Origin of the sequence: Planctomyces sp. SH-PL14 (assembly GCF_001610835.1) — a bacterium.
Classification (GTDB): Bacteria; Planctomycetota; Planctomycetia; order Planctomycetales; family Planctomycetaceae; genus Planctomyces_A.
On the sequence record NZ_CP011270.1, the window covers coordinates 4,875,904 to 4,933,574 of the forward strand.

The following is a 57,671-nucleotide window of genomic DNA, read 5'->3' on the forward strand; positions in this document are numbered from 1 at the left end:
CGACTTCGAACAGCGGCAGGTCATGAAGGACCGTCCCGTTCGTCTTGTCGAGGCAGACAGCGGACAGCTTTTTGCCGTCTTCGGTCGCGTTCGTGAGCCAGATCTGGTTTCCCCAGATGACGGGGCTGGACCAGGCGCGTCCCGGGAGGGCGGTCTTCCAGGCGATGTTCTCCTTGTCGCTCCAGCGGGTCGGATAGCCGGTTCCGTCAGCGTGCCCGTTCTGATGCGGACCACGGAACTCCGGCCAGTTGGACTCGGCCTGAACGGCGAGGGGGATCGAAAAGGCAACGAGAGCCAGGGCAAGCAGACCGGACGAACGCATGCGATTCGGGCGGGTTGAAGAGGTAGGGAGGAAGGCCGGAGATGGGGCACTCCGGGCGAGGCTGTCATTCTATCGCCGTCGACTGATGCGTTGCGAGGCTGAGGGAGCGTCGGCTTAATCTGCTGTCTCGAATCACGTTCTTGCCGCCGGAGGCACTCCTGTGAGGAACCGTGGTACACAACGGATGTCCGCTTTGTGGAACCGGCGTTGAGAACTCAAAGCTCGCCCCGGGATCCCAGCGGGTTGATGAGGGGCATACGGCACGTCGTCCGCGCTTGGACACGCCCTCCTTCAGACATCTCTCGACGAGAGGGCCTCCGGCGGGCAAAGGGGCGTTGCCCCTCTGCACTCCCCACCAGGGTGCCCCTGGACCCGGTGGGATTGCGCCGTCATGGGGCGTGCGAGGCGAGGACCTCGGCGAGGGCAGCCGGCAGCGTCGGATATTTGAACTCAAACCCCTCCTCTACGAGCCGCTTCGGAACAACATACCGCCCATAGAGCGCAAGCTCCGGATCCGTCCGCAGCAGCCACCGGGCTCCCAGACGCACCATCCACGCGAACGCCGGCAGCCCGATCGGCATCCCGATCGCCCGCCGAAGTTCGCGCATGAACTCAACCTGCGGCACAGGATGCGGCGCGGAAGCGATGTAGCTCCCGGACATCGACTCCGTCGTCAGCGCCGCGACGATCAGCCGGTTCATATCGAGCTCATGAATCCAGCTCATCCCCTGCCGACCCGAACCCACCCGGCCACCCAGCCCCAGCCTCGCCACAAGGCCGAGCCGCCCCATCGCCCCGTTCCCGGCACCGCGATCCCGGCCGATGACAAGACTCGTCCGCAACACGACCTTCCGCTGCGACGGCAGGGCACTCTCATGAAACGCCGACTCCCAGGCCTGGCCCACCGTCGGCGCAAGGCCCACCCCGAACGCCGATTCTTCCGTGCAGATCGCCGTCGGTGGATCGCCATAGATATGGGCGGTGCTCATCTGCGCCCACACCGGCGGCGGCCGGTCGATCGACCGCATCGCCGCCCCAAGGACGCGAGTCGACTCCACGCGGGACCGAAGGATCTCATCCTGATGATCCGGCGTCTTGATGCAGTCGACAGACCGCCCCGCCAGATTGACGAGGCCCGCGGCGCCATCGAGCACCCGCCGCCACTCCCCAAGCGTCCGGCCGTCCCACGGTTCATGCGTCCAAGGCCCGGACACATTGGGACGGGACCGGGAGAGGAGAACGACGGGAACGCCCAGGTCATGGAGATGGGCCGCCAGAGAGATCCCCAGGAACCCCGCCCCTCCAGCAATCACCACGGGGCCGTCGAGCGAAAGCGGGTTTTCGAGCATGGGAGATGCCAATCCAGTGAGGGACACTTGTCTCAAACCGGAGGACTCTCAGCCCTTTAACCGCCGACCGTGCACGGGAAGCATCCCGGCTGGTCAAACGACCGGGACCGCGATGGCGAAGTCCAACATCGGCTGATCGCCGGGTGTCCGAATGACGTCGGCCACGAGGAAGCACGTTTCGCGGATGTCGATATAGGTGACGCTCCTCTCCGGGCGGAGCAGCTTGATCTCGAAGAACGCTTCATCGGGAAGCGCCAGCGCGAAGTAACAGTCCCGGCGGATCTGGTCCACGCGATCCCGGGTCGAGAGGGGGACTGGAATACAGAGGCGGATGTAGACCTTCCAGGTCTCGTCCATCGGCGTCAGATGGAGATCGATCCAGCCGATCTCCCTGGCCGCATCCTCCGGCCGGGAGAGGGTGAAGCTCAGACTGTTATCGGTGCTGAACGCGCACGTCCCGGTCAGATCGGCCAGCGCGATCCGCTCGCCCCCCTTGAACAGCATTTCGGCCATCGGACGACCTCCTGAGCCGCAGCGTCAGAAGCGGTCCCCGGGACGAAATCCCCGAGGACCCGAGTTCCGAAACGAGCCGCGGCGCGGCTACTTATCCCGCCGGACGCGCTCGATCACGCCGTCAAGGTGTGCCTGGCAGGCTTTGCGGGCTTCGGCCAGCCCCTTGGCGTTCGGGCTGCCGCTCTTGCAGTAGTCGAGGACGTACTGTTCGGCCTTCATGATCTCGCGGCAGGCGTCCGGGATCTCGCTGGCGATCTCGATCGGAACCGTCGTCACGCCGTTGAGGTCGCCGTGGAGCAGCGCCCCCGGCTCGATCCAGATCCCGCCGACCGTGACCGGAATGTTCGTCTGCAGCATGTGGCAGTAGCCGTGGGCGCAGATCGTACCGCTGGTGAAGGCGGGGAACTTGAGGGCCTCGACCTGATCAAGATCGCGGCCGGTCCCCGAGGTGATGATTCCCTGGGCGCCGAACGACTTGTAGATCGTGCACATGACTTCGCCGAACGTCGCCGAGACGCACGGCTGGTCGAGGTCCTGAAAGACCATGACCGGCGGGCCGGGGATCTTGTCGTAGCCGGCGACCTGATCGGCGAGGCCGGTGTAGGCGTCCCCCTTGGGCGGGGAGGCCATGCTGCGGAACGTCGTCGTAAAGGCAAACCCGACCATCGGCGGGAACTTGGGGAAGCAGGCCTTGATCGTGTCGTTCATGAACCCCGTGTTGCGGGGGCGAACGAAGAACAGCTCGATCGCATTGCAGATCGTCGGCGTATCGAATTTGGCCAGGTCAGCGAGCGTGGCAGCGGAGAGCGACATGGTGTGTTCCGGCAAAGAATGCGAAAGACGTTCAGGGAATGGTACTGTGGGCCTCGGGGCGTGTCTTCGAGGTGGGGATCAGGAGTTAAACACCAAGGCACCAAGGTGGCACCAAGGACACAAAGAAGGAGAAGGAAAGGACCAGCATCTTCTTGGTGTCCTTTGTGCCTTCTTTGTGTCTTCGTGTTTAACTCTTCCACTCAGCGTTGAACCCGGCCGCTGCCGGAGCCGTTCATGAGGGCTTCGATCTCGGCGCGGCTGACGTCGTTGAAGTCTCCCCAGACCGTGTGCTTGAGGCAGCTCGCCGCGACGGCGTACCGCAGGGCGGCTTCGGGCTTCGACAGCTCCGGGGTCCGGAGGGCGAAGATCAGGGCCCCGGCGAATGAGTCCCCCGCGCCGACGCGGTCGACGATGTTCCGCATCTCGTAGGGCTCGTACGCCCCGTCGTCGTTCAGCGGCGCGAAGTGGGCGGTGTCGGTGGCGACGTCGAGGAGCATCGCTCCCCAGTTGTTGTGGTCGGCCGAGTAGCTCTCACGGAGCGTGATCGCGACCTTCTTGACGTTCGGGTACTGCGAGACGATCTGCCGGGCGACCGACTCGTAGCCTTCGAGGTTGATCTGGCCGTGTTCGACGCTCGTCCCTTCGGAATGGATGCCGAGGGTCAGTTCCGCGTCCTCTTCGTTGGCGATCACGACGTCGAGCGAGGCGACGAGCTGCTGCATCGTCTCGCGGGCGAGGTCGGCGGGCTTGGTGCCGCTCTTCCACTTCCAGAGCTTCTTGCGGAAGTTGAGGTCGCACGACGTCGTGAGGCCGCGCTTCTTGGCTTCCTGGACGGCGGCGAGGGCGGAGGCGGCGGCGGGGGCGCTGAGGGCGGGGGTGATGCCGGTGATGTGGAACCAGTCGGCGCCGGCGAAAGCCGTGTTCCAGTCGTACTTGTCGGGACCGCGGAGGGCGATGCAGGCCTGGTCGCGGTCGTAGGTGACGGTGCCGCCGCGCTGGTTGGCGCCGGTCTCGACGAAGTAGATCCCGAAGCGGCCGGTTTTGTCGCGTTGGATGAGGTCGGCGTCGACGTTCCAGCGGCGGAGTTCGGCGACGAGGGAGTCGGTGACAACGTTGTCCGGGACGGCGGTGAGGAAGGCGGACTGGCCTCCCTGGCGGGCGATGGAGACGGCGACGTTGAGTTCGCCGCCGCCGAAGGTGGCCTGGAGTTCGCCGGGGATGACCTGGGAGAGCCGGTATTTGCCGGCCGGGGCCAGCCGGAGCATTACTTCGCCGAAGGTCACCACGCGCATCGCAGACTCCAGATGAGAATTGGGATTGGCAATTCAGCAGGTCGGGTGAGTCTGGTCAACCCAGGGCATTGCAGGCGTGCGGGCTATCGAGGACTGATAGAACCATTGGTCTCACCGGGGTCCAGGGGCACCCTGGTGGGGAGTGCAGAGGGGCAACGCCCCTTTGCCCGCCGGAGGCTGACCGTCGAGAGATGTCTGAAGGAGAGCGTGTCCAAGCGCGGGCAACGTGCCGTATGCTCCCCTCACCAACCCGCGGGGATTGCAAAGCGAGCGGTGTATTTTGGTGGAGTCCTCAACGCGGGTCCCACAAAGGGGACATCCGTTGTGTACCACGGTTCCTCACAGGAGTGCCTCCGGCGGCAAGGGGTCGCCCCCTTGACCCCGGTTGCCGTGGCACGTTGGGTTTGACGTAGCGACGTCGTGCCGGCAAGGACGCTGTTCGAGCCATCCCGTCCCTCGCCTCGCCGGAAAGTGCGTCTAGGCAGTTTACGCAAGGACCGGCTAAACTCCCGGGCCGGTCCAGTGGACGGACCGTGAAACGGATTTCGATCAAGCGTCTGAGGGAGCGGACGGCAATGAATGCGGTGGCGTTTGTCTTTGCTCGCGGCGGGTCAAAAGGGTGTCCCGGGAAAAACGTGCGGCCGCTCGGCGGCGTCCCGCTGATCGGTCGGGCGATCCGGACCGCCCAGGCGACAGGCCGGTTCCGCGAAGTCATCGTCTCGACCGACGATGCCGAAATCGCCCGCGTCGCCCGCACCTTCGGCGCCCTGACGCCGTTCGTCCGGCCGGCTGACCTGGCGGGCGACACCTCTCCCGAGTGGCTGGCGTGGCGGCACGCCGTCCAGTTCTACAACGATCACTCGACCGTCGGGCCGATGGATCTCTTCGTGAGCGTCCCGGCAGTCGCCCCGCTGCGGGAGCCGCAGGACATCACCGGCTGCCTCGATCTGTTTGCCCAGCACCGTCATGAGACCGATGTCGTCCTGACGGTCACGACGCCGAGTTCGAACCCGTACTTCAGCATGCTCCGGACCGACGCCGAGGGGCTCGCCCATCTGGCCGCGGTTCCGCCGGGAGGCTCGGTCGCCCGGCGGCAGGACGCCCCGCCGGTCTGGGCGATCACGCCGGTCACCTACGCGGTGCGGCCGGACCACATCCTGCACGGCGAGCGGATGCTGGCGGGCCGGACCAGGACCGTCTTCGTCCCCCCGGAGCGGGCGGTCGACATCGACACGGAGCTGGACTTCGCCTTCGCGGAGTTCCTGATGGCCCGGACCTCCGGCACCACTCTCCGGGCCGCGGCCTGATCCGAGGAGCATGCGGAATGAGTTCGTCGTTTGCGATCGGAGAACGGGTTGTCGGTGCGGGGGCGCCGTGCTTCGTCATCGCCGAGGCGGGAGTCAACCACAACGGCTCGGTCGACCTCGCGGTGCAGCTGGTCGACGTCGCGGCGGACTGCGGGGCCGATGCGATCAAGTTCCAGACGTTCCGCGCCGAGAAACTCGTCACGGCGGAGGCGAAGCAGGCGGAGTACCAGTCGCGGAACATGGGCCAGACCGAGTCGCAGCTCACGATGCTGCGGCGGCTGGAGCTGAGCCAGGACGACCATCTCAAGGTGATGGCCCACTGCCGGCAGCGGGGGATCGGGTTCCTCTCGACCCCCTTCGATGAAGAGAGCGCGGACTTCCTCGATCGCGAGGGAATGCCGGCGATCAAGATCCCGTCCGGGGAAGTGACCAACCTGCCCCTTATTGAACACCTCGCGGCCAAGGGCCGGCCGGTCCTCCTCTCGACCGGCATGTGCCGGCTCAGCGAAGTCGAAGCGTGCGTGATGACGCTCGAAGGGTGCGGCGTGCGGGACCTGGCGATCCTGCACTGCGTCAGCAACTACCCGGCGGCCCCGGCCGATACGAACCTGCGGGCGATGCGGACGATGGCCGAGGCGTTCGGCCATCCGGTCGGTTACTCGGACCACACTCTGGGAAATGAAGTCTCGTTCGCCGCGGTCGCCCTCGGGGCGTGCGTCATCGAAAAGCACTTCACGCTCGACCGGTCGCTTCCCGGACCGGACCACAAGGCCTCGGCGGAACCGGCTCAGCTCCGGCAGCTTGTCGAAGGAATCCGGACGATCGAATCCGCAATGGGGACTGGCCGCAAGTGGCCCGCGGCGGCGGAGCTCAACACGGCCAGTGTCGCCCGGCGGAGCGTCGTGGCGGCCCGGACGATCCCGTTCGGCCAGATCATCCGGCGGGAAGACCTCATCACGCGGCGGCCCGGCCACGGCCTCGCTCCCGCCATGATTCCGCAGATCGTCGGCATGACCGCCCGCGAGGAGATCCCGGAGGGGACGCTCCTTTCGCTGAGGATGGTGTCATGAGTGCGGCGTCTCAGCAGCCGGTGCAGGCGAGGACGATCACCGCTGTCACCGGCGCCCGCTCGGACTACGGGATCCTCCGTCCGATCCTGCGGCGGATCGCCGAGGAGCCGACGCTCGGTCTCGACCTGATGGTGACGGGGATGCATCTCTCCCCCGCCTTCGGTCTCACGGTCCGGGGGATCGAAGCGGACGGGTATCCGATCCGCGACCGGATCGACTGCCTCCTCGCCGCCGACACGCCGCAGGCGATCGCCCATGCGATGGGACTGACGGTCCTCGGGTTCTCGCAGGCGTTCGCCCGCCAGATGCCCGACGTGCTGCTGCTCCTCGGCGACCGCACCGAAACCCTCGCTGCCGCCGTGGCGGCCCTCCCGTTCCGGATTCCGATTGTCCACGTCCACGGCGGTGAAGTGACCGAAGGGGCAATCGACGACGCCGCCCGGCACTGCATCACGAAGCTGGCCCACCTCCATTGTGTCTCGACAGGCGAGTTCGGCGACCGCGTGATCCGGATGGGGGAACTTCCCGAGCGGGTCCACGTCACCGGCGCTCCGGGGCTCGACGCGATCCACGAGACTCCGCTCTTCACGCCGGCCGAGTTCGAGCGGGAGTTCGGCGTCCCTCTCGACGAGCCGCCGATCGTCGTCACCTTCCACCCCGTGACCCGCGAGTTTGAAAAGACCGAGCGGTACATCACGAGCCTGCTCGACGTCCTCGCGACCATTCCGCAGCCGATCGTCTTCACTTATCCCAACGCCGACACGAACGGCCGGGTGATCATCGAGGCGATCGACCGTTTCGTCCGCGTCACGCCGCGGGCCCGGGCGGTCGTGAGTCTCGGCAGCCGGGGCTACTTCACGCTCATGCGGCACGCCGCCGCGATGGTCGGCAACTCGTCTTCCGGTTTGATCGAGGCGGCGGCGTTCGAGCTGCCGGTCGTCAACATCGGGACCCGGCAGGCGGGCCGGCCGCAGCCGCGGAACGTGATTCAGTCCGGGTACGACACCGTGTCGATACAGGAGAGCCTGCATCGGGCTCTCGATATCGTGTTTCGAGCATCGCTAGCGGGCCTGGTCAATCCCTATGGGGACGGACAGGCCGCCTGGCGGATCGTTGAGATCCTGCGGCAGGTCGATCTCGAACGCATCATTCGCAAACCGTTTTACGACGGTCCGTTTTCTCAGGAGAGTCGCCATGCCGCCTGAACCGCACACCAATGGCCGGATGCCGGTCCTGGGCCTCGGCGCGGGGGGACATGCCGGGGTGGTGATCGAGTGCCTGACGCTGGCGGACCGATATGCCGTCGTGGGGCTGCTCGACGGGGCCGCCTCGGAGCTGGGGCCGAACCGTCATGGCGTTCCGCTGCTCGGTGGTGACGAGGAACTGCCGCGGCTTCGCGCGACGGGGATCGTTCATGCCTTTATCGGCGTCGGGACTCCGCGGAACACGGATCCCCGAATCCTGCTGTGGGGGCGGCTGAAGGAGCTTGGCTTCGAGGTCGTCAGCGCGGTTCATCCCACGGCGATCGTTTCGTCGCTGGCCACTTACGGTGAAGGGGTGACGATCCTGGCCCGGGCGGTCGTGAACCCGCAGGCACGGCTGGGGCAGAATGTTCTGATCAATACCGGTGCGATCGTCGAGCATGATTGCCAGATCGGGGACCACGCGCACATCGCCTCCGGGGCGGTGCTGGCCGGCGGCGTTCAAGTCGAGCGGGGAGCTTTCGTTGGGGCCGGGGCCTGTATCCGTCCGGGGATTGTGATCGGTGCGGGTGCGGTCGTCGGGACGGGCGCGGTGGTCGTCAAGAATGTGGCGGCCGGGAGTGTTGTTGTGGGCAACCCGGCCCGTCCGATGGCGAAGCAGAAGCCGCTGCTCTCGATGCGCGCGGCGTCCTGAAGAAACATCGTCCCTGCCGGGACGGCTATGCCACGTCAAACCCAACGTGCCACGGCAGCATGGGGTCAAGGGGCCAAAAAACAACACAGGCCCCCTTGCCGCCGGAGGCACTTCCATGAGGAACCGTGGGACACAACGGATGTCCCCTTTGTCTCACCGGCGCTGAAGACTCAACGCTCGCACTGGAATCCCGACGGGTTGGTGAGGGGGCATACGGCACGGTCTCCGCGCTTGGACACGCGCTCCTTCAGACATCTCCCGACGAGACGGCCTCCGGCGGGCAGGGGGCGTTACCCCCTTGCATCCCCCACCAGGGTGCCCCTGGACCCGGTTCAATTGAACCAGACTGCGAAGCCGAAGAACTGGCCCTGGAACACTCGTGTCAGCCGGTTCCAAGCCTCCTCACCCGAGACCTCTCCCTCCTCCAGATACGGCTGCGCACCCGTCCCGCTCACCCACATCACCACATCAAACCGGTTCGGCTCCAGAAACACCTTCTTCAGGTTCACTCCCAACCCCCGACCCGTCCGACGCGTCGCCTCAATATCCCCCCGCCAGAACGGAACCAGCTTCTTCCCGTTCAGCAGCGCCTCAATCTCATCCAGAACATCGTGCCACCCCGTCACGATCTCCCGCGTCACCCGCATCCCGGTCACAGTCGCGGTCTGCTTCGGGTTCGGAATCCACTCCGCGTCATCATCCGTCTCGGCTTCGTACAGCTTCCACGACTCCCGGCTCAGCTCGATCATCTGCAGCAGATGCCGATGCGCCGTGAACATCCGGTCCTTGTCGATCACCTCGAAGTTCATGAGGTGAATGAACGCAACCACGTCCGCAAGGTTGTTGAAGTGGAAGTCGCTCGAAGCTCGCGGCTCCGTCTTGATCCACGCATGCGGAGACTCGACGTCGGCATACAGCAGATGCCCGCACCGCTCGAACAGTTCCCGCTCATCATGCGCCAGAAGGAAGTCATTGAAGGCCATCAGAAAGTGGCAGTAACCGCGAAGCCACAGGACATCCCCCCCGTCGGCCTGAATGACGAAGCTCTCCGCCTTCTGCAGGTTCATCGCCGGATTGGCCGCCGCGAAGATCTTCCAGAACGACTCCTCCTCGCTCGCCACGCCATCACCGTTGATGTCGAGCGCTACAAGGCCCGGACGGAACTCCAGCTTCACCCCCTTGGCGGCGTCGACCTTCGCCAGTGTCGCCTCCGCTTCCGCCAGCGACTTCGAGAACTTGACGAGCATCTCCCGCACGTCCTGATAGCGGACCTTGTGCGGCTTCGGGTTCTCGAGGACTTCGTGGAAGAGCGGAGCATTGATCCGCTGCCGCAGGCCGCTTCCCAGTCCGTAGTGATACTGCGTGGCGGCCAGCTCCTGGACCGCCTGAAGGAACCGCACGATCCCGGCGGCGAACTTGGACTCTTGGTCGGACGGGTCATCCTTCGCCCGTTCGGCAAAGAGGATCGCTGCCTCCTTGAGCTTCCCTTCCGAGGTCATCTGCCGCAGGACGATCGCGGCCGAATCCGCCCGGACGGGCGCCGCGCCGCCAAGCACAAAGACGGTGGCAACCGCCGCAACGGTCAGAAGTTTCGAACACATGGGAGTCTCTCACGATGGGACGGTCCGCTGCAGGGGACCGGAACGGCACCTTGTTGACGGAAGCGTAATCCCGGCCCCGGGGTGGCGTCACGTCATGCAGGAGTTACCCGTGGACCGGCTGGCTCGTTTCAATCGTGACGATGCGGGCCTGGAACTCATGGCTGGATTTTTCTGGAGGACGACATCGCCGTGGGCGACAATCGGCTTTCGACCGCGAAAATCGGCCAGCACGGGGTGAAGGGCTTTGTCGTCTTGGGGGCGGGCTCGGACCGATGTCTCGCGGATTGGGAGAGGCGGGGGGGGAGCAATGGCCACGGAATCGGTGGATCGGACAACCGTCGGGAGAACAATTTCACGAAGGCGGCTGCTGGCGGTGCTGTCGGTCGTCGGGCTCGTTGCCGTGGTGCTGGGTCTGCCGGTCGTCTGGGAACGGTTCCTCCGGCCGCTCGGCGTCGCCGAGCAGAAACTGGTCGGTCGGTGGGTGTTCGCCCACTCGCGTCGGTTGGATGCTCTGGTCTTCGAAGCCGATCGAACGTGGCGCTACGAAGAGGACCGCACTCCCACTCGGGAGATCTCATGCCATATCGGGCCGACGGCGGGCCGGTGGCGGATTTCCGGCGAGCGTCTGATTTGCGACGATCCTCAGTGGAACGAGGAGATCGTCACGTTCGTCACCGACAACGAAATCCACCTGGGGCAATGGCCCTACCGCCGTGTTCCGTAACGGCCGCCGTCGTGAGGCAAGCCCTTCGGCCAACGGCGACAGACCCCGTCGAGCGACCTGCCGAATCGTCAGCTGGCCCCGGTCACAGTGGTGGCTCCCCGTCTCAGAACGGCGAATCCCGCCGTCCAGCCCGGCAGGCTTCGCCGAAAACCCCTGAATTTCCTGAACCGCCGCCGCAAGGAATGGCAGTTGCGTTCTTCGACGAGGCCCTGCCACCGTGGCGGACGTCAGGCGAATGCCGGTTTTCCGCTGCGAGTCACGGAGGAGGAACGCCCTCGCCCGCACCGCCGCGGCTCCGGCAAGGACATTGACCCCCTTTTGGCATCGAAATAGACTTCGGTGCTAAACGGACTTACGGAAATTTCTGCCTGTCGGACGACCGGCGGAGGGTCGAAGGCTCCGCGCTCGACGGGATCTGGTCTCCGGACCAGGGCTCCCGAGCCCGTGGCTCTCGACCCGGATTCACTCCGGACGCCTCGGCGTTCGTGGCACCCCTGTTCCTGCAGCCCCTGCGGATACGCCTTTGCCTGGTGCGGCGGCGTCGACGGAGCGTCTGCCTGCCCCATGCCCGCTCCCCGCGGGCCGCAGCCTACGACAACGGACCTGTCCTCATGGATGTCTTTGACAAGATTGGCGACTTCTTCAACGGCGCCACTTCGCTCGTCGATTCCACCATCCGCAACCTCTTCGGCTCCTCGAACGAGCGGCAGGTCAAAGGGATCGGCTTCGTCCGGACCAAGGACGGCAAGTCCTCGATCCTGCCGGGCTCGATCCTCGACCGGATCAACCAGCTCGAGCCGGAGCTCGAAAAGCTCTCGAACGAAGACCTCAAGCTGACCGCCGTGAAGCTGCGGGCCAAGCTGGCGACCGGCAGCACCCTCGACGACATCCTCCCCGAGGCGTTCGCCGCTGTCCGCGAGTCGGGCAAACGCTACCTCCGGATGCGGCACTACGACGTCCAGATGGTCGGCGGCGTCGTCCTGCACCAGGGGAAGATCGCTGAGATGATGACCGGGGAAGGGAAGACCCTCGTCGCCACCCTCGCCACGTTCCTCAACGGCCTCGCCGGACACGTCCACGTCGTTACCGTCAACGACTACCTCGCCAAACGCGATATGGAGTGGATGGGACCGATCCATATCGGTCTCGGTCTCACGGTCGGCGCCATCCAGGCCCACATGGACCCCTCGCAGCGGCAGCGGGAATACGCCTGCGACATCACCTACGGCACGAACAACGAGTTCGGCTTCGACTATCTCCGCGACAACATGAAGCCGCGGAAAGAGCTCCAGGTCCAGGGGCCGCTCGACTACGCGATCGTCGACGAAGTCGACAACATCCTCATCGACGAAGCCCGGACCCCGCTCATCATCAGCGGTCCGGCCGATGACGACATCACGAAGTACCCCAAGGCGGACCGCATCGTCCGCCAGCTCGTGAAGGGCGAGGACTTCGAGGTCAAGGAGAAGGAGCACTCCTGCCACCTGACCGACGCCGGGGTCCGCCACGCGGAAGAGCTCGTCGGCGTCGACAGCTTCTATACCGCCGGCAACATGGAGTGGCCGCACCTGCTGGACAACGCCCTCAAGGCGCACCACCTCTACAAGCGGGACGTCAACTACGTCGTCGAGAACAATGAGATCGTCATCGTCGACGAGCACACCGGCCGCAAGATGCAGGGCCGCCAGTGGAGCGACGGGCTGCACCAGGCCGTGGAAGCCAAGGAAGGGGTCCGGGTCAAGGAAGTCAGCCAGACCCTCGCCACGATCACCCTCCAGAACTACTTCAAGCTCTACAAGAAGCTCGGCGGCATGACCGGGACCGCCATGACCGAGGCGGGCGAGTTCTACAAGATCTACGGCCTCGACGTCGTCGCCATCCCGACGAACCGCCCCTCGAAGCGGATCAACGTGGCGGACGTCATCTACCGCTCGGAGCGGGAGAAGTGGAATGCTGTCGTCCAGGAGATTGCCGACGTCCACAAGTCCGGCCGGCCGATCCTCGTCGGAACGGTCTCGATCGAGAAGAGCGAGCTCCTCGCGAAGCTCCTCGGCCGCGTCGGGGTGAAGCACAACGTCCTCAACGCCAAGCAGCACGAACGCGAGGCGGAAATCGTCGCCCAGGCGGGCCGCTGGGGCGCGGTCACGATCGCCACCAACATGGCCGGCCGCGGGACCGACATCATCCTCGGCGGCAACCCGGAGCACGCCGCCTGGGAGCAGCTCAAGCAGAAGTACGTCTCGCGCCTGGAAGTTCCCAAGCAGGAGTGGGATGACGTCTCCAAGGCAATCTCCGACCGCGAAGGGATGAAGGAAGAAGGCCGCAAGGTGGCCGAAGTCGGCGGACTGCACGTCGTCGGAACCGAGCGGCACGACGCCCGCCGGATCGACCTTCAGCTCCGCGGCCGCGCCGGCCGCCAGGGGGACCCGGGCTCCAGCCGGTTCTTCCTCTCGCTGGAAGACGACCTGATGCGGATCTTCGCCGGCGACACCGTCCGCAATCTCCTGGGCATGCTCGGCATGCAGGAAGGCGAAGCGATCGAGAGCGGCATGGTGACGCGGCAGATCGAGAAGGCCCAGAAGCGGGTCGAGGAGCGGCACTTCGAAAGCCGTAAGAACCTCCTCGAATACGACGAAGTCATGGACTTCCAGCGGCGGTCGGTCTACAGCTACCGCCAGCGGGTCCTCGACGGGGCCAGCTGCCGTGAGCTGATCCTGGAGATGATCGGCCGGCTCGTGAAGGACATCGCCACCCGGCCGCCGGTGCCGCGGATCATGACCCTCATCGAGCAGGGACGGGCCGACCGCCTGCGGCACTTCCTCGATCCGTGGTACCGCTGGGACCTCATCACCGCCTGGGCCACGCTCACGCTGGGAATCCAGATCGAGCCGGGCCAGGTCAAGGGGATGGAGAAGGAACAGCTCGTCGACTTCCTGGCCGGCGAGATGGAACGTCAGTGGGAGACCCGCATCACCGAGCAGGTGATGGAGTCGATCCCCGAGGAAGCGGATGAGCGGGACTGGAACTGGGTCTCGCTCGCCAAGTGGACCAACCACAGCTTCGGGACCAACCTGACGGACAAGGACCTCAAGAAGGTCGCCAAGCCGGACGGGATGGAGGAGTGGGACCGCGGTCTCCTCGAGAACTTCCTGAACGAGAAGGCCCGCGAGGCGATCGCCAAGACCGACTTCGCGATCGTCGACGCCTTCCTGGCGGAAGACTTCCAGGCGAACCAGCTCGTCGGCTGGCTACGGCAGCAGTTCACGCTCCAGGTCAATCCGGAAGACTTCAAGGGCCTGGAAGCGCCGGCCGCGATCGCGCTCGTGATGGAGAAGGTTCGCGACCGCTACAAGGAGCAGGAGGCGTGGTTCCCGGTCATCTGCGGCGTGGCGCGGTTCTCCGGAGCGGGCGGCGGCGCGGCGGACAAGGCGGGCCTCGTCCAGTGGGCGAACTCCCGGTTCGACGCGGAACTGACCCCGGACGACGTCGGCGAGAAGTCGCTGCAGAAGGTCGTGGATGAGCTCGTCGTCCACGCCAAGTCGCACCTCCCGCCGGAAGACGTCATCAGCAAGGTCGATGGCCTTCTGGCGAGCGCCTACAACGGCAACCCGAACCGTCCGACGAACCCGCAGGCGCTGCGGGAACTGGTGAACTACGCCAACGGCGACTTCGAAGCGGCCCTGCCGATGACGGAGCTCGAGCGGGCCTCCAAGGAGACCGCCCGCAACCGGCTGCTCCAGTCGTACGACCGCTACTACCGCCCCGAGCTCGGGACCGCCGAACGGGCGATCATGCTCGACGTCCTCGACACGGCGTGGAAAGAGCACCTGTACTTCATGGACTACCTCCGCTCGGGGATCGGCCTCGTGGGGTACGCCCAGAAGGACCCGAAGGTCGAGTACAAGCGGGAGGGGATGAAGGCCTTCGAAGGGATGTGGGACCGGATTGCCGAGCAGGTGACCGGCGCCATCTTCCGCATCGAGCGCGAGAGCTCGGCCGACTACCTGAGCCACGTCTTCAACGAGACCTCCGCCTCGCACGTCGAAGTGAAGCGGGCCGCGGACGAGTTCCGCGAGTCGGCCGCCGCCCAGCAGAACGGCACCACCGAATCGCACGGCGGCCAGACCGTCGAAGGGGGCGGCGGCGAAGCCGCGATCGCTCCGATCCGCAACCGGATGGACAAGGTCGGTCGGAACGACCCCTGCCCGTGCGGCAGCGGCAAGAAGTACAAGAAGTGCCACGGAGCGTGAGCCGGCCCCCGGGCTGAGAATCGCTCCTGCCTATCGACGCGCCGGACGGACAGTCGGACCCACCGACTGTCCGAGCCGGCGTTGTCTCGTTCAGGAGGAACGATCTCATGCGGGCATTGCTGTGCTGGCTGATGCTTGGTGCTGTCGCTTTCGCAGGAGGCGAGCCCGCCACCGGCGAGAAACCGGACGACGACTTCTTCTTCACTTGGCGGCTCGCCACGTCGGATCGCATGAGGCTCTCGATCAACAAGTCCCGTCGGGGAACTGTGGTCGACATCCGGCCTGACTTTCCCTGCTGTTTCGGGGGCTGCGAACTCTCGTTGACGCCGGAGCAGGCAGCGGCGGTCGGTAAGGCCCTGGCCCGAACCGACGCGGTCTATGAGCGGCTCCAGCGGACCCGCGAGGCCAGCGAGGCGATCGTCGCGGGAAAGGACTACCGCGTCGTCTTTCGAACGGACAAGACCGGCCGGTTCGAGGCAGCAGTTTTCCGCGAAGGGGACCTGATTCCGGTCACGCTCGCCCGTGACGCAGCCAACACGTTTGCTCCTCCGCTCCAGAAGGCGGTGGAACTGGCGAAGCGAGTGGACAAGAAGGTCCGCTTCTGAATCACGGGAGGGCGAAGGTCCTGCTGAGCCGAACCGCGCGAGATCATCGCCGTTGTGTCGTTCGCGGCTCCGCAGGAGCGTCGCCCTCCCGGCGGTTAGGCGTTCAGAGCGGCGGACGCGGCGGGAAGGAGCTGACAGGTCGCCCGTCCCCTTCCATCACGACAAGGTTGACGATGTTCCCCTTCTTCCGGACCGAGGCCCGGAGGGGCGTCGTCTGGGGGTTGGCGTATTCGCCGCGGAGGCGGTCGTGCTGCGCGGGGTCGGGGCACTCGCACTCGTCGATCCCGGCGAGATCCTTCGGCCAGATGACTGTCACGGCGTACTCCCCTTCCGGCGCCCCGTCGTCGGGCCGGAGCGTCGTCAGGTGGAACGACCCATCGGGCTCGCTCACGCCAACCGGACAGTAACCGGCCGCTCCCGGCACAGCCGCGGCGCCCCGTCGCGGGAGCCGGTGGAACGCGACCGAGGCGTTCCCGGCGAGCTGGTCGCCGACAATGAGGTGTCCCTCAACAGGGTAGGTCGACGGCCCCTGGCCGCACCCGCCCGCCGCAACGGCCACGACCGCCAGCCCCACGATTCCCAGGATGCTCGTCCTCATCGGCTGCGACAACCCTCGAAAGTCGGACGTGGCTTACTAGATGTCGAACGGCGGGAGGACATTCTCCCCGCTCTGAAGCGTCACCTTGAACTGGCTCTTCGCGGGGTCGCTGTACTTCCCCTTCAGGTCGTCGACCTCGATTTCCAGCCCGCCGGCATCGCTGGAGGCCCGGGGCTTCTCGATGGTGACGATGTAGTCCCCCACCGGCGCGCCGTTCCCGATCTGGCCGGTGTTCAGGGTGAACGTCCCCTCCGCCCCAGTCTCTCCGTAGGGGATGAGCTTCACCGCGCCGATGTCGAACTGCGGGTGAAACTTGACCCGCATGCCGGGGGCCGGTTTTCCCTTGGAGGTCACGGAGCCCTTCACCGGGACGGTGCGGGGGATCGGCATCCCTCCGCTGCATCCGGCGAAGGCGGCCAGACAGAGGAGAGACAGGAGTCCCGTTCGAAAATCGGAGGGCATCAAGGAGTCTCGGGCAGAGGAGGAGAGACAGGGAGCACGGGCGAAGGCTTCGCCGGCGGCTATGCCGATCAACGCTCCCCGATGATCTCCTTTTTGTTGCGGCTCCCTAGCGCCCGGTAGACCGACATGTCGATGTTCTCGCTCATGAACGTGACCGAACCGTCGCAGAGCAGGAAGTTCACGCCCCCCGGATGCATGCTGCGGAACGAGAAGAGCGGGCTGTTGTAGGCGACATCCCGGAGGCCCATGGGGTCGGTGATGCTCCGGCTGTAGTAGGGGCCCTGGCGGAGGTTCATGCGGACGTTCGTCGTCCCTTCGCAGTAGTAGTCGCCGCCGTTGGCTCCCCAGGCGGTCGGGCCGGAGGACGCGACCGGAATCGTTCCGACCGAAGCGCCGTTGATCGTCGTGCTCGTGTAGCCCTCCATCATGCCGTGGTGCAGTTCTCCGGCAGCCATCGTGTTGGACAGGCCGTCCGCGATGTCCGACCAGTGCTGCTTGTTCCGAGCGGGGTCGTTCCACCACTCGGTGTTCGCCGCGTGCTGGGCGACCAGGGAGTCGGCCTCGGGCCAGGTGAGGCCGCCGTCCCAGGCGGTGACGAACACGCCGTCGCTCTGCGACCAGCCGTACGTGGGGGAAACCTTCTTCGCGAGATCGCCCGCCTGGGCGGGGACGTGCACGTCATAGCCCCCCCGGCTCCAGCCGTAGCTTGAGTAGCCGGGATACACGGGACTGACCGGCGCCGGCATGGAGGGGCAGAGGTACATGGCCAGCGGGTTCTTGCAGATCGTGGCGTTCGTGGGACCGCCGGGCCGTCCCGGAGTCACGTTGTCGGTCCCTCCCAGCTTGAGGTTCCAGTCGTTGTAGGCCGCCGCCTGATCGGTGTAGGGGAGCAGGAACACGGACGGCGGCGTATGCCGGAACGCGAACCAGATGTTCTGCATGCCGGGGTTCAGGTCTTCGACCCCGGACCCGCACAGCGCCAGGCCCGGCAGATACCCCTGCGCCTCGTGGAAGTTGTGGAGGGCGACGCCGATCTGCTTGAGGTTGTTCTTGCACTGCGCCTGGCGGGCCGCCTCGCGGGACTGCTGCACGGCCGGCAGGAGGAGCGAGACCAGGACCGCGATGATGGCAATCGAGACGAGGAGCTCGATCAGGGTGAATCCGCGGCGGGGCGCGGGGGATAGCGGCGAGCGGCTTCGGGATTTCATGAGGCGGTTCCGGACCTGGGGGATCGGACTTCGAGCGGGCGAATGCGAGCGAAGGGGGACGATCGGGCCTTGGGGGACGAGGGAACGGGGCGGGACGTGAGCGGTCTTGGACGGGACAACAGTGGGTGGCTGCGCGCAGCGGCACCTTCCGTCCCGATCGGCCCGGCACCCCGGTGGCTCGGGTCTGCCGCGTACAAAAGTTATGCCGTCTTCCGGGGCGGTCCCCGGGCTGCGGTTGGGGGCCGCAGGGATCTGCGCGGGCTGCGGGACGACGTCGTGGCTACGGCATCGGTGGCGCCGCTGTGCAATTGCCTGAGGTTCGGGTTGAGGCCCAATGAAGAAGACCGGCGCGGCCCGCGCGATTCGCGTTGACACGGCGACGCGACTCTTACGAAAACGTCACGTCGTCGAGGGTCGCGGCGGTCGAGGACAGAAGTGTGGAGACGGCGTCTCCCGGCAGAAAACCGCCGGGACTCGACGACGAGGAGCAAATTTCCGCCGGGTGTCCCACCCATTCCGAGTTGGCCGGGACTGCGTCTCGGCAGTGGACCTTTCCATTCGGAACGGGACTCGTTGAAGTACGGTGGACCGAGGGATCGGAGGAGAAGGAGTCAGGCGTGTCTCAGCGGATGCGGGACGAGATGAGTGATCTGGAGGACCGGCTGCGGATCGTCGAGGAGCGGCTGCAGCGGCAGGGGCGGGTGATTGTTTTCTGCCTGGCGGCGATTGTGCTGCTGATGGTTCTGGTCCTGATTCCGGGTCTGGCGGGGTTGTTGCGGCTCGTTGTTCTGAGCATTGCGGCGTTGTTTGCGGTGGTCGTGCTGGTCTCCGGAACGATCGTGGGGCTGGAGTGGCTGAACTCGAACGATACCCGACGGAAGCGGTCGGATTCGTAGTCGCTCGCGTGCTTGCCGGCGCGGCTTCCCTAGCTCAATCCCAACGTGCCACGGCACGTCTGGGGTCAAGGGGCCAAAAAACAATACAGGCCCCCTTGCCGCCGGAGGCACTTCCATGAGGAACCGTGGTACACAACGGATTTCCGTTCTGTGGTACCGGCGTTGAGAACTCACCGCTCGCTGTGGACTCCCTGCGGGTTGATGTGGGGGCATACGGCACGTTGTCCGCGCTTGGACACGTGCTCCTTCAGACATCTCTCGACGAGACGGCCTCCGGCGGGCAAGAGGGCGTCGCCCCCTTGCATCCCCCACCAGGGGTGCCCCCTGGACCCCGGTGCGTCAGTTCCTCCTTTTTAGTTTTTTTTGCCAACACTGTGATCGATTTCTCCGTACACGGCGTTGGAGGGAGTGCGCTCGACGTTTCGTCCCTCCGACTCGCAACCGCCGGATTCTTTCACCTGGGGGAAGGCTTCAATCATGCGGCAGACAGAAGGCTCGTCCACGCTGGAACTTGAGGCCACTCCCCGGAAGACGTCCCGCCCCGCTCCCGCCCACCCCCGACCGGAACCGATCGCGCCCGCCGCCCCGGACTCCGGCTGGGAAGACGCCTCCCCCTTCGGCCTCCAGGCCCTCCGGCGAGACGAACTCCAACTCCTCAAAGAAGATGCCATCAGCTGGCTCGCCATGGCCCTCTCGGTGCGCGGCACGCGGGCCCAGATCCGCGACCCGCAGTTCGTCGCCAAGATCCTCTCCTGGTATCGCGACTGGGTCGACGACTACCAGGTCGTCCACCTCATCGAACGCTCGCTCTGGATCAACGGCCACAGCGACCTGGTGATGACCCTCACCAAGAACCCGAGTCAGATCGCCGACAACCCGCCCAAGGCGATCATGGAAACCCTCGCCCGGGCCCACGTCATCCATCCCCAGGCGACGATCTACTACGGCGTCCCCCTCTTCGGCGACGAAAAGACCGCCGACGGTCTGCCGATCCCGCTCACCGCCGCCGAGGTCCGGGCCGAGCACGCCCGCCGGATCAAGGCTGCCCAGACGCACGCCCTTCGCTGGGGCTGGTTCTACCGGGCTCTCCTCCGCGGCGTCCGGTTTCCCGCCGCGTGCGGCCGCTTTGCCGGGCGTGTGTGGCAGGGGGGGCGGAACGTCGTGCAGGGTGTCGTCGACTACTGGAAGCAGATGCGTCTCGACTCCCGCCGCCGCTGCCGGGCGATGACCCGCGCCCAGATGGAGTACAACCGCTTCGGCCGGAGCTGGACCCGGATTCCAGAGCACACGACGACGCTCGGCTATCTCGCCGCCGGGACGGTCGAGCTGGCCCAGATTGCCCAGCATCAGATCGAGCAGCTCATCCTGCCGGCGACGGTGGCGGGGATGGCGGGCGGGGGCTTTTCGATTGCGAGTCTGATTCCGACGTTGATCGTCCCGCTGACGGTGATTCCCTGCGACCCGTTCCTGTTCATCGAGTTGCCCGACGAGCCGTCGAAGCTGCGGTTCTTGGGTCACTGGTACTGGCAGGGCCAGGTGTTGGGGAAGCAGAAGCTGCATTTGCATGTGTGACGAAGACATGGCTCGAACACCGTCCATGCCGGCACAGCATCCATAGCTCAAACCCAACGTGCGACGGCAGCCGGGGTCAAGGGGGCAACCCCTTGCCGCCGGAGGCGCTTCCATGAGGAACCGTGGTAAGTAACGGGCGTCCGTTTTGGGCAGCCGGCGTTGAGGACTCACCGCTCGCTTTGCAATTCCCGCGGGTTGGTGAGGGGGCATACGGCACGTTGTCCGCGTTTGGACACAAACTCCTTCAGACATCTCTCGACGGCCAGGCCTCCGGCGGGCAAAGGGGCGTTGCCCCTCTGCACTCCCCACCAGGGTGCCCCTGGACCCGGTTGGGCCAGCGATGTTGGGGCCGCTTTCGCCAGATGCCGGCTACTCCCCCTCCGGCCGCGATCGCCGCACCTCCAGCTCATCCACCCACAACGTCTGCTCCTGCGGCAACAACCCCGGACCAAAATACGGCGTGAGCAGGAACTGGTTGAACTTCATCCCGGGAAAATCGACCGACCGCAGAACCACATCGCTCCGGTCCACCACCAGCCGTCCATCAAACCAGCCCCTCACCACGCCATCCGCCCGCGGACGCATCGCGCCCTTGTCTAACGTGTTCAACCGAAACTCCGCCTCGATGCAGTGCCATCGGTCGTCCGCCAGCAGCTTCTCTTTGCTGTCGAACATGGTCCCGTTGTAGCCCCCGCGGAGCGGCCCCTGCGTCAGCCCGTTCGGCTGGTCCTTGTTCTGAATATCCTGCGCCGCCAGCCGCAGATGCCCGTTCCACGGCTCGATGTAAACGGTCAGATGACTCGCCGCCGGACCGGCGTAGGGCGCGTTCTCCGTCGTCATGAAGTGCATCAGGTGCGGATGATAGTCCCGTCCCGTCCACCGGAAGTCTTTCGACAACCGCCAGTGACACTTCAGGTAAACCGACTCGGACGGCTCGAACCGATGCCGCAGACCCGAGGAACTGTCCGGGACCGTCCCGCGAGGCGCCCAGTGGTATTCGATCGCTCCCGCGCCGGACTGCGTGTCGACCGACGCAATCCGGAACTTGTCCCCGTCATACCATCCCCGCTTGAGCAGCTCGCCGTCGTCGAACGCCTCACGGAACAGGACGCCCGCCCCCGGCGGCGCGGGGACCTGGTCCTGGGCGGACGAGACACGGTTCATCGCGGCGAGCGCGGCCAGGACCACCGGGATCTGCAGCAGGAGGGGACGCAGCATCGAAGCCTCTCGGATCCGCGACCATCGTCGACGGAGAAAACAGGCATCGCGACCGTCGCGCGCGAAAGACGACGCCGAGTTCAGCTGGAGACCGCCGGATCGTAACACAGGCGGAGATCGATCTCCCGCTCGACATAGGCCCATTCGGGCGTCGCTCGAAGCTCGGCGACCAGATCCTCGAACAGGCCCGCATTCTCCGGGGCGTAGTCGAATAGCGTGATGAAGTCGAACTCCGCCGGCTCTCCCAGGTCACGACAGTGATGCAGCCTCCGGGCCACGGCCGGCAGCGACTGGAGGCCGATCCGGATGTGCCGCGACTGCTCCTCAAAGATCTCCCGCCGCTCCTCCTGCGTCAGGCTCCACCACGCGGCGGTTTTGCGGATCGGAATGATCGCGGTCCGCGTCGCCGACTCCCGTCCGAGCGCCGCCTGCTTCCCGATCAGCTCCGCCTTCTCTCTCCGCGTGACGTACCGCTCATGGCTGGTCACCCCCTTCAGAACCCACGCCGCACCGGGAAACAACGCCCGCTCGCCACCCGCTACGACCTCGACCCGCTCGACCAGCGGAAGCGGCGCGCCACAGACCGTCGACATCAACTCCACGACGAAGCGTCCGGCGGGACCGCCGGCGAAGTGGAACAACCGGCTCGACATCGGCATCTCTCGATGTAAGGCGGAGAGGCTCAGCTGGCAGCACAGCACGAGACCAGCGGTTCCCCCGCGACCGGGACCGGTTCGCTGCGGAACACGGCCGCCGGCGCCGCGGGCTCGACGTCGGTGGTTTTCTTCGGCGGCCCGTGGGCCTGTCCTTCGAGGAAGCCGACCAGTCGCTCCCGCAGGACGTAGTACTCCGGCGCCTCCATCACCTCCTGCCGCCGGCGGGGCCGGGCGAAGGGGACGTCGAGGATATCCCCCACGCGGGCGTGCGGACCGTTCGTCATCATCACGACCCGGTCCGAGAGGTAGAGCGCCTCATCGACATCGTGCGTCACCATCACGGCGGTCCGGCCGTCGGCATTGAGCAGATCGGTCAAGACGTCCTGCAGCTCATACCGGGTGAGCGAATCGAGCATCCCGAACGGCTCGTCGAGGAGCAGGATCTTGGGATGGAGCGCAAACGCCCGCGCCAGTCCCACCCGCTGCCGCATCCCCTGCGACATCTCGTCCGGGTACTTGTCGATCGAGTCCGCGAGGCCAACGCGGCCCAGCATTTCCGCCGCCGCCTCGCGACGGAGCCGGGCGGGTGTTCGCGGCTGCACCTGCTCGATGCCGAGCACCACGTTCTCGAGCGCCGTCATCCACGGGAGCAGCGAGGGAGCCTGAAAGACGACTCCGCGGTCCGGCCCCGCGCCGTCGATCTGCCGGCCGTCGAGGATCACGCCCCCGGTGGTCTCTTCCAGCAATCCGGCCACGATCGACAGGATCGTTGACTTCCCGCACCCCGAGTGGCCGATCAGGCTCACGAACTCCCCGCGGGCCACGTTCAGGGAGAAATTCTCGACGACCCGGACGTTTCCGGTCGGTCCGTGAAAGTCCTTGGCGACGTTCCACAGTTCCAGGTAGCGATCGTTGGGCTCGGTCACCGGAGGGCTCCTGCCAGAGTCGAGGTCGGTTCGTGAGAGATCGGCGGGCTGGCCAGAGGCGGCCGCCGGCGGCCCGTGGTGAGCAGCCAGTCGGTCACTTCCTTGCGGATCCGCTTGAAGGCGGGATCGTGGTTCAGCGCCTTACGGTCCCGCGGCCGGTCGATGTCGACGGGGAACGACGGCCCGAGCGTCGCACCCGGACCGATCGTGAGCGGGATGATCCGGTCCGCCAGCAAGATCCCCTCGTCGACGTCGTTCGTGATCAGGATGATCGTCTTCCGTTCCTGCTGGTGCAGCCGGGCGATTTCGTCCTGGAGGTTCCCTCGCGTCAGGGCGTCGAGAGCGCTCAGCGGCTCGTCCAGGAGGAGGATCTGCGGATCGATCGCCAGGGCCCGGGCGACCGCCACCCGCTGCCGCATCCCGCCGGAGAGCTGCCGCGGCAGCTTGTCTCGGGCGGGAGTCAGGTTCACGAGGGCCACGAAGCGGTCGATGTACGCCGTCCGCTCCGCCCGGCTCCACTTCGGAAAGACCTGGTCCACCGCCAGGCCGATGTTCTCGGCCACCGTGAGCCACGGCAGGAGGGAGTAGTTCTGGAACACCACCCCCCGCTCGGGCCCCGGGCCGGTGATCGGCCGCCCGTCGAGGGCGATCACGCCGCGGTCCGCCTGGAGCAGACCCGCGATGAGCGAGATGAGCGTCGTTTTCCCCGACCCCGAGAATCCGACGATGGCGACGAACTCCCCGGGCTCGACCGTCAGGTCGATCTCCCGCAGGACCTCCACGCGCCCCGTCCGGGTTTGGAACCCCTTGCCGACGTGCTTCAGCGTAAGCATGTTCTGACTCCCGGAGACTGGCGGACGCAACACCAGGTCTTCTGTGACGGAAAGCGGACGACTGAGGACTAAGAACTCTTCAGGCCGTGCGGAACCGCTGCTCCACCAGGCTCATCAGCCGGTCGAGGACGAACCCGATCAGGCCGATCGTGAGGATGCAGAGGAGGATGTGTTCGTAGATCAGGCTGTTGTATTCCTGCCACAGGAAGCCCCCAACGCCGGGGCTGCCGGTCAGCATCTCGGCCGCCACGATCACCAGCCACGCGATCCCCAGGCTCAAGCGGTAGCCGGTGAACATGTAGGGGAGGGTTGCGGGGATCATGATCTTCCACAGCATCTTGGTCCGAGAGAGCTTCAGGACCTTCGCCACGTTGAGGTAGTCCTGCGGGATCGCCCGGACGCCGACCGCGGTGTTGAGGACCGTGGGCCACATCGAGCAGACGGCGATCGTGAAGACCGCCGCCGGCTCGGACTTGGAGAACAGGACCAGCCCCAGCGGCAGCCACGCCAGGGGTGAGACCGGCCGCAGGATCTGGATCAGCGGGTCGAGCATCCGCGAGGCGGTGGCCGACATCCCGAGCAGGAACCCCAGCGGCGTCCCGATCAGGATCGCCAGGAAGTACCCCTTGGAGACGAGGATGAGCGAGTACCAGGCGAACCGCAGGATCCCCTGGTCGAGCTCGCCCCGCTTGGCGAACGGTTCGAGGACGTAGGTCTTGCTCGCCACCCAGGTCTGCCAGGGAGAGGGGAGCGTCGGGGCCCAGGTTGCGGAGGTCACGCTCCACAGACACAGAACGATCGCGCAGCCGATCAGGGGGAGGATGAGCCAGTCGAGAGGAAACCGCCGGAGGTTCGGCATGGTGAACGTTCCGATGTGCAGGAGGCCGAGAGGAAGCGGAGCGCGGATCGGGGAACAACGTCGTGAAAGTCGCCCGGCCGTCGATCCGGCCGGGGCATCGAAGGATCGCTCAACTTTCCTTGCGGCTGTGGACGGCGAACGACATCGCGTAGTCCTCCGGTTTGGCCGGGTCGAAGGTGATCCCGTCGAAGAGCGTTTCCGGAGCGTTGTCGGCCCCGCCGTGGGTGTACGACAGCTCCTTCATCGCTTCCTCGTAGAGGTCGGCCCGGAGGACTTTTTTCGCCACCGCGTCGTAGTCCGGCGCGGCGTCGAGCATTCCCCACCGCCGGAACTGCGTCAGCCACCAGACGGCGTACTTGGCCTGCGGGTAGTTGCAGTTCCGCTGGCTGAAGATCATGTAGTTCGGGTCCTGCTTCGTCCGGCCGTCCCCGTAGTCGTACTGGCCCAGCAGCCGCCCCAGGATCACGTCGGAGGGGCAGTTGATGTAGGTCGGGGCGGCGACGATCCGGCACAGCTCCTCGCGGTTCCCGAGGTCGTCGAGCCACTGGCTGGCGAGGTGCAGCGCCTTGAGCACCGCCTTGACGGTCTTGGGGTTCTTCTCCGCGAACTCCTCGGTGAAGGCGCACACCTTCTCCGGGTGGTCCTTCCAGATCTCCTGCGTCGTGATCGAGGTGAAGCCGATCTCGGACTTCACGCTCAGGGCGTTCCACGGCTCGCCGACGCAGAACCCGTCCATTTTTCCGATCTTCATGTTCTGAACCATCTGCGGCGGCGGGACGGTCGCCAGCGCCACGTCGCGGTCGGGATTGATCCCCCCGGCGGCGAGGTAGTACCGCATCCACATCGCGTGCGTCCCGGGGGGGAACGTCATCGCAAAGGTCATCGGCGTGCCGGCCGCCTTGGCCTCCTCGACGAGCGGCTTGAGTGCCTTGGGATCGGCCTGGACCTTCCCCTTGAGGTCCGCCTTGAGCGTGATCGCCTGCCCGTTGCGGTTGAGGAGCCAGGGGATGACCATCGGCTTCTTGGGAGCCCCCAGCAGGCCGATCGTCGAGGCGATCGGCATTCCGATCAGCATGTGCGTGGCGTGGATGTCGCCGTTCGAGAGGGAGTCGCGGATCGCGGCCCAGCTCGCCCCCTTGGTGATCGTGGCATTGATCCCGAACTGCTTGAAGAACCCCTTCTCGTGGGCGATGACGATCGGCGAGCAGTCGGTCAGGGCGATCATCCCGAACTTGAGGTCCGAGATCTCGGGTGCGTCGCTGGCGGCCGGCCCGGCGACCGGCGCGGGCCCGGCCTCGCCACTCTTCGCCGAAGGAGTCGCCGAAGTCGCACCGCCGCAACCCGAGGTCACGGCCGCCGCCCCGAGAGCCCCCGCCGAGAGGGCGAGAAAACTGCGTCGCGAGAGCGGGGCCGGGGGTTGGGATGCGCTCCCTGGGGAGGTGGCTTCGGAACGTCGGGGACGAAGGGGCGAGGCAGGGCGGTTCATGATGTCCAGACGAAGGAGAAGGTTGTTCGAGACGCGCCGCGGCGCAGGCTCGAAACGCAGTGATGTTGTTCATCGCCCACGGATCCGCCGTTGTGCGCGGCGGGCCGCGGTCGTGGAGAAAGGCTGGAACGATCGAGTTCCCAGTGGATCCGGACGAACGCCACCGGACCGGATTCGGGTCGACACACTTCTCGCCAGAATGCGTGTCCCCGTGAGAACCGCACGACCTCGGCGCGCACCCCATGCGCACTTCGGCAACACGCCTCTCGAAACAGATCGGGTCAGACGGGATTCGTCGCGTTCAACCTGCCGCGACATGGAGAAAGCCCGTGTTCCGCCTCAACGGGCGGACCGCGCGGTTCCCTCTGCCGGCAGGGTGGCGACACTCGTCAGCCACCGAGGAAAGGAGGCCATCAGCAGACAATCGGCAATGCGATTCAGCCCCGGAGCGTAGGGGCAGGCATGATCCCTCGCTCTGCACAGAGGGTGCCTCGTTGCGGGACGGGCTGGAATCTTTTCGGGTAACCGAACGCCCCGCGGCGGTGTGACCACTTGGGGCGGAACCGGTCTGTCGAGAAACGTCACACGAATGCCGACAAACCGCGCAGCATCCTGCGGGATCTCTTCATCACTCAGCCGGTGGCTCGCCTTGGCTTCTCTGTGTTTCCCCATGCGCCCGCGCAATTCGAGCGAGATGTGGTCCCGCTTGGCATGGTTCTTCCTGCGCCGCTTGATCGCAGAGACCCGAACAGGTTCTCTGTCATTGTGCGATCGGATGCCCTGGCCATTCTTCTCGCCTGCCAGGAGCGAACCTCCGAACGCCTCGGGCTGACCCCGCCCGACCCGGGCTCCAGAAGCCCGGTTCTCCGAAAGACGCCGAAGTCGTCCGCGGGATCCTGCGCGACACGAGTCCGTTCGTGCCTGTCCTGACCCCGCCGACGCAGACCGCATCTCGCCCGAGCTCCTCGGCGGTCTGCACCCGTTTCCGGACGGGACCTTCGCCGCACGCAGTCACCCCACTGGTCCGGTTCCCGGAGCGGCATCCGATGTCGTTGGACACCGGCGGCTCCGCGGCTCCCGGTGTCGGCCCAACCCGCCTCGATCCCCCGATTCATCGGCTCCTTGCGAGCTCGCATCATGGTCATGTCCACAACCCCCTCCTGGTCCCCCACCATCTATTGCTCCCTCGCGGATGAGACGCTGCGGCGGGCGCTCGTTCCGCGGTTGGCGGAGTTCGGCTGTCCTGTCGAGGAGGTGGGGCCGAGTCTCGCCCCGTCGCGGATTCCGGCGGAGCGGATCGGCTGTCTGCTGGTCGACGCCCGGCGGGACGAGGGCGTGGCGCTCGACCTCTATGCCGATCTCCTGCGGCAGGATCGATGGCTCAGCGCCGTCTTCCTGGTCGACCGACCGGAGTTGCCCTCGACGAGCCATCCCTTGCGGACGCCGGCGGTCCCGTCAGGGTGGAGGCCGCCGGGGCGGGGGTGGAGCGGCGCGGTCGGGGTTGTGGAGACGATGGAATGGAACGCGTTCCAGTTCCAGATTCTTCACGCTCTGGAAGCGGGGCGGCGATGGGACTGGCTGTTGCAGAACGACCTGTGTCTCGACGCCCGGATCCGCCGCCTGAGTGCGACTGATCAGGAGACGCTCGACATGGTGCTGGAGGGGGTTCCGAACAAGGTGATGGCGTCGCGGCTGTTCATCACGCTGCGAGGGGTCGAGCTTCGCCGGCAGCGGATGCTCCGTCGTCTCGACCTTCGTGATGCGGCCGAATTGATTGACCGGACGGTGCAGCGGCGGATTCTGTCGGAGGTGGCTGTGCTTCGTAGCGCTGTCGGGAGGGAGCAGCCGCCGGGAGTCTGCTCGGGGACATAGCCGGCTCAAACCGCGTCCTTGCCGGCACGACTCCGGTAGCTCAAACCCAACGTGCCACGGCAGCCTGGGGTCAAGGGGCCAAAAAACAACACAGGCCCCCTTGCCGCCGGAGGCACTTCTACGAGGGACCGTGGGACACAACGGATGTCCCCCTTTGCGGGACCAGCGTTGAGGACTCATTGCTCGCTTTGCAAGCCCCCCGTGTTGGTGAAGGGGCATCCGGCACGTCGCCCGCGCTTGGACACGGACTCCTTCAGACATCACCCGACGGCCAGGCCTCCGGCGGGCAAAGGGGCGTTGCCCCTCTGCACTCCCCACCAGGGTGCCCCTGGACCCTGATAGGGCAGCGACGTTGCGTGCGCCTACGCCCGCCGTAAGATGGCGAGACGCTCAAGTTGTGTCGCCACACCCATCATTCCTCTACCGGACCTCCGCCCCCTCTCCGCGGCGGCCCGGCCTCCCGGTCGGCGGATTCTCATGAGCAGCGCGGCGCCCCCCTCCGCACCGTCGTTCACCAGCGACTCCCCCGCCTCGCCGGGACTGCTCCGGGTCCTCGGACCCGGAATGGCCATCGCCGTCGTCGTCGGCAACACCATCGGCTCCGGCATCTTCGCCAAGCCTGGAATCATCGCCGCCGAAGGGGGCTCCTTCCCCCTCATCATCTCCGTCTGGCTGGTCGGGACCGTCCTCTGCGTCCTCGGAACCCTCTGCCTCGCGGAACTCGCCGTCATGCTCCCCCGGGCCGGCGGCCTCTACGTCTACCTCCGCGAAGCCTACGGCGGCACCACCGCCTTCCTCTTCGGCTGGCAGAACCTCCTCTTCAACCGCCCCGCCTCAACCGGAGCCCTCGCGGTCATCTGCGTCGGCGCCCTCGGCCATGCCCTCGGCAAACCGTTCCCGGTGCCGGTCGCGGTCCTCATGGCCAGCAGCCTCGTCCTGGGCCTCTCCGCCATCAACATCGCCGGAGCTCTCTGGGGAGGCTGGGCCCAGGCGGTCACGACCATCATCAAAGGGGGTTTCGTTGCCTTCGTGGCCCTGTTGCCATTGGCCATGGAAGCCCTCGGCTACTCCGTCCTCGACGCCGCCCGGTTCTCCGAACGGGTCACCCCTCTTCAGCCCAGCATGGCGGCGCAGGCCGCGGCGGTCCTGCTCGCGGTCCTGTGGGCCTACAACGGCTGGGAAGGGGTCGCGCCGGTCGCCGAGGAGATCCGCAACCCCACCCGCAACATCCCGATCGCCCTCTTCGGCGGCATCGGGATCCTGGCTCTCCTCTACCTGGGGGCGACGGTCGCCTACCACTCCGTCATCCCGATGGAAGAGATGATTGTCCCCGAGAACCGCCAGCACGTCGCCGAGCTGATGGTGAAGCGGCTCCTCGGCCCCGTCGGCGGAACGCTGATGTCGGTCGGGATCATGCTCAGCACCCTGGGGACGATCAACAGCAACCTGCTCCTCTACCCCCGCGTCACGTACGCGATGGGCCGCGACGGCTCGTTCTTCCCGATCTTCGGCGAAGTCCACGTCCGCTTCCGCACCCCCGTCGCCGCCATCCTGCTCCAGGCAATCATGACCGTGACACTCATCACGATCTCGGCGGTCCTGATCGAGTTCGTCCCCTACTTCCGGAACCATTCGATCTTCAACCTGCTGACCGACAGCGTCGTCTTCGCCTGCAGCATCTTCTACGCGCTGGCGGTGGGGGCGGTCGTCGTCCTGCGGCGGACGCAGCCGGACGTGCCGCGGCCGTTTCGGACGCCGTTCTATCCGGTCATCCCGATCGCCTACCTGCTGGTCAACGCCTGGTTCCTGTACCACGTCTTCCTCGGCCAGCCGGTCGAGGCGGTCGTGGGACTGGTCCTGATCGGCCTGGGTCTGCCGGTCTACTGGTGGTTCCGGTCGCGGCAGGCGACCTCGGTGCCGGTCACGGTTGTCGAGCCGACCCGGACCGTCGATCCGATCGAGAGCGAGCCGGTCGCGGTGGCTGCTCCGACGGCGCCGATGTGACGTCCGCGTCTCAGGCGCTCGGCCGAGTGAGCGATCGAAGCAAGTGAGAACGACAGCACAGGGAGCAGCGATGCAGCAGACGCGACGCGTTGGGACCGTGGAGACGTTGGGATCGGACGCGGAGGAAACCGCCGCGGCTCGGCAGGAGCCTCGCCCTCCCGTCGGAACGAAGCGAATCTTCGCGATCGCGCTGGTCTGCCTCGCCTCACTGGCCGGCACCGCCCGGGCCGACCTCGCCGGCGTCCTGACCCCGCTGATCAGCGCTCACGAAGGGGAAGTCGCGGTCGCGGTCAAACACCTCGCCAAGGGAGACGAGTTCACCCACCGGCCGACCGAGACGATGCCGACCGCCAGCCTCATCAAGCTCGCCATCCTGGTCGAGGCCTACCGCCAGTCCGAGGCGAAAACGCTCGACCTCGCCAAGCTCCTCGACCTCCGGAAGGAGGACATGGTCCCCGGCTCTGGAATTCTGACCGACCACTTTCCCGTCGGGACGAAGCTCTCGGTCGAAGGGGCGGCGCATCTCATGATCGCCTTCTCGGACAACACGGCGACGAATCTCGTCCTCGACCAGTTCGGGATGAAGGCGGTCAACGAGACAATGGCGGGCCTCGGCCTCCCCGAGACCCGCGTCCATTCAAAGGTCTTCCGCCGCGATACGTCGATCGATCCCGACCGCAGCGTCCGCTACGGCCTGGGCAGCACGACCGCCCGGGACATGCTCACGCTGCTCGAAAAGCTCCACGGCGGAACGCTCGTCTCGGGGCCCGCCAGCGAGGCGATGCGGAAGCACCTCGCCGCCTGTGACGACAAGCTGAAGTTCCCCCGGCTGCTCCCAAAGGATGTCAAGGTCCTGCACAAGACCGGCTCGGTGGCGAACGTCCGGACCGATGCCGGCTGGATCGAGACCCCCGCCGGACCGATCGCCCTCGTGGTCCTCACTGCCAACAACAAGGACACGAGCTGGGGGGACACGAACGCCGGCGACCTGCTGTGCGCCAAGGTGGCCCGCGCGGCCTACGACCACTTCAACCCGCCGTGGGTGGCCCCGAAGACTCCGACCGATCCGCTCAAGGTCGGCAGCTCGGGGCCGCTCGTCGAAGCCCTTCAGAAGTCGCTCAATGCGAAGCTCGGCGGATCCGCTCCCCTCTCGACGGACGGCGAGTTCGGCTCCGCGACCGAAGGGGCCCTGCGGAAGTTCCAGACGGAGGCCAAGCTCCCGGTGACCGGGATCGCCGACGCCGCCACGCTCGCCGCCCTTGGTCCGCTCCCGTCAGAGCCTGAGCCGGTTCCTGATCCGCAGACCGTCAATTCGGAGACGCTTCCGAAGGCCCAGCCGGACAGTCTCGACGGGATGCCATTCGTCACCTGCCGGACCTGGGTGATCGTCGATTCCAAGACGGGGGAGGTGAAGGGGGGGCACCGTCATGAGGAGCCGGTCGACATCGCCAGTACGACCAAGCTCATGACTGCCTGGCTGGTGCTGAGCTGGGCTTCGGAGCATCCGGAGGTCCTTGATGAGCAGCTCACGTTCACCGAGCGGGCCGATGGAACGGTCGGGTCGACCGCCGCCGTCCGCGCGGGGGAATCGGCGTCGGTTCGGGAGATCCTGTATGGCCTTCTGCTGCCGTCGGGGAACGACGCGTCGGTTGCGCTCGCCGAGCACTTCGGCCATCGCTTTGCCGCGAAGGAAGACGCCGACAAGGATCCGCTCGACCTGTTTGTGGCCCGGATGAACAGCGAGGCCGAGAGGCTTGGGATGTCCCGTACGCACTTCATGAATCCGCATGGTCTGACGCACAAGGAGCATAAGAGCAGTGCGCGGGATATGGCCCGGCTTGCGGAGAAGGCTCTTTCGCTTCCGATGTTCCGTGACTACGTGGGAACGCGGCAGCGGGGGTGTACGTTGAAGGGGGCGAACGGGACGACGCGGAACATTGTGTGGAAGAACACGAACGAGTTGTTGGGAATTGAGGGCTATTTCGGGGCCAAGACCGGGACGACGGATGCGGCTGGTGCGTGTCTTGTTTCGGCGAGCCGCCGGGGTGAGAAGGAGCAGATCGTGGTTGTTCTTGGCTCGGCCGCCTCGGCCGCGCGGTACACGGACTCGCGGAACTTGCACCGGTGGGGCTGGTCCAGCGGGAAGTAATTACGTCTGAACCGGGTCCAGGGGAACCCTGGTGGCGTGCAGGGGCCACCCCCTGCCCGCCGGAGGCTTGGCTCGTCGGGAACCGTCGGCAGGAGCACGTGTCCAAACGCGGACAACGTGCCGTATGCCCCTGCATCAATCCGCGGGGATTCCAGAGCGAGCGTGGAGTCCTCAACGCCGGCTTCACAAACGGGACATCCGTTGCTGACCGCGGTTCCTCATGGAAGTGCCTCCGGCGGCAAGGGGGCCTGTGTTGTTTCTGGGCCCATTGACCCCAGACTGCCATGGAACGTTGGGTTTGAGCTATCGCGCCGTGCCGGCAAGGACGGTGTTCGAGCCAGGCGACCTGAGCGGTTCGGCATGTCCCACCGTCGGATTCAGTTTGACCTCGTCACTCCCCCCGCGAAGAATGGAGGTGCAGCCGTGAAGCTTCTCCCTTGAGTTCGCTTCCGGCTCCCTACCAGTCCCTGACGGTGATTCACAATCGCCGGACCAGGCCCCCTGGGGCGAATGGCCCGGCGACATTGATAACCAGTGCCGCGGTCAAAAGCTGGCACCCTGCCAGCCGGATCTGCTGCGGCCCATCAGGCCGGTTCGAGAGGCCGGCCGGAGAGAGCAGGTGCCGCATGGTATCGCTCCCCAATCCCGCCACCGGTCGGAACGGCTCGCCCCCGTCGCACTCCCCGCAGACGGCCCCCCCCGACCTCTCGCTCCCGGCGCACCGCATCGGCGGGTCCTGGCTCCCCGGCTGGCTCGAACTGCGGAACGTCGCCAAGTGGTGGTCCAACGGACACGACACCCGCCCTTGGCTCTCGCATTACCCCGACGGCATCCCGGCCTCGCTCGCCTACCCGCAGCAGCGGCTCGGGTGGCTTCTCCACCAAGCGGCCGAACGCTTTCCCACCCGCGTCGCCTGCCACTACTACCACGAACAGATCACCTACGAAGAACTGCTGTGCCGCGCCCAGCGGCTGGCTGCCGTCTTCGTCCGCGAAGGCCTGCAGCCCGGAGACCGCGTCGGCGTCCTCCTCCCGAATCTCCCGGAAACACTCATCGCCCTCTTTGCCACCTGGATGGCCGGGGGCGTCGTGGTCTCGCTCAGTCCGCTGATGGTTGCGGAGGAAATCGAAGGCCTGATGGCGACCACCGGCTGCCGGTTCGTCGTCACGCTCGACGTCCTGACCCCGCTCGTCAGCCAAGCGAAAAAGCCCCCCGAGCTGATGATCGTCACCACCCTGACGGGACGCCTCGGACGGCTCGAAGGGCTCGGCTACGCCTGGATCCGGATGCGCAAGATCGGCTTCGGTATCCTCCATCCGCACAGCCGCGTTCTCCGCTTCGACGAGGCGATCGAAGGGGCCCGGGTCATCCACAACGCCTCGACGGTCGACGGCACCGGGATCCACGACCCCGCCTTCATCCTCCCCACCGGCGGAACGACCGGTAAGCCCAAGGCGGTCACGCTCTCGCACCACAACCTCATCGCCCAGGCCTGGCAGCTCGCCCACTGGTCGCGGGGGCATCACGGGGAAGAAACGATCCTCGCGATGCTCCCGTTCTTCCACAGCTACGCCCTCTCGAGCATCGTCATGATGGGAACGGCGCTCGGGGCGAGCCTCGTGATCCACCACCGCTTCCGCCCCGCCTCCGCGGTCCGGCTCATGGAGTCCCACCGCCCCACCATGTTCCCCGCGGTGCCGGCGATGCTCGCGGCCCTGAACTCCAAGGTCCTGCGCCGCCGGCGGCACGACCTCGGCTCGCTCCGAAAGGTCATCTCCGGCGGAGCGGCACTTCCCGCCTCGATCGCCGAGGAGTTCCACGAACACTCAGGGGCGACCGTGGTCGAAGGCTACGGACTCTCGGAAGCGGGACCGGTGACGCACGTCGGTCCGCTCGACGGCTCGGCGATCCGCGGAACGATCGGCCTGCCGATCTCCGACACCGACGCCGCGATCGTCGACGCCGAATCGGGAACCGAACTCCAGCCGACTGGCAGCGTCGGCGAACTCCTGGTCCGCGGCCCGCAGGTGATGCTCGGCTACTGGGACAACCTCGCCGCGACGGCCGAAGTCCTGCGGGACGGCTGGCTGCACACCGGCGACCTCGCGACCTGCGACGAACACGGCTTCTTCAAGATCGTCGACCGCAAGAAAGACCTCATCATCACCTCCGGGTTCAATGTCTACCCGGGCGATGTCGAGGAAGTCCTCCGAACCTATCCGGGAGTCAAGGACGCCGCCGTCGTCGGCGTGCCGGACGACCAGCGGGGCGAAGTCGTCAGCGCCGTGCTGGTGGTCGGATCGGCGAAGGAGTTCCGGCGGCGGGACTTTGACGAGTTCACGAGACAGAAACTGGCGGCCCACAAACGTCCGCGGATCGTCGAGGTCCGGGAACACGACCTCCCGCGGAACTTCCTCGGCAAAGTGTTGCGGCGCGAGCTGCGGTCGGACGCTCCGGCCAGCCCGGCCAGCCCGGCCGCCCACGACGACGCACCGGCCGAAGGAGGCGGCAACGGCAAGCCGTAACGCCGCCACCGGTCGATGAAAGGCCGAACACGGGAGCGACTCATGACCAGCTCCAACTCCACGACTCAACAGACTCCGCTCCCGCCGCTGGCGGTCGTCAGCGGAGTCCGGACGCCGTTCGCGAAAGCCTACGGCGCCCTGGCGGACGTTCCCGCCGATGAGCTCGGCCGGATCGCTCTGCGGGAAGCGGTCTCGCGAAGCGGCCTCTCGCCGGGTGACGTCGACGAGGTCGTCTTCGGGAACGTCGCCGGCCCGCCCGAATCGGCCAACGTCTCCCGCGTCATCGCGCTCCGGGCCGGCATCCCCCAGGACCGGCCAGCCCATACCGTCAACCGGAACTGCGCCTCCGGGATGGAGTCGATCATCTCGGCCTGGCAGATCCTTCGCGAAGGTCGCGCCAGGGTGGTCGTGGCCGGCGGGACGGAGTCGATGTCGCAGGTCCCGCTCCTCTGGCGGCGGGAGATGCAGGAGTGGCTATTCGAATTCCGGAAAGCCAAGTGGGGAGGGAAGCTGAAACTGCTGGCCCGGCTCCGCCCCTCCTACTTCCAGCCGGTCGCCGGATTGGAGCTTGGCCTGACCGACCCGGTCTGCGGCCTCAACATGGGAGAGACCGCCGAGGTCATCGCGAAGGAGTTCGGCATCTCCCGCGAGGACCAGGACGCCTTCGCCCTCGCGAGCCATCAGCGCGTCACCGCGGCCTGGGAACGCTGCTTCTACTCCGGTGAGGTGACGCCGGTCGTCTACGAGCCCCCCACTGGCGAGGCGGAGGAGACCGCGGAAACCAAGCTCGAACGCGACGTCGGTCCGCGGGCCGGTCAAACGCTGCAGGCCCTCGCAAAGCTCCGGCCGATCTTCGACAAGCATGGGACCGTGACGGCGGGGAACAGTTGTCCGATCACCGACGGCGCCGCGGCCCTGACGCTGATGTCGGCCGACCGCGCGAAGGCCGAAGGAAGGACGCCGCTGGGTTACGTCCACGGCTACGCGATTGCTGGCTGCGACCCGCGGCGGATGGGACTCGGCCCTGTCTACGCCATCCGCAAACTTCTGGCGTCGAGCGGCCTCACGCTCCGCGATTTCGAGCTCTTCGAAATCAACGAAGCGTTCGCCGCCCAGGTCCTCGCCTGTCAGCGGGCGCTGGCGTCGCGGACCTTCGCCGAGAAAGAATGGGGCGGGACCGAGGCGATCGGCGAGATCGACCCTGAGCGTCTCAACGTGAACGGCGGTGCGATCGCCCTGGGGCACCCGGTCGGAGTGAGCGGGACGCGGCTCGTCCTGACACTTCTGCGGGCGCTGAAGGAACGGGGGCTCCAACGGGGCCTTGCGTCCCTCTGCGTCGGGGGGGGCCAGGGGGTCGCGGTGTGGGTCGAGAGAACCGAGGAGAAGAGGACATGAGCGACTACCAGCATCTGCGTCTCGACCGGGACAGCCGCGGCGTCGTGACGGTGACGATCGACGTCGCCGGATCGCCGGTCAATGTCTTCAACGAAGCGCTGCTCCACGAGGTCTCGTCCCTCGTCGACGAGCTCAATGGCGATACGTCAGCCCGCCTCATCGTCTTCCGCAGCAACAAGCCCAGCGGCTTCCTGGCCGGGGCCGATGTCCACCGGATCCAGCAGATCGCTTCCGTGGATGAGGCGGAGCATGTCCTGAAGCTCGGCCAGACGCTGTTCAGCCGGATCGAAGCCCTTCCGGCCCCGACCGTCGCGGTCATCCACGGCCCGTGCCTCGGCGGAGGACTCGAGTTCGCCCTCGCCTGCCGCTACCGGGCCGCGCGGGACGACGCCGCGACGCGGATCGGCCTGCCGGAAACCCAGCTCGGCCTAGTCCCCGGCTGGGGCGGGACACAGCGGCTGCCGCGCGTCGTCGGCGCCACGGCGGCGGTCCAGATGATCCTCGAAGGGAGCCGGCTTACGGCGCCCGAAGCGCACGAGAAGGGACTCGTCGATGCGGTACTGAGCCCCGAGCGATTCGAGGAAGACCTGTCGGCATTTCTCGACCATTGCCTCAAGGGTGACTCTGCGGAACGACCGCACCACGGATGGCTCGCGCGGCTGCAGGACGACACCTCGCTCGGCCAGAAGGTGGTCCTCTGGCAGGCCGATCGCCACATCGCGAGCAAGTCGCGGCAGTACCCCGCGCTCCCGGCCGCCATCCGGGCTATCGAAGCCGGACTTCAGCACGGGATGGAGAAGGGACTCGAAACCGAGCGGACCGAATTCTGCCGCGTCCTGTTCGATCCCTCCTGCCGGAACCTGCTCGAGATCTTCATGCGGCGGGAACGGGCCCGGAAGCGGAGCACCTGGGTTTCGGAAGAAGTCGCCAGGCGGCCCCCCATCAAGAGCGTCGCCGTCCTGGGAGCCGGCACGATGGGGAGCGGCATCGCCCAGCTCGCGGCGACACAGGGCTGCTCCGTCTGGCTCATGGATCTCAACGACGATCTTGTCGCCGCCGGGATGAAGAAGATCGAGGCCCTGACCGAACAGGCGGTCCGCAAGAACGTCCTCACGGCAGCCGACGCCGAGAAGGCCCTGAAGTCGATCACCCCCACGACCGAGATGGAATCGTTCGCCCATGCCGACCTCGTCATCGAGGCGGTTCTGGAGAAGATGGAGATCAAGCAGCAGGCCTTCCGGAAGCTGGACACGCTGCTCCCTCCCGAATCGCTGATTGCCTCGAACACCTCGGCTCTCTCGATTGGCGAGATCGGCAGCGTGACCGGCCGGACCGACCGCATCGCCGGTCTGCACTTCTTCAACCCGGTCCACAAGATGCCGCTGGTCGAGATCGTCCGCTCCCCGCAGACATCCGACGCCACCGTCGCGGCCCTCGTGGATCTCACGCGGCAGCTCGGTAAGACACCGATCGTCGTCGCCGAAGGGCCCGGCTTCCTCGTGAGCCGTGTCCTGTTCCAGTACCTCGACGAAGCAGTCCGGCTCGTGGGCGAAGGGGTCGCGGCGGACCAGATCGATCGGGAAGCGAAACAGTTCGGCCTCCCGATGGGACCGCTCGAACTCCTCGACCTCGTCGGTCTCGATGTCTCGGCCGAGATCGCCGGCACGATGCGATCGCTCGGCTTGGAAGAGAGCCCCACACCTGACCGGCTGGCCGAGATGGTCGCGGCCGGCTCGAAGGGGCAGAAGTCCGGGGCCGGCTTCTATCACTACACCAAAGGACAACGCGGCGCGCCGGCCGTCCTCCCCTGGGCCGCGGAAGATTCGGCCCGGCTTCCGGCGGAGGTGGAGCTTGGCGGCGAGGAGCTGACGGGACTCCAGCAGCGGCTCGTCTTCTCGCTCATCAACTCGGCGGCGGACTGCGTCCAGGAGGGGATCGTGGCCGAGCCCTGGATGGCGGACCTCGGCATGATCCTCGGGACCGGCTTCCCGCCGTTCCGCGGCGGACCGATGACGCTCATTGATCACTGGGGCCGCGATCGCGTCGTCGAAGTCCTCCAGACCCTCTGCGAAGTCTGCGGCCCCCGGTTCCGGCCGAGCGAGTTCTTCTCGTCGCGCCGCCCCGTGAATGGAACGCCCGCCCGCCGCTTCGATCATGGCAACGGGTCCCCCCCGTCGCCGACGGCGGAGCACCCCTCCGAACAGGAGATTCCCCGATGAGTACCCTTCAGAAACCTCCGCGCGCCGCATCGCCGGCAGAACGTTCGACCTTCGCCGCCGAAGCCCTGAAGCTCGGCGGCAAGTCCGAAGAGGAAGTCCGCCGGATGGGGGCGGTCGATGCCGCCGACGACCAGGTCGAGGCCCTCTACGCCGCCCGCTATCAGACGGTCAACAGCCCGGTCCACCGCGCCGTCTGGGACGACCAGTTCCCCGTCGACCTGTTCCACTTCGACTCCGTCGCCTCCCCCTCCGAGTGCGCCGCCCAGACGATGGACGAGGCGATCCACGTCGCCCACCGTCACGTCCAGCTCGGAACGCTCCTCGACGAGCATCGCAAGATCCGGCAGCCGGTCCTCGATGACCTCGCCGCCACCGGCTACTGGGGGCTCCTGATCGGTCCCGAGTACGGGGGCCGCGGGGCGACGTTCACCCAGTTTGCAAAATTCCTGACCCGGATGGCGACGGTCGATCCGACGCTGGCCGGGCTCGCCTCCGTCCACGGCTGCATCGGCGCGGTCGACCCGCTGCTGACGTTCGGCAATGCGGACCAGAAGCGCCGTCTCCTCCCGCGGCTCGCCAGCGGAGAGAAGCTCTCCGCCTTCGCGCTCACGGAACCGTGCGCCGGGTCCGACCTGACCGCCCTCCGGACCGTCGCGGTCCGGGACGGAGACGACTACCTCGTCACGGGCGAGAAACTGTTCATCACGAACGTCCTTCCCGGCCGGATGATCGGAGTCGTCTGCCGGATCGACGGCCGCCCGGCAGTCCTGATCGCCGAGCTCCCGGACCACGAGACCGATGAGTTCCGCCTGAAGCGGTACTCCCTTTACGCCCTCCAGCACGCCCACAACTACGGGATCCTGTTCAACAACTTCCGCGTCCCCGCCGAGAACCTGCTGGAGGCGGAGGACGGAGACGGCCTGACGATCGCCTACCACGGGCTGAACCGCGGCCGCGTCGCCCTGTGTGCCAACGCCGCCGGAACGATGCGGGCAATGCTGATGGACATCCTCCCCTGGGCCCGGTTCCGCCGGACCTATGGCGAGCCGATCATGAACCGCGAGCTCGTGCAGCGGCGGGCGGGCGAGCTCGCGGGACTGATCGTCGCCTGCGACGCCCTGACTGAATGGTGCGCAGGACTCCTGGACCTTGGCTACCGCGGCGAGATGGAGTGCGTCATCGCCAAGATCTTCGGGAGTGAAGCCCAGAAGCACGCCGCGATCGAGCTGCACATGAAGACCCACGGCGGGCGGTCGTTCCTCGGCGGCCACCTCTTCGGCGACAACGTGCACGATCTCCTGGCCCCCTGCATCTATGAAGGGGAAGGGGAGATGCTCGGCCTCGCGTTCTTCAAGTCGCTCGTGAAGGACCACGGCCGTCGGTACTTCGAGCCGATCGGGAAGACGCTCCAGGCCGCCGGTATCCGCCGGCCGAACCTCGCCAATCCGGCCCATCTCTGGACGCTCCGCGAGCCGCTGTGGAACTACTCCAAGTGGCGGTTCGGCAAGATGCTCCACACGGGGCGGCCGCGGTTCCAGGACCTGGCTCCCGCTCTCTGGCCGCACGCCGAATGGTCCGCGGGCTTCCTGCAGGACGCGGCGATTGAAGTCTCGGCCACGATGCGGAAGCACCAGCTCAAGCTCGCCGACCGACAGTGCCGGATGGCGGAGCTCTCGAAGCGAATTCAGACCGCCGTTGTGATCCTCTGCACGAGCCTGTACGCCGGCAGCCAGTCCGACGAACGGATCCGCAAAGCGGGCGAGCTCCTGGCCCGCCGGCTCACCGCCGAGCTGACCGGCCGCCGTCCCTCGGACGCCTATCTGCGGGCGGTCACGGAACTCGGCGCCGAGCTCGCCGACCACGACCTCCCCGGCACCAGCGACATCCTCGAACGCCCGATCCTCATGCCTTACGACGCCGAGGCCGCGTCATAGCGACCGGCGGCCTCAGTGGCTCATCTCTTCTCTTATCTGTGTTGATCCGTGTTCATCTGTGGCTAGAAACCATTTGAGCCACGGATCAACACAGATGGACACAGATCAAGGCAAAGGCTTGGGAGCGGAGCATGTCGAACGAGTCCTACATCGTCGGGGCCGTGCGGACGCCGATCGGGGCCCTCGGCGGTGCGCTGGCGACGGTTCCCGCTCCGGAGCTGGGGGCGACCTGCATCCGGGCGCTTCTCGAACGGTCCGGGCTCGCTCCCGGTGAACTCGACGAGGTCATCCTCGGCAACGTCGTCAGCAGCGGCATCGGCCAGAACCCCGCGCGGCAGGCGGCGATCCGCGGCGGCGTCCCGGTCTCGGTCGGGGCCATGACGGTCAACAAGGTCTGCGGTTCAGGCCTGCGGGCCGTGGCGCTGGCGGACCAGGCGATCCGGCTCGGCGAGGCGCACGCCGTCGTCGCGGGCGGGATCGAGAGCATGAGCCTCGCCCCCTATCTGCTGCCTTATGCCCGCCGCGGGTACCGGCTCGGGAATGCAGAGCTTGTCGACGCCATGATTCACGACGGCCTGTGGGACGTCTACCACGGGAAGTCGATGGGCTGTTTCGGCGACCAGTGTGCGGCGAAGTTCGGCTTCTCGCGGGAGGAGCAGGACGACTACGCGGTCCGCAGCTACACCCGCGCTCAGCGGGCGATCGCCGACGGAGTCTTCCGGGATGAGATCGTCCCGGTCGAGGTCCCCGGCCGAAAGGGGCCGACGCTTGTCACCGAGGACGAAGAGCCGGCCCGCTTCCAGGAGGACAAGCTCCGCTCCCTCCGCCCGGCCTTCAGCGACCACGGAACCGTGACCGCCGGCAACGGCTCGAGCGTCAATGACGGTGCCGCGGCCCTCCTTGTTCTGTCCAAGGCCCGCTGCGAGGAGCGGGGGCTGACTCCCCTGGCGCGGATCGTCGGCAGCGCGACGTTCAGCCGGGAGCCCGAGTGGTTCACGATCGCGCCGATCGACGCCATTCGGGAACTGATGGCCAAGACCGGCTGGTCGATCGATCGAACCGACCAGTTCGAGATCAACGAGGCCTTCTCCTGCGTGGCTCTGGCGGCCCAGCGGGAACTGGGGATCCCGGATGAAAAGCTCAACCCGTTCGGCGGGGCAGTCGCCCTCGGCCATCCGATCGGCGCCAGCGGCGCCCGGCTGATCGTGACCCTCCTGACCGGCCTCGCCCGCACCGGCGGGACGCGGGGGGTCGCCTGTCTCTGCGTTGGCGGGGGAGAAGCGGTCGCGCTGGCGGTCGAGCGAATTGTCTGAATTCTTTAAGGGCGTCGGAGTTGCAAGTGTCTTTGGTGCAGTGAGTTGCGGGTTTCGGTTGTCGTCTTATCCTCGGCCGACGGGCTCCCGGACGAATCCCGCCGATTCGAAATTCCGAGACAAATCGAAAGCCTTGCCGGCAGCCAACCGACCGATTATCCTTCCGAACTTCCATTTTTGGCAGCATTTCGGCCCGCGTCCGCAGGCCCCGCTGGATCAAAGCCATAGCCGGTTCCCAGCAACGGCTATTCGAGACAAGGTAAGCGAGTCATGGCACATAAGAAGGGACAAGGGTCCACCCGGAACGGACGCGATTCCAACGGCCAGCGTCGGGGCGTCAAGCGGTACGGCGGCGAGCAGGTCATCGCCGGCAACATCCTCGTCCGCCAGTGCGGCACCAAGTTCCACGCGGGACGCGGCGTCGGCCAGGGGAAGGATTACACGCTGTTCGCCCTCGTCGACGGCACCGTCCTGTTCGACCAGGAAGGCCGCCGCGTCAACATCGTCGCTGCCGCCGGCTGATCGCCGCCCGCATCGCGACGTCGCTCTCCGGCCCTCATCCGCCGGAGAGTCGCGAGCTACTTCGAATGGCAATTCAGGCAGTCTGGCGCAAATGCCCAGACTGCCTTGTCTTTGCGCGGTGTGGGAATTGTGAGGAAGCGAAGGAACGCACCGGGTCGATACCCCTGACACAGAAAAAATCGTTCGAGCGGCGGCACTCCGCTCGAACATCGCTGAGTCAGGAGACATGGGGATGGATCCCACCACGCGGCCGCGGCTGTCCGAGATCGACATCGAGCGGATTGCCTATTCGGCAATCGGACGGCACCTGCGGGTCATGTGTGTGCTGTGCCTGCTGCTGCTCGGGCTGGGGTTCCTGCTGGGACACCACGTCGCCAACCTCCACGCCAAGAAGATCGCTCACGAGTTCGAGCGGCAGAGCGGCGGCTATGCGAAGCAGATTGTCGAACTCGGCCACGAGCTCGATATGCTCCGCCAGTCGCAGACGGTCGACCGCAACCTGCTGACCAGCCTCCGTTTCGACTCCGAGAAGCATGTGGCGGTCGTCGAATCGCTCCGGAAGGAGATCGACTCCGCCGAGGTCCTGCGGAGTTCGCTCGTCGCCTCCAGCCTCGAGCAGATCGAGGCGGACCGCCGCGAAGCGCTCCATCAGCTCGAAGCCTGCCGGAGCGCCGACACGCCGCTGAAGGCGGACGCCGTCACGCAGATGATGACGCGGATCGTCGACGGCCAGATGGACCGTCTCCATCGGCTTCTCGGAAAGACCGTCCCGGCGGCCTGCCCGGCGACGGCCGATCTCGCTTCGCTGCCGCTGGTCCCGGTTTCGGAAGCGGGGCCGTCCCCGACAGTGGCCGAGACCCCGGCTCCGGTCGCCTCGGCTACTTCCGTGGCTCCCGCGGTCTCCGTCGCTCCGGCGGCCGAGGAGATCACGTTCTTCCCGCCGATCCCGGCGTCGCCCGCCGCGATTCCGGAAGCCCGGCCGATGCCCGCCGCGGCTCTCGCTCCGGTGGCGGCTGTCCCCGGTCCCATGCCGGTCACGCTCTCTCCGAGCGTCCGGATCAGCGAGACCGTCGAGTTCCAGCCTCCCGCTCCTCGCGCTCCGGCTCCCAATCCTTTCCCTCCGGCCTCGGTCGTGACCAGCGTCGCGCCGGAACCGATGGGCTCGCCCATCGGACTGCCGGCTGCCGCCGACTCTTCGGCTCCGGCGTTCGCGCCCGCTCCGCCCGTTCCCGCGACCGGGCCCAAGGTTCCGCGATCGAGCCTGTTCTTCGCTCCGTCCCGCAAGGTCGAATCGGCCGCCAACGCGGAGACCGCTCCGCGGCTGATCGCCCCCAGCACCGCCAGTGCCCCGGCTCCGCTCTCCTCACGGGTGAAATGAGGTCAGGAGCGCGTCGGAAGAGAGCAGGGCGTTGAACCCGCCGCTCTGGAACCCCTTGAGGTCCAGCGTCACGGCGCGGAAGCCGAGCCGGGTGAACGCGCTCACGAGGGCCAGCCGGACCGGCTCTTCGGCGAGCCGGGCGATGTCTGCCGGGGTGACCTCGATGCGGGCCAGGTCGTTCTGTTCGAGGCGGACCCGCAGCTCGCGGATTCCGAGCCGCTGCCGGAGGAACTGCTCGGCGGCGTCGATATTCGCGACGCGTTCCGGCGTGACTTCGACGCCGTAGGCGATGCGGCTGGAGAGGCAGGGCATCGCCGGCTTGTCCCAGATCGGGAGTGCCCAGTCTTTCGCCAGGGCCCGGACGTCTTCCTTGTTGAGCTTCGCTTCGATGAGCGGGCTGCGGACGGAGTGCTCCCGGGCCGCGACCATGCCGGGGCGATGGTCTCCGAGGTCGTCGAGGTTTGCGCCGTTGACGATGACGTCGACCCCGAGGGGGCCGGCGAGTCCTTCCAAGTGGGTGTAGAGTTCGGACTTGCAGTAGTAGCAGCGGTCGCCGGCGTTGCGGCGGTAGCGTTCGTCGGCGAACTCCTCTGTTTCGATGACGCGGTGGGTGATTCCGATCTCGCGGGCGAGCGTCTCCGCCTCTTCCAGTTCTCCCGAGGCGAGGCTGGCGCTGCGGGCGGTGACCGCGAGGGCCCGGTCACCGCAGGCGAGGGCGGCGGCCTTGGCGACGACGGTGCTGTCGACTCCGGCGGAGAACGCGACGGCGACGCGTCCGCAGCGGGCCAGGATCTCCAGCAGGTGGTCTCGCTTGGTAGTTTGTTCGATCGACAGACCAGACACGTGACTCGCTCCCATCAAAAACAGGTCCTCCTTCTATCATAGCCGGTCTCCAGAAAACCCGTCCTGGCCGGCACAGCGTTGCTCGCTCAAACCCAACGTGCCACGGCAGTCTGGGGTCAAGGGGGGCTGTGTTGTCTTCTTGGCCCCCTTGCCGCCGGAGGCACTCCTGTGAGGAACCGTGGAACACAACGGATGACCCCTTTGTGGTACCGGCGCTGAGGACTCCACGCTCGCTCTGCAATTCCCGCGGGTTGGTGAGGGGGCATCCGGCGCCGTGTCCGCGCTTGGACACGGGCTTCTTCAGACATCTCTCGACGAGAGGGCCTCCGGCGGGCAAAGGGCCAAGAAGACAACACCGGCCCCTCTGCACTCCCCATCAGGGGTGACCCCCTGGACCCCGGCTGTCCTTTGTAACTGATGGTCCTTCAATGCTTTGCAACTCGCGTTGACCCTCTCCGCCAACCAGCCGTACAGTTCTGGTCCCGAATTCCGGGACGTCTCAGGGAAGAGACACGCCAGACCGGGCGCACCACCGCCCCGCACTGCCGCTTCACCCTGGGCCCTCTCCGGACACGTCATTCCGCGAGAGGTGTAGTCATGTCCGCCGCCGAGAAGATCCTTTCCTTCGCGGACATCGAACCCCTCCGCCAGGCCCGCGAAATCATCCGCCTGGAAGCGGAAGCCCTCGCCGACCTCGCCCGCCGCCTCGACTCCGGCTTCTGCGACGCCGTCGACCGCCTCTCCGAATGCCGCGGCAGCGTCATCGTCTCCGGCATGGGCAAAGCCGGCCTCATCGGCCAGAAGATCACCGCCACCCTCTCCTCCACCGGCACCCGCGCCCACTTCCTCCACCCCGCCGAAGCAGTCCACGGCGACCTCGGCTGCCTCCACCCCGAAGACGTCTTCCTCGCCCTCTCCAACAGCGGCGAAACCGAAGAACTGACCGCCATCCTCCCGACCGTCCGCCGGCTGCGGATCCCCATCGTCGCCATCACCTCCTCCGAACGCAGCACCCTCGGCCGCAACGCCGACATCCGCGTCCTCCTCGGCAAGATCCCCGAGGTCGACCCCTGGGGCCTCGCCCCCACGACCACCACCACCGCCATGCTGGCGGTCGGAGACGCCCTCGCCCTCGTCCTCAGCCGCCGCCGCGGCTTCACCCCGGAACAGTTCGCCGTCTTCCACCCCGCCGGCAGCCTCGGCCGCAAGCTCCGCGTCGTCACCGAGATGATGCGGGGCCTCGACCGGATCCGCAGTGCCCCCGAGACCGCCACGGTCCGCGAGGTCCTGACCGCCTCTTCGCAAACCGGCCGCCGGATCGGTGCCGTCGTCCTGACCGACGCCGAGGGCCGCCTCTCCGGCATCTTCACCGACAGCGACCTCGCCCGGCTCCTGGGGCGGCGACAGGACGCCTCGCTCGATCAACCGGTCTCGCAGGTCATGACCCGCAACCCGCTGAACGTCCCCACTACGGCGACCCACGGAGACGTCGTCGCCATCCTGGCCTCCCGCAAGATCAGCGAACTCCCGGTCGTCGACGCCGACCGCCGCCCGGTCGGAATGATCGACATCACGGACGTCATCGGCTGGGAGGGGGAGGAGGGAAGGATCTAGGAGTCACGATTCAGGAAAGCCCATTGAAATCGGGCCCCTGAACCGACCCCTTCTCGCAGTCACAGCGTCGACTCAATCCCTGAATCCAGCTCCTCGTCTCCTCCATGCCCCGCCTGCTGCTCACTGTCGCGACAGCCATCTGCCTGGTGGGGGTGTATCGGATCTACGCGCTCATCGTGACGCCGCTGGTGACCCCGGTGGAGCAGGGGGAAGTCCGGCCGCCGGTCATGATGGCCTCCGGGGCCAAGTCGTCCGCCTCGTCCGACCTCGCCCGCGAGTTCCTGCCGAACTCCGCCTGGGCGCAGGAAGCCAAGATGTGCTGGCAGCAGTCGGAAGACGCCTGCATCTTCTTCAACGATCACCAGCGCCTGCAGGACGGCGGGAACAAGCTCCGGCTGGCTCCGTACGCCATGGTGTGGCGGGACCCGAAGCGGACCGACGGCGGCCGGTACACGATCGAAGCGGAAGGGGCGATCGTCAGTTTCCAGAACGAGTTCTTCGACGAAGCGGTCGAATTCAGCCGCAAGCCGGGCCGGATCGTCCACCTGACTCTCGAAGGGAAAGTCCGGCTGACGGGCCCGGACAACCTCGCGATCGAAGGGGAGAAGTTCATCTTCTCCGAGGAGTCCGCCCAGCTCTACAGCGACTGGCCCGTCACGTTCCGCTACGGCCCCGCGCCGGGTCAGTCCAACGCCGTCCGCGGACAGGCGGACCAGCTCACGGTCGAGTTCATCAAGTCGACCACGTCGGACTTCGGTCCCGATATGCCCCGCGTCGGCGGACTCTCCCGCGTCCGGCTGCGGCGGGCGGTTCAATTCGACATGACGTACGAGCTGAACGGTGCTCTCGCCCGGACCCTGGTGACCAGCGACGGCCCGTTCCTGTTCCACTATCCCGAGAAGCGGATCGAGTTCGAGGAGAACGTCAGCGTCGTCCGCCCGCAGATCATCAAGGGGGTGAAGCACATCGACTCCCTGAAAGCCCACTGGCTGGGACTCCAGTTCGTAGAAGCCGACGCACCCCCCGCCGAGGGCTCAGGCGAAACCAAGCCGGCTGTTCAGCCCGCCAGCGGAACCAAGTTCGGCGCCGACTCCTCCATGCTGTCGAAGATCCAGTTCCGCTATCTGCGGGCGCTCGGGCGGGAGGAACCGGGGAAGCCGGTCGTCCCGCTCCACCTCGAATCGACCTCGAACCAGTTTGCCGCCGACCTCCAGGATCTGCGGTACGACGCCCAGACGCGGGACATCGCACTGATCGATCCCGTGCAGGTCCGGATGCAGCACGGCGCGACCCGGCTCTACTCTCCTCTTGTCCGCGTCCGGCACGGCCAGCAGGGACAACCGTTCGAGGCGATCGACTGCGAAGGCGAAGGGCAGTTTGAGCAGCTGGACGAGGCGCTCGAACGGCCGATGTTCGTGGGCTCGTGGAAGGAGCGAGTCCACGTCGCCCCGGACACCCAGTCGCCGGGCAACATTCTCACGATCCAGGGGAACGCGTCGCTGGCCCAGCCGGGGCGGTTCCAGCTGGAGAGCCAGGCGATCCAGGTGTGGCTCGAGCCGACCGCGTCCCGCGGCCAGCCTGGTGCCGCCGGCCTTGCCGGATCGGCCCTTCCGAACGCCGCCCGCAAGCTGCCGGTCCGCCGGGCGGTCGCCCAGGGGGGTGTCCGGATGGCGACGCCGGAAGTCGTCGTCCTGACGAACCTTGCCGACGCCCGCTTCTCGGCGGGGGAGGCCGCCCCGAGGCCCGGCCGCGGGGGACCGGACCCCGCCGGCGACGGCAATCCGCGGCAGATGCCCGGAGCCCGCGAGGAGCAGCCGCCGTTCATCGTCAACGCCGATCGGATCGAAGCCCACGTGGTCCGCGATCCGCGAACGCAGGCGTTCGACGCTCGCGAGCTCATCGGCGAAGGGGGCATCCACATCACCCGCGAAGCGTTGGAGCGCGGCGCCGCGGCGGCGGCGGGGCCGCCGAACCGCATCGGCGGCGATGGTCCGGTCGACATCCAGGGGCACCGCCTGCAGATGACGAACACCGGCGGCAGCCACGGTCACATCATCACCCTCGCCGGGATGCACGATCCCCGGACGAACACGACGCGGGATGCCACGCTTCAGTTCGGCGACTACCGGGTCGAGGCCGCCGTCCTGACGTTCGACCGGTCCCGGAACGCGATCGAAGTGCCCGGCCCCGGCCGCCTCAACATGCCCGTCTCCTCCGACCTGCGGGGGGGAAAGACCGACCGGCCGCAGATCATGAATGTTGTCTGGCTGGAGCGGATGACGTTCGACGGCCAGACCGCCAAGTTCTTCGAGCGGGTCAAGACGCAGCTGGGGCACAGCCTGCTCCTGTGCGAGGCGATGGACGTCGCCCTCAACCGGAAGATCGACTTCACCAGCGACCACCCGGACACCAAGGGGCTTGAGCTCAAGACGGTCGACTGCCGCCACAAGGTCGTGGTCGAGACGTACGACTACGCGGACTCGCGGCTGATCGAAGTCCTGAAGGGGAACCTCGCGGAGTTCCATGTCGATAACGCGACCGGGGAGTTCTCCGGCCTGGGGCCCGGGACCGTTCAGGACTGGCGGATCTCCAAGGGGGGCTCGTCGCGGCTGCTCTCGCTGGAGCCGACCACGACCGCCAAGGCGAATCAGCCCGTCCCGGCCCGCGAGGACAAGCGGTTCCCCTGGGAGTACGTGAAGCTCGAGTTCAAAGGGAACGTGACGGGAAACCTGAAGCGGCAGGACGCGACGTTCCGCCGGAGCGTCCAGGTCCTGTACGCCCCCGTCGCGCAGGCCCTTCAGGTGTTTCAGCGGGCAGATCTCTCGCCCGGCAGCGGGAAGGACAACGCCAACAACGCGGCGTGGCTCGGCTGCCGCGAGCTCGACATCATGATCGCCACCAAGCCCGACGGCGAGCCGAGCGCGCAGCTCCGGGCCGAAGGGGGTGATGGGGAAGACGCCTGGTTGGAAGGGCAGAAGTTTACGGCGAACGGTCACGAGGTCATCTATGACCAGGCGAAGGACCAGTTCATTCTCCGTGGCCGCGGCAAAGACAAGGCGGATATCCATTTTCAGGACCAGCCGGGGCAGGCGCAACACGACGTCAACGCCCGTGTGATTCAGTTCGTTCCGTCGCGGCGGGAAGTGATCCTGGATGGAGCGGGCGTGAGCGGGCAGGCAAACTGACACGTCTTGGCTGAGCCGACGCGTCGAGAGGCGAGATCCCGGTCTTTGTGGGCTCTCTCCCGTCACCCTGGTCGCGCAGGGTCCAATCGGACGGCATTCACCGCGTGGTGCCTCGTCTTGTTCGCTGCATGGAGCCGGCAGAGCGGCACGGCATAGGGATTGCCTTCTTGGTGCAAGCCATGTTCCCCTTGCAGGAGAGACGATCATGTCCATCAGGCCAGAAGTCGATCGCGGACAGGATGCGAAGTTGTATGCCGGGCGGGTTCTGGGTTTTGCCGACACCCGCGAGCAGGTCGATCGCATTGCATCGGAGTTGAACGACGCAGGAATCGGCGACGAGCGGATTCTGATCCTGGCCGGAGACGACGGGATTGAGATTCTGAACCGGACGCTGAAGGAGTTCTTTTTCAGTGACGGCGAAGACCAGACGGTTATTAACGGCCTCCGGGAGCTCCGGGATGGCCATCTGGTGATTGAGGTCGAGGTGGCTGACCGGGACGAGGCGGTGAAGGTGGTGAATCTCTCGGCCCCGCACGGCGGCCGGACGTTCACTTACTTCGGCACGCTCATGAATGAACAGATGAGCTGATCCACCTGGGTCCAGGGGTACCCTGGTGGGGAGTGCAGAGGGGCCTGTGTTGTCTTCTTGGCCCTTTGCCCGCCGGAGGCCCCCTCGTCGAGAGATGTCTGAAGAAGCCCGTGTCCAAGCGCGGACACGGCGCCGGATGCCCCCTCACCAACCCGCGGGAATTGCAGAGTGAGCGCGGAGTCCTCAGTGCCGGTACCACAATGGGGACATCTGTTGTGTCCCACGGTTCCTCACAGGAGTGCCTCCGGCGGCAAGGGGGCCAAGAAGACAACACAGCCCCCTTGACCCCAGACTGCCGTCGCACGTTGGGTTTGAGCCAGCAAGGTCGCGCCGGCAATGACGGTGTCTAACCCTACTGCTGCTCTTCCAGGTCCACAAACCGCGATTCCGTGTGCGTCACGATCGCATCCTTCTCCGCGTACCGGATCGCCGTCGTCCCCCGGTAACACCGCAGCACGGACAGCACACTCTCCACCTGCCCGTGAATCGCGTTCACCCCAAAGCCCGAGGCCGCTCCCTCTTCCTGCGGGATCTGGGCAAACCCATAGTTGATCCACGGGACAAGGGCGTCGATGAACCCCGCAAAGTTCACATGCTGGACCGACAGCAGATTCGTCTTCCCGGCCAGCGGCCCCTCGAACTGGAACGGCTTCTCCAGGATCACTCGTTCCGCCTGCGGAATCGACGTCGTGAAGATCGCGTAGCTGGACCCCACACCCAAAGTGCCGGCCAACTGGTCATCCACACCCGCCGCTTTCGGAATCTCGATCAGATACACATTGCCGCCCGCCACGCCCCGCTCCGACCACGCCGGCAGATCGATTTCCGGCAGGTCGTCCGGACTCTCGGCCTGGATCGTCTTCATCAGGTCGCCGACAAACGTGTAAAGCTGGTCCATCCCGGACAGGAACTTGTCCTGATCGCTCAGTCCCAGAACGATCCCCAGCTCCAGCATCGGCAGCGGCTCCGAAGCCTCCGGCATGTCGCGGAACCACTGGGTTGACGTCGCCTTGGCGTCGATGACCAGCCCGATCTGCCCGTCCTGCAGGGCCGGAACAAAGTAATCTCCGAGCAGCACGTCGAACCGCTTGAGATACGGAACGGCCAGCTGCCGGAAGTGCTCATACTCCCCCTTGTCATCCTCATCGATGTTGCTGAGGACCGTGGTGTCGACATAGCCGAGGATCCGCTGCAGCGTCGGCCGCATCTCCTTGTACTCGTCGGGCGAAGCCTGGCTGCGGGTCACCGCGAAGAGCAGCGGCGAGCCCCCGACGTGCGAGAGGATCGGCAGCGGCGTTCCCGTCTGCTTGCCCACCCCGCCCACCTCGTACTGGAACGACTCCGTTCCGCGGTCGGTGAGGAAGGAGCAGCCGACGGTCGCGTGCGGCGTTCCGGTCGTCTCCTGCTTCACCCGCTCTTCGAGGGACTTGAGATCCTTCTCGAAGGCCTCCTTGGTGGCGTCCGGCGTGTTCGAGGCGTCCATCGCCTGCCGGACCACTCCCGAAAGGGCCATGATCTGGCCCGCGGCCGCCTGCTGCTGGATCTCGATCAGCCGCCGGCTGGAGTACCAGATGTTCGTGATCTTCTGGTCCTGGTGCGGGAAGATCTTCTGGAAGTCCGGAACGTCGGCGAGGGTCTTCCCCTGGCCGAGCAGCTTGAGGTGATCGTTGGACTCTCCGGCGGTGAAGAAGAAGTAGCCGTCGCGGACACCGAGCGAGACGAGCAGGGTCTTGCTCTTGAGGTGGTCGAGGAGCGGCTTGACCTCCTCGGCGACATCTTCGTCGATCTCGGATTCCAGGTCCGTCCAGTCGATCGATTTGAGGGCGAGGGAGATCGTCAGGAAATCGCCGCCGGCGATCTGCTGTCGGCTGACTTCGAACTTGGCCTGCTCGATCGACGGGAGGTTCTCGTCCGCCATCTTTTCCAGCCGGTCGAGTTGGGCGCGGGCGACCTCGGGCTTGGTGATTTTGGCACCGAAGACAATGGGGGAGAACCGGAGCTTGTCCTTGCTCTTGAGAAGCCGGGCCACGATTTCGCGAATGACCTTCTTCTGGGCTTCCTCGTCCTCTTCGCCAGCGATTCCCGCCTGCATCTGGGCGAACCGGACGTCGTTGCTGATCTCCTGGATGAGGGCGAACGACTCGATCAGTGCCGGATCGCTGTAGGCGAAGATCTCCTGCGTTCCGGCGTCCTGGAGGAGGTCGACGAGGTCCTTGTTGGCCTTCTTCTTGAGGAAGTCGCGGAGGGGGGCGAAGGTTTTGGAGCGGTACTGGGCCTGGAGGAGGTTGAGGCCGAGCTGGACGCTCGGCATGTTGTAGAGGCGGTCGTAGGCGCGGCTCTTGATGAACTTGTTGTACTGTTCTTCGAGCCGCATCGACGACATGTAGAAGCCGGCGTCGGCGGGGACGAAGCGGAGTGAGGTCGTCGTCTTGAGGTCTTCGCCGCGGCAGACCGCGATGAGGGTGGTGAGCAGGAGGGTGGCCGTTGCGAATCCTCTGGCCAGAACGACGCGCATCGCAGAATCCTTGGTGGGGATGGCGGGGGAGCTGAAGTTGGCTTCAGTGTCGAAAGCGTGGGCCCAAGTGTAAAGACCAGCGTCAGGTCGCCGGGGTCCAGGGGCTCGCCCTTGGTGGGGGATGCAAGGGGGCCTGTGTTGTTTTTTGGCCCCCTTTGCCCGCCGGAGGCCCGTCTCGTCTCGATCTCTCTGAAGGAGCGAGTGTCCAAGCGCGGACGACGTGGCGGATGCCCCCCTCACCAACCCGCGGGGATTGCAAAGCCAGCGGTGTGGCGGGAGGGAGTCCTCAAAGCTGGTACCACAAAGGGGACGCCCGTTGCTTACCACGGTTCCTCATGGAAGCGCCTCCGGCGGCAAGGGGTGACCCCCTTGACCCCGGCTGCCGTCACAAGTTGGGTTTGAGCCAGCAGAACCGTGCCGGCGAGAACTACTTCGCCCCGACCATCATCTTCCGGAACTCGCCGAACAGGTAATGGCTGTCGTGCGGACCCGCGGACGCTTCCGGATGGTACTGCACGCTGAACGCCCCCTTGGACTTCGAGCGGATCCCCTCGACGGTGTCGTCGTTGAGGTTGATGTGGGTCACTTCCACGTCGGACGGCAGCTTGTCCGGCGCGAGAGCAAAACCGTGGTTCTGCGAGGTGATCTCCACACGGCCCGTGTCCTTGTTGAGGACTGGCTGGTTCCCGCCGCGGTGGCCGAACTTGAGCTTGTAGATCTCGCCGCCGAGAGCCAGCCCAAGGAGCTGGTGTCCCAGGCAGATCCCGAAAACCGGCTTCTTCCCGAGCAGTCCCTGGATCGTCTCGACCGCGTAGTCGAGGGGCCGCGGGTCGCCGGGGCCGTTCGAGAGGAACACGCCATCCGGGTTCTGAGCCAGGACTTCATCGGCCGAGGAGGTCCCCGGCATGACGGTGACACGGCAGCCCATCTCGGCGAGGTGCCGGGGGATGTTCCACTTCATGCCGTAGTCGAGAGCCACCACGTGCGGCAGCGTTCCGGACTTGTCACCGCTGAAGGTCTTGGGCGTCGTCGGATCGCGTTCGAGATCGTGAACCCCGTCCTTCCACTCGGACGCCTGCTTCGGAGAGACCTCCCGAACGAGGTCGTGTCCGACGATGTTCCAGCTCCGGGCCTTTTGAACGAGCGAAGCGTCGTCCAGATCGACCGAAGAGAGGACTCCGGTCATGGCGCCGTTCACCCGCAGCCGCCGCACGAGAGCCCGTGTGTCGATCCCTTCGATGCCGGGGATGCCGTTCCGCTTGAGGTAGTCGGAGAGCGATTCCTGCGAGCGGTAGTTGCTCGGCTCCTTGCAGACTTCCTTGGCAATGAAGCCGCGGATCGCCAGCCGTCCGCTCTCGACGTCTTCGGAATTGATGCCGTAGTTCCCGATGAGCGGATACGTCATGCAGACGATCTGCCCATTGTAGGAGGGGTCGGTCAGGATCTCCTGATACCCCGTCATGCTCGTGTTGAAGCAGACTTCCCCGCAGACTTCGGCATCCGCTCCGAAGGACTGCCCCGTAAAGACTGTCCCATCCGCCAGGGCCAGCTTCGCAGGTTTCGACATCAACGTTTCTCCCTCTCGCCGGATGGGGCGAATGTCCCCCGCACACCGTCCCGGGAGGCGAAATCCGCGTCGCAGGATCGACGGGCGGGCGCACCGGGAGCGCGAGGGAATTTTCGGACGGTTTCTATCATATCCCCCGGGGGGCCGAAAGCGTCTCGGCGCGTTCTCTCCCGCGTGCGAGAGAAGCTGTCGGCGATGTCATGCACCGCCGAAAACCGTTGGAAAACCGCTGACCGCCGAGGCTCGCTTCGAGGGGGGCGGGTTCGGCGGTAGAATTCCGCGGCGGATGCGCCGCGGATTCCTCATCGGAGCGCGGCCCCAGGTGTCCCGGTTCCGGCCCCCCGGCTCCCCGCTCCTCCACGCCGAGGCCGCCCGGCGGGACGTCAGGAGACCTTTGTGCTGCAACTGATCGTCGTCGGTCCTGAGCCCAGGCTCCGCGTGCGGCATCCGCTTCTTCGGGGGCAGGCGTACACCATTGGCCGCACGGGGGACGCCCAGATCCCGGTCCCGTGGGAGCAGTCGCTCTCCCGCCTCCATGTGACGCTGCACGTCGAGGACGGCTCCGTGCGCCTCGTCCGCGAGCCCGACGCCCGCAACCCCGTCTACATCAGCGGCGAGGAGATCACCGAAGGGCGGCTCTCGGGGGGCGAGGCATTTGTCATCGGCGAGACGCAGTTTGCCGTCTCCCGCGGCGAGTCGGAGTCGAGCAGCGCCAAGGACTCGCCGGTCGAAGAGGTCGTCTTCACCCGCAAGCAGCTCGAACAGGTCCGGTACGAGGACCCCGACCGCCGGATCGAAGTCCTCTCGCGGCTCCCGGACATCATCTGGGGGGCGAGGTCGGAGGCGGAGCGGGACTCCCGGCTTGTGAACCTGCTCCTCACCGGAGTCCGCAACGCGGAGGCGGTCGCGATCGTCTCGATGAACAAGTCCGGCCATGTTCAGCTCCGCAGCTGGGAGCGGCGGCGCGAGACCGCCGGCGCTTTCCGTCCCAGTCGGCGGCTCATCGCGGAAACGGTCGAGCAGTCGCAGACGATCCTTCATCTGTGGGACAGCTCCGACGCCGTGGTCCACGACTACACGGTCTCGGGGGAGTTCGACTGGGCCTACTGCACGCCGGTCGGAGAAGTCCGGGGCCAGCAGTGTGCGCTGTACGTCGGGGGCCGCTTCGCCCCGCTCCCCGGCCAGGACTCGCGGTCGGGCGCTCCACACCTCCAGGCCGATGTCAAATTCACCGAGCTCCTGGCGGACGTCCTGAATTCGATCGAGCGGCAAAACCGGATGGAAGGGACGCTCTCGGTCCTGCGTCAGTTTCTCTCGCCCCCGATCCTCGCGGCGATCGAGCGTTCGGGTGAAGGGACGTTCGACACCGACATCCTCAATCCCCGCGAGTGCGACGTGACGGTCCTGTTCTGCGACCTCCGCGGCTTCAGCCATCGGGCCGAGTCATCGGCGGGGGACCTGCACGGCCTGCTCGACCGAGTGAGCCGGGCGCTGCAGCTCATGACGGGTGAGATCCTGGCGCACGGCGGCGTCACGGGGGATTTCCTCGGCGACGCGGCGCTGGGGTTCTGGGGCTGGCCCTTTGCCAGTGACGAGGCGCCGCTCAATGCGTGTCGGGCGGCGCTGGCGATCCGCAAGGCGTTCGCGGCGATCCAGCAGACGCCGGAGCATCCGCTGGCCGACTTCGAGATGGGGATCGGCATCGCCCACGGCCGAGCCGTCGCGGGGAAGATCGGGACGAGCGATCGGGTCACCGTGACGGTCTTCGGGCCCGTCGTGAACCTGGCCAGCCGCCTGGAAGGGATGACGAAGCAGCTCCGCGTTCCGATCCTGCTGGACGAGCCGACCGCCGAGATTGCGCGGACGCGGCTTTCGAAAGAGGAGGGGCGGACGCGGCGGCTGGCCCGGGTTCTGCCGTACGGGATGGAGACGCCGCTGGTGGTGACGGAGTTGCTGCTTCCGCATGCGGACTATCCGGACCTGACGGACGAGCATCTGGCCCAGTACGAGCAGGGGGTCGAGCACTTTATTGCCGGCCGTTGGGACCAGGCGTACCGGTGTCTGCACGCGATGCCTTCGGCGGATCAGGCGCAGGACTTTCTGACGCTGCGTATTGCCCAGCATGGACGTTCCGCACCGCCGGGCTGGAAGGGGATTGTCGAGCTCCCCAAGCAGTAGTGACGTTTGCTCAAACCGCGTCCTTGCCAGCACAGCGATGCTCGCTCAAATCCAACGTGCCACGGCAGCCGGGGTCAAGGGGGTCTCACCCCCTTGCCGCCGGAGGCGCTTTCACGAGGAACCGTGGTAAGCAACGGACGTGCCCTTTGTGGTACCGGCGTTGAGGACTCACCACGCGCTTTGCAATCCCCGCCGGTTGGTGAGGGGGCATACGGCACGTTGTCCGCGTTTGGACACAAACTCCTTCAGGCATCTCTCGACGGCCAGGCCTCCGGCGGGCAAGAGGGCGTTGCCCCCTTGCATCCCCCACCAGGGGTGCCCCTGGACCCGGTTCAAAAACACCTCTCTCGGTAATCGCGGCGGATTCGTAGATTCGCCACGCATCAAACCTGTCCCACCGCCCACCAAGAAGCTAGCGTTCAAGAATGGCCGCCCACTCCCGGGCGACGCCCCCCATTTGCCCAACGCATGCCCGTTGTTCCCCCCCTCCCGATGTCGTTCGTTCCCTACCTGCGACCGCAGGTCTGGGGCAGCCGACATCTGGAAACCCTCGGCCGGAACCTCCCCCCAAACCAGCCCGTCGGCGAGTCCTGGGAACTCAGCACCCACCCCATGCACATCAGCCGCGTCGCCATGCCGGCGGCGCTCGCAGGGCAAGGGTTCGATCGACTTTGGCGCAGCGCCCTCACCGGACGCGACTCCACCGAAGACGCGGGGGACTTCCCGCTCCTCATCAAACTCCTCGACTGCCGCGACTGGACGTCGATCCAGCTCCATCCCGACGACCTCCAGGCCCGCCAGAACGCCGAGGGCTCCCCCGGCAAGACCGAAGCCTGGTACGTCCTCCACACCGAGCCCGACGCCGAACTCCTCCTGGGGACGCGGCCGGGCGTGACCGCGGAGGACCTGGCGGCCCTCACCGCCAACGCCGCAGGCCCGCCTCCCGTCCCGGACGAAACCCTCGACCGACTCTTCGTCCGCAGCCGCCCCTCGGTCGGGGACTTCATCCTGATCCGTCCCGGAGTCGTCCACTCCTGCAAGGGGATCACGGCCTGGGAAATCCAGACCCCCTCGGACCTCACGTACCGCCTCTTCGACTGGAACCGCCTCGGCCCCGACGGCCGCCCGCGGGAACTCCATGTCGCCAAGGCCCTGGCCTCCGTCCGCTGGGCCGCTCCCAAAGCGGTGATGACGCACTGGCCCGGCGTCCTCCGGGAGCAGGAGCAGACTCCGCGGTTCTTCCGCTACCTCGACGCTCCGTTCCAGGTCGAACACTGGACCGTCGGCACCAAACCGTTCCGCCTCCCTCCCGGCCCGATGCGCGTCCTCTGCACGATCCGCGGCGAACTCCGCCTGCGGGGAAACGGCTTCGAGGAGGAGGTGCCGGGGATCCAGTTGCGGCTCCTCCCGGCC

42 protein-coding genes and 1 pseudogene (2 of these 43 only partly in view) are annotated in these 57,671 nt (G+C 66.5%); 25 read left to right on the forward strand and 18 right to left on the reverse strand.

All coding sequences use genetic code 11. The features are described from left to right. The 5 genes from VT03_RS18595 to VT03_RS18615 all read right to left on the reverse strand — a co-directional run. On the reverse strand, nt 1-322 hold the 5' portion of the coding sequence (locus tag VT03_RS18595) for a PQQ-binding-like beta-propeller repeat protein (protein WP_075094368.1). It extends 938 nt beyond the left edge of the window; 322 of the gene's 1,260 nt are visible here — the first part of the coding sequence; its start codon is at nt 320-322; the stop codon falls past the left edge of the window. A gap of 389 nt (nt 323-711) precedes the next feature. Then, nucleotides 712-1,671, reverse strand: a complete 960-nt coding sequence (locus tag VT03_RS18600) for an epimerase (protein ID WP_075094369.1) — start codon at nt 1,669-1,671, stop codon at nt 712-714. Between the two features lie 93 nt (nt 1,672-1,764). Continuing rightward, nucleotides 1,765-2,184 (reverse strand): hypothetical protein, encoded by a 420-nt coding sequence (locus VT03_RS18605; RefSeq protein ID WP_075094370.1) that lies wholly within the window; start codon nt 2,182-2,184, stop codon nt 1,765-1,767. An 87-nt stretch (nt 2,185-2,271) separates the two neighbouring features. Beyond that, a complete protein-coding gene (locus VT03_RS18610; RefSeq protein WP_075094371.1) occupies nt 2,272-2,997 on the reverse strand; it encodes an RraA family protein in 726 nt (241 codons plus the stop codon). A 200-nt stretch (nt 2,998-3,197) separates the two neighbouring features. Continuing rightward, on the reverse strand, nt 3,198-4,289 hold the full coding sequence (locus VT03_RS18615; protein WP_075094372.1) for a sugar kinase: 1,092 nt from the start codon (nt 4,287-4,289) through the stop codon (nt 3,198-3,200). 575 nt (nt 4,290-4,864) lie between these two features. Between VT03_RS18615 and VT03_RS18620 the strand changes: the two genes are divergently transcribed. From VT03_RS18620 to VT03_RS18635, 4 genes are read left to right on the forward strand one after another with little or no spacing between them, the layout of a single operon-like run. Next, nucleotides 4,865-5,596 (forward strand): cytidylyltransferase domain-containing protein, encoded by a 732-nt coding sequence (locus VT03_RS18620; RefSeq protein WP_075094373.1) that lies wholly within the window; start codon nt 4,865-4,867, stop codon nt 5,594-5,596. A gap of 17 nt (nt 5,597-5,613) precedes the next feature. Next, nucleotides 5,614-6,666: an N-acetylneuraminate synthase gene (neuB, locus tag VT03_RS18625; protein ID WP_075094374.1), complete on the forward strand. Its 1,053-nt coding sequence runs from the start codon at nt 5,614-5,616 to the stop codon at nt 6,664-6,666. Further along, nucleotides 6,663-7,871: a UDP-N-acetylglucosamine 2-epimerase gene (gene neuC / locus VT03_RS18630; RefSeq protein ID WP_075094375.1), complete on the forward strand. Its 1,209-nt coding sequence runs from the start codon at nt 6,663-6,665 to the stop codon at nt 7,869-7,871. Before neuB ends, neuC begins: the two co-directional genes overlap by 4 nt. Next, entirely contained in the window at nt 7,861-8,562 is a 702-nt protein-coding gene (locus tag VT03_RS18635) for an acetyltransferase (protein ID WP_197488998.1), read from the forward strand. Before neuC ends, VT03_RS18635 begins: the two co-directional genes overlap by 11 nt. 332 nt (nt 8,563-8,894) lie before the next feature. Here VT03_RS18635 and VT03_RS18640 read toward each other — a convergent pair whose 3' ends face one another. Next, a complete protein-coding gene (locus VT03_RS18640) occupies nt 8,895-10,163 on the reverse strand; it encodes a hypothetical protein (protein WP_075094376.1) in 1,269 nt (422 codons plus the stop codon). A 307-nt stretch (nt 10,164-10,470) separates the two neighbouring features. Between VT03_RS18640 and VT03_RS18645 the strand changes: the two genes are divergently transcribed. The 4 genes and pseudogenes from VT03_RS18645 (at nt 10,471) to VT03_RS18655 (ending at nt 15,742) form a co-directional block, all read left to right on the forward strand. Further along, a complete protein-coding gene (locus tag VT03_RS18645; protein WP_197488999.1) occupies nt 10,471-10,887 on the forward strand; it encodes a hypothetical protein in 417 nt (138 codons plus the stop codon). Nucleotides 10,888-11,498: 611 nt separating this feature from the next. Next, nucleotides 11,499-14,883: pseudogene (gene secA / locus VT03_RS18650) on the forward strand (preprotein translocase subunit SecA); the annotation flags it as partial. A gap of 179 nt (nt 14,884-15,062) precedes the next feature. Beyond that, a complete protein-coding gene (locus VT03_RS35270; RefSeq protein WP_410000423.1) occupies nt 15,063-15,137 on the forward strand; it encodes an SEC-C metal-binding domain-containing protein in 75 nt (24 codons plus the stop codon). Nucleotides 15,138-15,244: 107 nt separating this feature from the next. After that, nucleotides 15,245-15,742 (forward strand): hypothetical protein, encoded by a 498-nt coding sequence (locus VT03_RS18655; protein ID WP_075094379.1) that lies wholly within the window; start codon nt 15,245-15,247, stop codon nt 15,740-15,742. A 103-nt stretch (nt 15,743-15,845) separates the two neighbouring features. Here VT03_RS18655 and VT03_RS18660 read toward each other — a convergent pair whose 3' ends face one another. From VT03_RS18660 to VT03_RS18670, 3 genes are all read right to left on the reverse strand, one after another. Then, a complete protein-coding gene (locus VT03_RS18660) occupies nt 15,846-16,340 on the reverse strand; it encodes a hypothetical protein (protein WP_075094380.1) in 495 nt (164 codons plus the stop codon). Nucleotides 16,341-16,376: 36 nt separating this feature from the next. Then, a complete protein-coding gene (locus tag VT03_RS18665) occupies nt 16,377-16,802 on the reverse strand; it encodes a hypothetical protein (RefSeq protein ID WP_075094381.1) in 426 nt (141 codons plus the stop codon). Between the two features lie 68 nt (nt 16,803-16,870). Next, nucleotides 16,871-18,010 (reverse strand): DUF1559 domain-containing protein, encoded by a 1,140-nt coding sequence (locus tag VT03_RS18670; RefSeq protein ID WP_075094382.1) that lies wholly within the window; start codon nt 18,008-18,010, stop codon nt 16,871-16,873. A 617-nt stretch (nt 18,011-18,627) separates the two neighbouring features. On the opposite strand from VT03_RS18670, the gene VT03_RS18675 reads away from it, so the two are divergent. Both VT03_RS18675 and VT03_RS18680 read left to right on the forward strand, forming a co-directional pair. Next, on the forward strand, nt 18,628-18,906 hold the full coding sequence (locus VT03_RS18675) for a hypothetical protein (protein ID WP_156514603.1): 279 nt from the start codon (nt 18,628-18,630) through the stop codon (nt 18,904-18,906). Between the two features lie 477 nt (nt 18,907-19,383). After that, complete coding sequence (locus VT03_RS18680; protein ID WP_231870473.1) at nt 19,384-20,478, forward strand: hypothetical protein; 1,095 nt, start codon at nt 19,384-19,386, stop codon at nt 20,476-20,478. Nucleotides 20,479-20,847: 369 nt separating this feature from the next. Here the strand turns inward: VT03_RS18680 and VT03_RS18685 are convergent, their stop codons facing one another. The 6 genes from VT03_RS18685 to VT03_RS18710 form a co-directional block, all read right to left on the reverse strand. Then, nucleotides 20,848-21,696 carry a hypothetical protein gene (locus tag VT03_RS18685; RefSeq protein ID WP_075094384.1) on the reverse strand — a complete coding sequence of 283 codons (849 nt, stop codon included), beginning with the start codon at nt 21,694-21,696 and terminating at the stop codon, nt 20,848-20,850. 80 nt (nt 21,697-21,776) lie between these two features. Next, a complete protein-coding gene (locus VT03_RS18690) occupies nt 21,777-22,349 on the reverse strand; it encodes a chlorite dismutase family protein (RefSeq protein WP_075094385.1) in 573 nt (190 codons plus the stop codon). A 29-nt stretch (nt 22,350-22,378) separates the two neighbouring features. Beyond that, complete coding sequence (locus VT03_RS18695) at nt 22,379-23,278, reverse strand: ABC transporter ATP-binding protein (RefSeq protein ID WP_075094386.1); 900 nt, start codon at nt 23,276-23,278, stop codon at nt 22,379-22,381. After that, complete coding sequence (locus VT03_RS18700) at nt 23,275-24,111, reverse strand: ABC transporter ATP-binding protein (RefSeq protein WP_075094387.1); 837 nt, start codon at nt 24,109-24,111, stop codon at nt 23,275-23,277. Before VT03_RS18700 ends, VT03_RS18695 begins: the two co-directional genes overlap by 4 nt. A 79-nt stretch (nt 24,112-24,190) precedes the next feature. Further along, nucleotides 24,191-24,970: a nitrate ABC transporter permease gene (gene ntrB, locus VT03_RS18705; protein WP_075094388.1), complete on the reverse strand. Its 780-nt coding sequence runs from the start codon at nt 24,968-24,970 to the stop codon at nt 24,191-24,193. Nucleotides 24,971-25,079: 109 nt separating this feature from the next. Then, nucleotides 25,080-26,321 carry a CmpA/NrtA family ABC transporter substrate-binding protein gene (locus VT03_RS18710; RefSeq protein ID WP_197489000.1) on the reverse strand — a complete coding sequence of 414 codons (1,242 nt, stop codon included), beginning with the start codon at nt 26,319-26,321 and terminating at the stop codon, nt 25,080-25,082. A 1,272-nt stretch (nt 26,322-27,593) separates the two neighbouring features. Between VT03_RS18710 and VT03_RS18715 the strand changes: the two genes are divergently transcribed. From VT03_RS18715 to VT03_RS18760, 10 genes are all read left to right on the forward strand, one after another. Further along, nucleotides 27,594-28,328 (forward strand): response regulator transcription factor, encoded by a 735-nt coding sequence (locus VT03_RS18715; protein ID WP_075094390.1) that lies wholly within the window; start codon nt 27,594-27,596, stop codon nt 28,326-28,328. 477 nt (nt 28,329-28,805) lie between these two features. After that, nucleotides 28,806-30,332 carry an APC family permease gene (locus VT03_RS18720; protein ID WP_075094391.1) on the forward strand — a complete coding sequence of 509 codons (1,527 nt, stop codon included), beginning with the start codon at nt 28,806-28,808 and terminating at the stop codon, nt 30,330-30,332. Nucleotides 30,333-30,402: 70 nt separating this feature from the next. Next, nucleotides 30,403-32,481: a serine hydrolase gene (locus VT03_RS18725; RefSeq protein WP_075094392.1), complete on the forward strand. Its 2,079-nt coding sequence runs from the start codon at nt 30,403-30,405 to the stop codon at nt 32,479-32,481. A 626-nt stretch (nt 32,482-33,107) separates the two neighbouring features. Then, nucleotides 33,108-35,006 (forward strand): AMP-binding protein, encoded by a 1,899-nt coding sequence (locus tag VT03_RS18730; RefSeq protein WP_082846342.1) that lies wholly within the window; start codon nt 33,108-33,110, stop codon nt 35,004-35,006. A gap of 42 nt (nt 35,007-35,048) precedes the next feature. Further along, on the forward strand, nt 35,049-36,401 hold the full coding sequence (locus VT03_RS18735) for a thiolase family protein (RefSeq protein ID WP_075094393.1): 1,353 nt from the start codon (nt 35,049-35,051) through the stop codon (nt 36,399-36,401). Continuing rightward, nucleotides 36,398-38,620, forward strand: coding sequence for a 3-hydroxyacyl-CoA dehydrogenase NAD-binding domain-containing protein (locus tag VT03_RS18740; protein ID WP_075094394.1), 2,223 nt, complete (start codon nt 36,398-36,400; stop codon nt 38,618-38,620). Before VT03_RS18735 ends, VT03_RS18740 begins: the two co-directional genes overlap by 4 nt. Next, nucleotides 38,617-40,554: an acyl-CoA dehydrogenase family protein gene (locus VT03_RS18745; RefSeq protein WP_075094395.1), complete on the forward strand. Its 1,938-nt coding sequence runs from the start codon at nt 38,617-38,619 to the stop codon at nt 40,552-40,554. Before VT03_RS18740 ends, VT03_RS18745 begins: the two co-directional genes overlap by 4 nt. A 131-nt stretch (nt 40,555-40,685) precedes the next feature. After that, the gene (locus tag VT03_RS18750) at nt 40,686-41,867 is read left to right on the forward strand and encodes a thiolase family protein (RefSeq protein ID WP_075094396.1); all 1,182 of its coding nucleotides are present in this window, start codon (nt 40,686-40,688) and stop codon (nt 41,865-41,867) included. A gap of 270 nt (nt 41,868-42,137) precedes the next feature. Continuing rightward, nucleotides 42,138-42,389, forward strand: coding sequence for a 50S ribosomal protein L27 (gene rpmA, locus VT03_RS18755; protein ID WP_075094397.1), 252 nt, complete (start codon nt 42,138-42,140; stop codon nt 42,387-42,389). A gap of 232 nt (nt 42,390-42,621) precedes the next feature. Beyond that, complete coding sequence (locus tag VT03_RS18760; protein WP_075094398.1) at nt 42,622-43,767, forward strand: hypothetical protein; 1,146 nt, start codon at nt 42,622-42,624, stop codon at nt 43,765-43,767. Here VT03_RS18760 and larE read toward each other — a convergent pair. Next, on the reverse strand, nt 43,753-44,625 hold the full coding sequence (larE, locus tag VT03_RS18765; protein ID WP_075094399.1) for an ATP-dependent sacrificial sulfur transferase LarE: 873 nt from the start codon (nt 44,623-44,625) through the stop codon (nt 43,753-43,755). The genes VT03_RS18760 and larE overlap by 15 nt on opposite strands. A 582-nt stretch (nt 44,626-45,207) precedes the next feature. On the opposite strand from larE, the gene VT03_RS18770 reads away from it, so the two are divergent. The 3 genes from VT03_RS18770 to VT03_RS18780 all read left to right on the forward strand — a co-directional run bounded on the left by VT03_RS18770 (nt 45,208) and on the right by VT03_RS18780 (nt 49,998). After that, entirely contained in the window at nt 45,208-46,224 is a 1,017-nt protein-coding gene (locus VT03_RS18770; protein WP_075094400.1) for an SIS domain-containing protein, read from the forward strand. A gap of 104 nt (nt 46,225-46,328) precedes the next feature. Then, a complete protein-coding gene (locus VT03_RS18775) occupies nt 46,329-49,409 on the forward strand; it encodes a hypothetical protein (protein ID WP_075094401.1) in 3,081 nt (1,026 codons plus the stop codon). Between the two features lie 205 nt (nt 49,410-49,614). Then, nucleotides 49,615-49,998 (forward strand): hypothetical protein, encoded by a 384-nt coding sequence (locus tag VT03_RS18780; protein ID WP_075094402.1) that lies wholly within the window; start codon nt 49,615-49,617, stop codon nt 49,996-49,998. A gap of 352 nt (nt 49,999-50,350) precedes the next feature. Here the strand turns inward: VT03_RS18780 and VT03_RS18785 are convergent, their stop codons facing one another. After that, the gene (locus VT03_RS18785) at nt 50,351-52,513 is read right to left on the reverse strand and encodes a hypothetical protein (RefSeq protein ID WP_075094403.1); all 2,163 of its coding nucleotides are present in this window, start codon (nt 52,511-52,513) and stop codon (nt 50,351-50,353) included. A gap of 427 nt (nt 52,514-52,940) precedes the next feature. After that, entirely contained in the window at nt 52,941-54,080 is a 1,140-nt protein-coding gene (gene carA / locus VT03_RS18790) for a glutamine-hydrolyzing carbamoyl-phosphate synthase small subunit (protein ID WP_075094404.1), read from the reverse strand. A 396-nt stretch (nt 54,081-54,476) separates the two neighbouring features. Here carA and VT03_RS18795 point away from each other — a divergent pair, with 396 nt between their 5' ends. Together VT03_RS18795 and VT03_RS18800 are read left to right on the forward strand one after the other, a co-directional pair. After that, nucleotides 54,477-56,258, forward strand: coding sequence for an adenylate/guanylate cyclase domain-containing protein (locus VT03_RS18795; RefSeq protein ID WP_075094405.1), 1,782 nt, complete (start codon nt 54,477-54,479; stop codon nt 56,256-56,258). A gap of 468 nt (nt 56,259-56,726) precedes the next feature. Further along, on the forward strand, nt 56,727-57,671 hold the 5' portion of the coding sequence (locus tag VT03_RS18800; protein WP_075094406.1) for a type I phosphomannose isomerase catalytic subunit. It continues 96 nt past the right edge of the window; only the first 945 of its 1,041 coding nucleotides appear in the window; the start codon lies at nt 56,727-56,729; the stop codon falls past the right edge of the window.

Bases quoted from the DNA above. Each gene is read 5' to 3' on its own strand.
- VT03_RS18635 (WP_197488998.1), top strand. From the start codon at position 7,861: ATGCCGCCTGAACCGCACACCAATGGCCGGATGCCGGTCCTGGGCCTC.
- VT03_RS18665 (WP_075094381.1), bottom strand. From the start codon at position 16,802: ATGCCCTCCGATTTTCGAACGGGACTCCTGTCTCTCCTCTGTCTGGCC.
- rpmA (WP_075094397.1), top strand. From the start codon at position 42,138: ATGGCACATAAGAAGGGACAAGGGTCCACCCGGAACGGACGCGATTCC.
- carA (WP_075094404.1), bottom strand. From the start codon at position 54,080: ATGTCGAAACCTGCGAAGCTGGCCCTGGCGGATGGGACAGTCTTTACG.
- VT03_RS18620 (WP_075094373.1), top strand. From the start codon at position 4,865: ATGAATGCGGTGGCGTTTGTCTTTGCTCGCGGCGGGTCAAAAGGGTGT.
- larE (WP_075094399.1), bottom strand. From the start codon at position 44,625: ATGGGAGCGAGTCACGTGTCTGGTCTGTCGATCGAACAAACTACCAAG.
- VT03_RS18640 (WP_075094376.1), bottom strand. From the start codon at position 10,163: ATGTGTTCGAAACTTCTGACCGTTGCGGCGGTTGCCACCGTCTTTGTG.
- VT03_RS18740 (WP_075094394.1), top strand. From the start codon at position 36,398: ATGAGCGACTACCAGCATCTGCGTCTCGACCGGGACAGCCGCGGCGTC.
- VT03_RS18785 (WP_075094403.1), bottom strand. From the start codon at position 52,513: ATGCGCGTCGTTCTGGCCAGAGGATTCGCAACGGCCACCCTCCTGCTC.
- neuC (WP_075094375.1), top strand. From the start codon at position 6,663: ATGAGTGCGGCGTCTCAGCAGCCGGTGCAGGCGAGGACGATCACCGCT.
- VT03_RS18655 (WP_075094379.1), top strand. From the start codon at position 15,245: ATGCGGGCATTGCTGTGCTGGCTGATGCTTGGTGCTGTCGCTTTCGCA.
- VT03_RS18725 (WP_075094392.1), top strand. From the start codon at position 30,403: ATGCAGCAGACGCGACGCGTTGGGACCGTGGAGACGTTGGGATCGGAC.
- VT03_RS18600 (WP_075094369.1), bottom strand. From the start codon at position 1,671: ATGCTCGAAAACCCGCTTTCGCTCGACGGCCCCGTGGTGATTGCTGGA.
- VT03_RS18750 (WP_075094396.1), top strand. From the start codon at position 40,686: ATGTCGAACGAGTCCTACATCGTCGGGGCCGTGCGGACGCCGATCGGG.
- VT03_RS18615 (WP_075094372.1), bottom strand. From the start codon at position 4,289: ATGCGCGTGGTGACCTTCGGCGAAGTAATGCTCCGGCTGGCCCCGGCC.
- VT03_RS18760 (WP_075094398.1), top strand. From the start codon at position 42,622: ATGGATCCCACCACGCGGCCGCGGCTGTCCGAGATCGACATCGAGCGG.
- VT03_RS18775 (WP_075094401.1), top strand. From the start codon at position 46,329: ATGCCCCGCCTGCTGCTCACTGTCGCGACAGCCATCTGCCTGGTGGGG.
- VT03_RS18610 (WP_075094371.1), bottom strand. From the start codon at position 2,997: ATGTCGCTCTCCGCTGCCACGCTCGCTGACCTGGCCAAATTCGATACG.
- VT03_RS18690 (WP_075094385.1), bottom strand. From the start codon at position 22,349: ATGTCGAGCCGGTTGTTCCACTTCGCCGGCGGTCCCGCCGGACGCTTC.
- VT03_RS18645 (WP_197488999.1), top strand. From the start codon at position 10,471: ATGGCCACGGAATCGGTGGATCGGACAACCGTCGGGAGAACAATTTCA.
- VT03_RS18605 (WP_075094370.1), bottom strand. From the start codon at position 2,184: ATGGCCGAAATGCTGTTCAAGGGGGGCGAGCGGATCGCGCTGGCCGAT.
- VT03_RS18745 (WP_075094395.1), top strand. From the start codon at position 38,617: ATGAGTACCCTTCAGAAACCTCCGCGCGCCGCATCGCCGGCAGAACGT.
- VT03_RS18680 (WP_231870473.1), top strand. From the start codon at position 19,384: ATGCGGCAGACAGAAGGCTCGTCCACGCTGGAACTTGAGGCCACTCCC.
- VT03_RS18700 (WP_075094387.1), bottom strand. From the start codon at position 24,111: ATGCTTACGCTGAAGCACGTCGGCAAGGGGTTCCAAACCCGGACGGGG.
- neuB (WP_075094374.1), top strand. From the start codon at position 5,614: ATGAGTTCGTCGTTTGCGATCGGAGAACGGGTTGTCGGTGCGGGGGCG.
- VT03_RS18660 (WP_075094380.1), bottom strand. From the start codon at position 16,340: ATGAGGACGAGCATCCTGGGAATCGTGGGGCTGGCGGTCGTGGCCGTT.
- VT03_RS18735 (WP_075094393.1), top strand. From the start codon at position 35,049: ATGACCAGCTCCAACTCCACGACTCAACAGACTCCGCTCCCGCCGCTG.
- VT03_RS18730 (WP_082846342.1), top strand. From the start codon at position 33,108: ATGGTATCGCTCCCCAATCCCGCCACCGGTCGGAACGGCTCGCCCCCG.
- VT03_RS18780 (WP_075094402.1), top strand. From the start codon at position 49,615: ATGTCCATCAGGCCAGAAGTCGATCGCGGACAGGATGCGAAGTTGTAT.
- ntrB (WP_075094388.1), bottom strand. From the start codon at position 24,970: ATGCCGAACCTCCGGCGGTTTCCTCTCGACTGGCTCATCCTCCCCCTG.
- VT03_RS18720 (WP_075094391.1), top strand. From the start codon at position 28,806: ATGAGCAGCGCGGCGCCCCCCTCCGCACCGTCGTTCACCAGCGACTCC.
- VT03_RS18770 (WP_075094400.1), top strand. From the start codon at position 45,208: ATGTCCGCCGCCGAGAAGATCCTTTCCTTCGCGGACATCGAACCCCTC.
- VT03_RS18670 (WP_075094382.1), bottom strand. From the start codon at position 18,010: ATGAAATCCCGAAGCCGCTCGCCGCTATCCCCCGCGCCCCGCCGCGGA.
- VT03_RS18715 (WP_075094390.1), top strand. From the start codon at position 27,594: ATGGTCATGTCCACAACCCCCTCCTGGTCCCCCACCATCTATTGCTCC.
- VT03_RS18685 (WP_075094384.1), bottom strand. From the start codon at position 21,696: ATGCTGCGTCCCCTCCTGCTGCAGATCCCGGTGGTCCTGGCCGCGCTC.